Source organism: Tepidimonas fonticaldi, assembly GCF_001675355.1.
In the GTDB taxonomy this organism is placed as follows: domain Bacteria; phylum Pseudomonadota; class Gammaproteobacteria; order Burkholderiales; family Burkholderiaceae_C; genus Tepidimonas; species Tepidimonas fonticaldi.
Window position 1 is genome coordinate 55,016 of record NZ_LZDH01000023.1, and the last position, 56,367, is coordinate 111,382.

Below are 56,367 nucleotides of genomic sequence, written 5' to 3' on the forward strand. Positions count from 1 at the left end.
CGCCAGGTCGAGCGTGAAGTCCCCCGTCGGCACGCGGGCGCGGTAGCCGCCGTCCGCGGTGCGCCGCAGCCCCCAGCCGCGGATGCGCACATCGGTGTCCGCCGTGTGCGCCAGGGCGGGCACCGGCTCCGATCCCGGCTCGGGATCGCGCCCCTCCCAGCGCGCCGTCACCTGGTGGTGGTGCAGCCGCCCGGCCGCCACGTCGGTCACCGCGGCGTGGGCAAACAGCAACTGGCGCGCGGCCAGACGGCTGCGCAGCCCCTGCGCCGCCGTCACGCGGGAGCGGAAGAACGTCACCTGAAACCCGTACAGCGCCCCGTCCGGCCGCTGCAGCCAGCCCGTCAGGTACCACCACTCGGTCTGTGTATCGGGGTGGCTGCCGTGGTCGCGCGGAAACACCAATGGCCGGCGCCCCAACTCCCCAGGCGCGGCCTGCGCCCACCGCGGCCAGCCGCCCACCCATGCGCCAGCCCACAGGCCTGCCCACGCGCCCACCGCCAGTCCCTGCAGCAGGCGTCGGCGCGGTGGCGGGGTGCGCGGGTCCATCACGCTTCCTCCCGCACGGCCAGCACCGCCTCACGGCGCACCGCCAGCCGTCCGCTGGCCCAGGCGGTCAGGGTCCCCGCCGCGACGACGGCCAGAACCAGCGCGGCCAGGCGACCGACGGGCACGGCCAGCTCCATGGTCCAGTGAAAACTCTGCGGATTGACCACGTGCACCAGCACCGCACTCACCGCCAGGCCCAGCGCCAATCCGGCGACGGCGCCCAGCACGGTCCACAGCGCCCCTTCTGCCGCCACCAGGCCCAGCACCTGCGCCCGCAACAGCCCCAGGTGGCGCAGCAGCCCAAACTCGCGCCGCCGCACCAGCACCTGGGCGCTGAAGCTGGCCGACACCCCCATCAGCCCCATGCCGATGGCGACCGCCTGCAACCAGTACGTCACCGCAAAGCTGCGATCGAAGATGTTCAGCGATACCTGCCGGATCGCCTGCGCGCTCGACACCTGGTCGCCCCAGCCCAATCTGTCCTGCAGCGCGGCCACGTCCGCCACCAGCAAGGGGCCGCCCGGCAGCGCCACCTGCCCCGCCACCAGCAAGGGGCCGCCCGGCAGCGCCACCTGCCCCGCCACCCGCCAGCGGTGCCCCTGCAGTCCGACCTGCAGCTCCACGGTATCGGTCGCGGTGCCCAGCGCCGCCTGCGCCGCGGGATTGCCAAACACCGCATCGGGGGCCAACACATCCAGCCGATCCCCGCCCTCGCGCACCCGCAGCCCGGCGTCGGGCTGCAGGGCCGGCCAGACCAAGGCGTCCACCCCCAGCAACCGCACCGGCACGCGGTGGCCGTCGGGCGTCACCGCCACGCCCTGGGCTTCGATCACCGGCATGGCGGCGCGCACCTGGGGGTGAGCCAGGGCGCGGTCCAGCCAGCGCGCATCCAGCCGGTCCAAGGGGCCACGCAGGCGGACATCCGGCTCGCCGTTCACCCTCCCCACCGCGGCCGAAAACTCCGCCAGCGCCGACGCGTTGATCAGGTGCACCGCCAGCGCCAGCCCCACCCCCAGCATGATGGCCAGCACCGCCACCGCATGGCGCCAGGGGTGCAGGCGCCACTGCGGCCACGAGAACGCGCGCCACAAGTCCCACCCGCGCGGGCGGGGCGCGATCACAGCGGCCGCATGCCCTCGCACGTCAGCTCCAGGCGGCGGTCGGCCTGCTCCGCCGCGGCGTGGGAATGCGTCACCAGCACCAGCGCGGCGCCGTGCGCGCGGGTCTGCGCCTGCAGCAGCGCCAGCACCTGCGCCGCGGTGCGCGGGTCCAGGTTGCCGGTCGGCTCATCGGCCAGGATCAAGCGCGGCCGGTGCGCCAGCGCCCGCGCAATCGCCACCCGTTGCAGTTGTCCGCCGGACAGGGTTTGAGGCAGGCGCTCGCCCAGGCCTCCCAGGCCGACCGCGTCCAGCACCTGCCCCACCCGCTCGGCATCGGGCCGGCCCAGCAGCACCAGCGGCAAGCCCACGTTCTGCGCCACCGTCAGGTGCGGCAGGATGTGGAAGGCCTGGAAAACGAAGCTCAGCTGGGTGCGCCGCCACGCGGCAGCCTGCGGCTCGGACAGCGCCGCCCAGTCCTGCCCCAGCACGCACACCCGGCCGCCATCCACCGCATCCAACCCGGCCAGACAGTTGAGCAGCGTGGACTTGCCCACGCCCGATTCGCCCAAAATGGCCACGAACCCCCGGGCGAGACGGCCAGATCGACACCGGCAAACACCACCGCGTCGCCATAGCGTTTGACCAAACCCGTGGCCAGCACGCACGGCGCCGGGGCGGGGTCACGGGCGGGCGGCATGGGCATTCAGCGCAGCGCCAGTATCCGCCGCGCCCCGTCGAGCACGACCAACCCGATCACGCCCCCGATGACCAGATCGGGCACGCGCGAGCCGGTCCACGCCACCAGCAGGCCCGCCACGATGACCCCCAGGTTGGCGAGCACGTCGTTGGCGGAGAAGATGTAACTCGCCTTCATGTGGGCGCCCAGCCCCCGGTGCCGCGCCGCCAGCCACAGGCAGGCCACATTGGCCACCAGGGCCACCACCCCCACGCCCATCATCAGCGCCGACACCGGCTCGCTGCCCTGCACCCAGCGCCGCCCCACCTCGGCCAGCGCGAGCAAGGCCAGCGTCAGCTGCAACCACCCCGCCAGATGCGCCGCCTGCACCTTGCGGGCGGCCGAGCGGCCGACGGCAAACAACGCCACGCCGTACACCGCGGCATCGGCAAACATGTCCATCGCGTCGGCCAACAGACCGGTGGACTGGGCCACGATGCCCACCCCGATTTCCAGCAAAAACATAGCCCCGTTGATGGCCAGCAGGATCCACAGCACGCGCGACTCGGTCGCGTCGGTCGACGCCGGCGGGGCGGACGGCTGCGCTACCGGCTCGGTGTGCGCCAGACGCGCGCCCAGGTTCAGCCGCTCCAGCCGGGCCAGCACCGCCTCGGCCGGCCCCGGGTGCTGCACCGTCAGACGGCGCTGCGCCAGGTCGAAGGCCAACACCACGTCCGGCAGGTCGCGCAACGCCATGCGGATGAGGTTTTCCTCGGACGGGCAATCCATCTTCGGTACGGAAAATACGCTGCGATTCCACATGGGTGTCACACCAAACCCTTACACACGGATCACTCCTCGAACAAATCCGAGTGCGTGCCCGCCCGCACGAAGACGATGGCGTTGCCCTCCAGGCGGTAGATCAGCAGGAAGTCGCCGCCGATGTGGCATTCGCGATGATCCGCCCACTCGCCCTTCAGCGGGTGATCCAGCCATTCGGGCGCCCAACGGCGCATCGTTGCCAATCAGCAGCAACATCGCCTCCTTCAGCCGCTTCAGGTCGTAGCGGCCCCGAGCGCGAAAGGCGCTCCCAGTCTTTGAGGAACGCCTTGGTGTAGTCGCTCACCCGCGGCAACGGCGCCCGCTTACTGCTGGCGGGCTTTGATTCCACCCGAACGTGCAGCATCGAGGTCTGGGCCATGAACGAATCCTCCTTGGGCCCGATTTTGTCTCTCACATGCGATACGGTCAGGTGATTGTATCACTCCACCACCTTGGGCACCCCAGGTGGTGTTGGGGCAGACGCCGCTCACTCACACATCGATATTCGCCGCCCGCAGCGCGTTGGTTTCGATGAACACGCGGCGCGGCTCGACCTCGTCGCCCATGAGCATCGTGAACACCTTGTCGGCCTCGATGGCGTCCTCGATGCGCACCTGCAGCAGCCGGCGCACCTCGGGGTTCATCGTGGTTTCCCAGAGCTGTTCGGGATTCATCTCGCCCAGGCCCTTGTAGCGCTGGCGGCTGGTGGTGCGCTCCGCCTCGGCGAGCAGCCAGCGCATCGCCGAGCGGAAATCGGCCACCGGCGCTTCCTTGGCGCGTTCGCCCTCGCCCCGCACGACCTTGGCGCCCTCGCCCAGCAAGCCCTGGAAGGTGCGGGCCGCATCGGCCAGCACGGCGTAGTCGGCCCCGTGCACGAAATCCTGCGTGATGACGCTGGAGCGCACGTTGCCGTGGTGGCGTCGGCTGATGCGCAGCAGCGGCTTGTCCGCGCGTGCATCAAACTCGGCGCTCACCTCGGCCGGCACCCCGGTGGCACTGCCCTCGCGCAGCGCGGCCTGCAGGGCGGCGGCGCTGCGGGCCGCGGCCTCCATGTCGTCCAGGTCGAGCGCGACGCCGTCGGCCACGGCGCGCAGCGCCTCGGCGTCCATGAAGGCCGACAGCCGGGCGATCACCGCCTCAGCCGCCTGGTGCTGGCGCGCCAGTTCGGCCAGCGTCTCGCCAGCCAGCACCGTGCCCTGAGCGCCGCCGGTGTGCAGGCTGGCCTCTTTGAGCGCGACGCGCAACAAAAAGGCGTCCAGCGCGGCATCGTCCTTCAGGTACAGCTCTTCCTTGCCGGCCTTGACCTTGTACAGCGGCGGCTGCGCGATGTAGATATGGCCGCGCTCCACCAGCTCCGGCATCTGGCGGTAGAAAAAGGTCAGCAGCAGGGTGCGGATGTGGGCGCCGTCCACGTCCGCATCAGTCATGATGATGATGCGGTGGTAGCGCAGCTTGGCGATGTCGAAATCGTCCGCGCCGCTCTTGCCGCGCCCGGCGTCGTCTTCGCTGGCGCGGCCGATGCCCGTGCCCAGCGCCGTGATCAGGGTCAGGATCTCGTTGCTGGACAGCAGCTTTTCGTAGCGCGCCTTCTCGACGTTGAGGATCTTGCCGCGCAGCGGCAGGATGGCCTGGAACTTGCGGTCGCGCCCCTGCTTGGCGCTGCCGCCGGCCGAGTCACCCTCGACGATGTAGATCTCCGACAGCGCCGGATCCTTCTCCTGGCAGTCGGCCAGCTTGCCGGGCAGCCCCAGCCCGTCGAGCACGCCCTTGCGACGCGTCATCTCGCGCGCTTTGCGCGCCGCCTCGCGCGCGCGCGCGGCCTCGACGATCTTGCCGCAGATGATCTTGGCGTCGTTGGGCCGCTCTTCCAGGTAGTCCGTGAGCGCCTTGGCGACGATGTCCTCCACCGGCGCGCGCACCTCGGAGCTGACCAGCTTGTCCTTGGTCTGGCTGGAAAACTTCGGCTCCGGCACCTTGACCGACAGCACGCAGCACAGCCCCTCGCGCATGTCGTCGCCGCTGACCTCCACCTTGGCCTTCTTGGCCAGCTCGTTCTGTTCGATGTACTTGCCGATGACGCGCGTCATCGCCGCGCGCAGGCCGGTCAGGTGGGTGCCGCCGTCGCGCTGCGGGATGTTGTTGGTGAAGCAGAGGACGTTTTCGTTGTAGCCGTCGTTCCACTGCATCGCCACCTCGACGCCGATCTCGGTGCCGGGGATGCCGCCATAGCTGTCGGCTGGCCGCGCGCCCGTGGCGTGGAACACCGTGGGGTGCAGCACCTTTTTGCCGGCGTTGATGAACTCGACGAAGCCCTTGACCCCGCCGGCGCCGGAAAAGTCGTCGCTCTTGCCGGTGCGCTCGTCGATCAGGCGGATGCGCACGCCGTTGTTCAGAAAGCTCAGCTCGCGCAGCCGCTTGGACAGGATCTCGTAGTGAAAGTCGTGGTTCTCGCGAAAGATCTCGGTATCGGGCAAAAAGTGCACCTCGGTGCCGCGCTTGTCGGTGGCACCCAGCACCCGCATCGGCGAGACCTCCACCACCTGGCCGTCGGGGCCCGCCGCGCGCTCGATCTGGCGGTTTTGCACCACGCCGCGGGCAAACTCCAGCAGGTGCACCTTGCCGTCGCGGCGCACCGTCAGGCGCAGCCAGCGCGACAGCGCGTTGACGCAGCTCACCCCCACCCCGTGCAGACCGCCGGAAACCTTGTAGCTGTTCTGGTTGAACTTGCCGCCGGCGTGCAGCTCGGTCAGCGCGATTTCGGCGGCGCTGCGCTTGGGCTCGTGCTTGTCGTCCCACTTGATGCCGGTGGGGATGCCGCGCCCGTTGTCCACCACGCTGATCGAATTGTCGGTGTGGATGGTGACGACAATGTCGTCGCAGTGGCCGGCCAGCGCCTCGTCGATGGAGTTGTCCACCACCTCGAACACCAGGTGGTGCAGGCCGGTGCCGTCGGAGGTGTCGCCGATGTACATGCCGGGGCGCTTGCGCACCGCCTCCAGGCCTTCGAGGATCTGGATGGCGTCGGCGCCGTAGCCCGTGCCGGGCGCTTGAGGGGTCTGGGATTCGCTCATGGAGACTTTCAGATGCGCATCGGCATGACGACGTACTTGAAGCGGTCGTCGTCGGGGATCGTGACCAGGGCCGAGGAGTTGCCGTCCTGCAGCTCGATGCGCACCAGGTCCTGCCCCATGTTGGCCAACGCCTCGATCAGGTAGCTGACGTTGAAGCCGATGTCGATGACGTCGCCGCTGTACTCGATGTCCAGCTCGTCGACCGCCTCCTCCTGATCGGCGTTGTTGGCCGCCACCTGCAGCAGCCCGGGCTCCAGGTGCAGGCGCACGCCCTTGAATTTGTCGCTGGTCATGATGGCGGCGCGCTGCAGGCTGGCCAGCAGCGGCGCGCGGCCCAGCACGATCACATTGCGGTGCGCGCGCGGGATCACGCGGTTGTAGTCGGGGAACTTGCCCTCCACCAGCTTGGTGACGAACTCCATGCCGCCGAAGCTGAACTTGGCTTGGTTGGCGGCAAAGCGCATCTCGATCGCGCCGTCCTGGTCCGACAGCAGCCGCTGCAGCTCCAGCACCGTCTTGCGCGGCAGGATCACCTCCTGCTTGGGCACGTCCACATCCAGCGCGGCGCTGGCCAGCGCCAGCCGGTGGCCGTCGGTGGCCACGAGGGTGAGCTGGCGCCCCTCGGCGACGAACAGAATGCCGTTGAGGTAGTAGCGAATGTCCTGCACCGCCATGGCGAACGACACCTGCCCCAGCAGCGCCTTGAGCACCTTTTGCGGCACCGAGAACGCCGGGCCAAAGGTGGGCGACTCCTGCACCAGCGGAAAGTCCTCGGCCGGCAGCGTCTGCAGGGTGAAGCGGCTCTTGCCCGCTTTGAGCAGCAGCCGCCCCCCGGCGGACTCCAGCGTCACCTTCTGGTCCGCGGGCAGCGTGCGCAGAATGTCGATCAGCTTGCGCGCCCCGACCGTGGTGGCGAACTGGCCGTCGTCGCCGCCCAGATCGGCCGTGGTGCGGATCTGGATTTCCAGGTCGGAGGTGGTGAGCTGGGTCGCGGCCCCCGCGTGGTGAATCAGCACATTGGCGAGCACCGGCAGGGTGTGGCGGCGCTCGACGATGCCGGCCACCGACTGGAGGGCAGCCAGCAGCCGGTCCTGGGTCGCTTGCAAGACGATCATGCGTGTCAGCCTTTCAGGGTCTGCTCCAACACGTGGAGTTGCTGGTTGAGTTCGGGCTGGTTCTGCCGCTCGGCGGCGATCTTGCGCACCGCGTGCAGCACCGTCGTGTGGTCGCGCCCGCCAAAGAGCTCACCGATCTCCGGCAGGCTCTTTTGCGTCAGCTCCTTGGCCAGGTACATGGCGATCTGGCGCGGCCGCGCGATGTTGGCCGGCCGCTTCTTGGAATACATGTCGGCGACCTTGATCTTGTAGAAGTCGGCCACCGTCTTTTGGATGTTCTCGACGCTGATCTGGCGGTTCTGGATGCTCAACAGGTCCTTGAGCGCCTCGCGCGCCAGCGCGATCGACACCTCTTTCTGGTTGAAGCGCGAGTACGCCAGGATCTTGCGCAGCGCGCCCTCCAGCTCGCGAACGTTGGAGCGCACATTCTTGGCGACGAAGAAGGCCACGTCCTCCGGCATCGTGGCGCCCTCGGCCTGCGCCTTGCTGATGAGGATGGCCACGCGCATCTCCAGCTCCGGCGGCTCGATGGCCACCGTCAACCCGGAGTCGAAGCGCGACACCAGCCGCTCGTGGATGTCCGTCAACCCCTTGGGGTAGGTGTCGCTGGTCATCACGATGTGGCTCTTCTTGGCCAGCAGCGCCTCGAAGGCGTTGAAGAATTCCTCCTGCGTGCGGTCCTTGTTGGCAAAGAACTGCACATCGTCGATCAGCAGCAGGTCCAGGCTGTGGTAGCGCTGCTTGAAGGCGTCGAACGTCTTGCGCTGGTACGACTTGACCACGTCCGAGACGAACTGCTCGGCGTGGATGTAGAGCACCTTGGCGTCGGGGCGGTCGGCCAGCAGCTGGTTGCCGATCGCGTGCACCAGGTGCGTCTTGCCCAGGCCGACGCCGCCGTAAATGAACAGCGGGTTGTACAACTGCCCGGGGCTCGCGGCCACGTGCATGGCCGCGGCGCGCGCCATGCGGTTGGCGGAGCCTTCCACCAGCGTGGCAAAGGTCAGCGCCGGGTTGAGCCGGTGCTTGTGGTCGGGCAGCGGCGGCTCGGCCGCGGCCGGCGCCTCGGGCAACTCGGCAAACACCGGATCGGTGCGCGCGGGGGCCACGGCGACGCGCGGCACCGCCCCCCCGGCCACGCCGGGGGTAGAGGGGCGCGGCGCGCTGGGGGCCTCGCGCGGGGCGAGCACCAGCTCCACGGCGACCGGCTGGCCGGCGATGGCCTGCAAGGCCGCGCCGATCTTGCCGACGTATTGAGCGCGCACCCAGTCCATCTTGAAACGGTTGGCCACCGCCAGCGTCACGCGCGAGCCGTCGTCGGCCACGCGCGCGACCAGCGGCCGGATCCAGGTGTTGACCTGCTGGACCGGCAGCTCCTGGCTCAACCGCTCAACGCACGCCGACCACAAATCGGATGCGGCCGGGGCGGCCCGCTGGGCAGCGGCGTTCGCATCGGACAGGGAACGCGGGGAACTCATAGGTGGGGGATTCGGTCGATGGCAGGCATGGGATCGTCGCGGCCCGGACCGTCCCGCCCGGGACCGGAATCCGGCATGTGGACAGCCACCCCGCCAAAGTCGTCCATTGTAGCCGCCGCGAACCACTTATCCACATGCGGGTTGGCCCCGCTTGACAGCCCGCACCGATCCTCCGCCCCGCGCGGCCGTTGGCACGCCGGGCGGTTTTTGCCATAATTTAGGGTTTACTCGATCGAACCGGGCAGACTCACATGAAACGCACCTATCAACCCTCCAAGATCCGTCGCGCGCGCACCCATGGCTTTCTGGTCCGCATGAAGACCCGTGGCGGTCGCGCCGTGATCAACGCGCGCCGCGCCAAGGGCCGCAAGCGCCTGGCCGTCTGACGCCTCGGTGCCCGAGTCGTCCCTGCCGGCGCCGCCGCGGGGCGCAGCGGCACGGCACTTTCGCCAGCGTGCGCAGTTCCAGGCCGTGCTCTCCAGTCCTGCCCTGGTGCATACCGCGCATTTCGCGCTCCATGGCATTCCTGCCGCGTCGCTGGTCGGCCCGCGCGGCGCGCCGCTGTTCCCCGGCGACGGCGCATGGCTGGGGGTGGTCGTGCCCAAGCGCTGGGCACGGCGCGCGGTCACGCGCAACACGCTCAAACGCCAGATCTACGCGGTCGAGCGCGAGCATCCGCTGCCCACGGGCGCCTGGGTCGTGCGGCTGAAACGGGCCTTCCCGACCACGGAGTTCCCCAGCGCGACCTCCGCAGCGCTGCGCCGTGCCGCGCGGCTGGAGCTGCTGCAACTGCTGGGCCCCCGCCTGCGACAGCGCCTGGCCGCCGGTGTCGATGGTCACCGGCCCGACACTCCATGAGCCGTACGCCCGCCTCCGGCCCCCTCGCGCCCGCCGTGCGCCGGCTGGGGCATTGGTGCGCCCGCCTGCCGCAACGGGTGCTGATCGGCGTGGTGCAGGGCTACCGGCTGCTGCTCAGCCCCTGGCTGGGGTCCAGTTGCCGCTTCACCCCGTCCTGCTCGGCCTACGCGCTCGAGGCGTTGCAGCGCCACGGCGCCGGTGCCGGCAGCTACCTGACCCTGCGCCGGCTGGTCCGCTGTCACCCGTGGTGCGACGGCGGGCACGATCCGGTCCCTGCCGAGCGTCCCCGGCTGTTCCCCCTCCAACAACACACCCCTCCGTCATGAGCGACATTCGCCGATCCATCCTGTGGGTGATCTTTGGTTTCTCGATGATCCTGCTGTGGGATCGCTGGCAGATCCACAACGGGCAGCCCGCCACCTTCTTCCCGTCGAGCACCCCGCCCAAGGCCACGGCGCCGGCGCCCGCCGCATCGGGCACCGGGGTGCCGACACCGACGGCCGCCGCCACCCCCGCGGCATCCGGCGTGCCGGCCCCGGCCGCCGCCCCGGTCGTGCGCCAGCGCCACACGGTGCGCACCGATGTGTTCGAGCTGACGTTTGACAGCGAAGGCGGGTCGCTCGTGGGGGCGCGGCTGCTCAAGCACGCGGCCGAGACGGGCAAAGCGCTGCAAAAAACCTTCACGCCGCTGGAGCTGCTGACGACCGAAGGGGGGCGCACCTATGTCGCCCAGACCGGGCTGATCGGGCAAGGCGGCCTGCCGACGCACAAAACCCCCATGCGGCTGGTCGAGCCGGCCGGCACCGGGCCCATCGCCCTGGCGGACGGCCAGGACCGGCTGGTGCTGCGCTTCGAGTCGGAGCCGCAAGGCGGCGTGGTGCTGAGCAAGACCTACACCCTGCGCCGCCACAGCTACCTGATCGACGTGCAACACGAGGTGCGCAACGTCGGCGACGCCCCGGTCCAGGCACGGGTGTACCAGCAGCTCGTGCGCGATGGCCTCAAGGCCGGCAGCGAAACGCCCTTCTACTCCACCTTCACCGGCCCGGCGGTCTACAGCGAAGCCGCCAAGTACCAAAAGGTCGAGTTTGCCAACATCGACAAGGGCAAGATCGACATCCAGCGCCAGGCGCCGGACGGCTACGTGGCCATGGTGCAGCACTACTTCACCAGCGCGTGGCTGATGCCCGCGGGTGTGGAGCGCGAGAACTTCGTGCGCAAAGTGGACAACCTGTACGCGGTCGGCCAGATCGGGCCGAATGTGACCGTCGCACCGGGAGCGACCCAGACGATGGCGTCGCAGCTCTACGTCGGGCCGCAGGAGGAGAAAGTCCTGGAAGCCGTCGCGCCCGGCCTGGAGCTGGTCAAGGACTACGGCTGGCTGACCATCCTGGCCAAGCCGCTGTACTGGCTGCTGGAGAAGATCCACGGCCTGGTCGGCAACTGGGGCTGGGCCATCGTTGCGCTGGTGGTGCTGATCAAGGCGGCGTTTTACTGGCTCAACGCCAGCGCCTACCGCAGCATGGCCAAGATGAAGGCGATCAACCCGCGCATCATGGAGATGCGCGAGCGCCTGAAGAACAATCCCCAGCTCATGCAGCAGGAGATGATGAAGCTGTACCGCGAGGAGAAGGTCAACCCGCTGGGCGGCTGCTTCCCGATCCTGATCCAGATCCCCGTCTTCATCGCGCTGTACTGGGTGCTGCTGGCCAGCGTGGAGATGCGCAACGCCCCCTGGATCGGCTGGATCGTCGATCTGTCCTCGCCGGACCCGTACTACGTGCTGCCCATCATCATGGCCCTGAGCACCCTGGTGCAGACCGCGCTCAACCCGCTGCCGCCCGATCCGCTGCAGGCCAAGCTGATGTGGATGATGCCCCTCATCTTCAGCGTGATGTTCTTCTTCTTCCCGGCCGGCCTGGTGCTGTACTGGATCGTCAACAACGTGCTGACCATCGCGCAGCAGGCGTACATCAACCACTCGATGGGCGTGCCGCTGAAGTTCAACCTGCCCCGATTCAAGTAAGGGGATGCTGCCCCGGCACCAGGACCCGATTGCCGCCATCGCCACCGCGCCCGGGCGCGGCGCGGTGGGCATCGTGCGGCTGTCCGGGCGCGGGCTGGCCCCGCTGATGCCGGCGCTGCTCGGCCGCGAGCTGCGGCCCCGCCATGCCCACTACGGGCCGTTTCTGGCCGCGGACGGCACCGCCCTGGACCACGGGCTGGCGCTGTGGTTTCCGGCCCCGCACTCCTACACGGGCGAGGATGTGCTGGAACTGCAGGCCCACGGCGGGCCGGTGCTGCTGCAGTTGCTGCTGGCGCGCTGTCTGGAGGCCGCGGGCGAGACCGACCCCATCACCGGCCGGCCGCGCCTGCCGGGCCTGCGGCTGGCGCAGCCGGGCGAATTCACCGAGCGGGCCTTTCTCCATGGCAAGCTCGATTTGGCGCAGGCCGAGGCGGTGGCCGACCTGATCGACGCCAGCACCGAAGCGGCCGCCCGCAGCGCCAGCCGCTCGCTCTCGGGCGCGTTCTCGCAGGCGGTGGAGGCGTTGCGCGACGATCTGGTCCACCTGCGCATGCTGGTGGAGGCGACGCTGGACTTCCCCGAGGAAGACATCGACTTTTTGCAGCAGTCGGATGCCGTCGGCCAACTGCGGCGGCTGCAGGCGCGGCTGGACGAGGTGCTGGCACGCACCCGCCAGGGCGCGCTGCTGCGCGAGGGCATGCATGTCGTCATCGCCGGGCAGCCGAACGCGGGCAAAAGCTCGCTGCTCAATGCGCTGGCCGGGGCGGAGCTGGCCATCGTCACACCCATCGCAGGCACCACGCGCGACGTGGTGCAGCAGGCCATCCAGATCGAGGGTGTGCCGCTGCACATCATCGACACCGCCGGTCTGCGCGACGGCGCCGAGGTGGACGAGGTGGAGCGCATCGGCATCGAGCGGGCGTGGCAGCGCATCGAGGCCGCGGATGCCGTGCTCTTCGTGCATGACCTGACGCGCGCCGCGGATCCGGCCTACCGGCAAGCCGATGCCGCGATCCGCGAGCGCCTGGCCAGCCGGTTGCCGGCGCGGGTGCCCGTGATCGACGTCTGGAACAAGGCCGACGCCGCCGAGGCGGCTGCCATCCCCACCGGCGCCGACGACCTGCCGCTGTCGGCGCGCACCGGCGCGGGGCTGCCGGCCCTGCGCGAGCGGCTGCTGCACGCCGTGGGCTGGAGCGGGCACACACCCGAGGGCCTGTTCAGCGCCCGCCAGCGCCATGTGGATGCACTGCACCGGGTGCGCGCGCACCTGCAGGCCGCGCAGGCGCAGCTCGACAGCCCCGCGCCGGCGCTGGAATTGCTGGCCGAGGAATTGCGCCTGGCCCACGAGGCGCTGGGCACGATCACCGGCGCCTTCGGGGCCGACGATCTGCTCGGCGTCATCTTTTCGCGTTTTTGTATCGGCAAATGACCCCCTCCTGTCCCGCCCCGTCCGCCAGCGCGCGCGCCCAGGCGATTGCGCCGTTCCTCGTCATGCAGGTGGCCCAGGAGGCCGCGGCGCTCGCGGCCACGCTGCCCCCCGGGGCGCCGCGCATGCTGTACCTGAACATTGGCGAGCCGGACTTTGCCGCCCCCGCGGCGGTGCAGGCGGCGGCGGAGGCCGCCATCTGCGCCGGGCGCACGCAATACACGGCCGCGCTGGGGCTGGATGCGCTGCGCGAGCGGCTGTCGGCGTGGTATGCGCAGCGCTTTGGCGTCGCGGTGCCGGCGCGGCGCATCGCCATCACGGCCGGGGCGTCGGCCGGCCTGCAACTGGCGGCGCTGGCACTGTTCGACGCCGGGGACGAGGTGCTGCTGCCCGACCCCTGCTACCCGTGCAACCGGCAGATCCTGGCCAGCGTCGGGGTGACGCCGACCGCCCTGCCCACGGGGCCGGCCACGCGCTACCAGCCGACGCCCGCGCAACTGGACGCGGCCTGGGGCCCCCGCACGCGCGGCGTGATGCTGGCCTCGCCCGCCAACCCGACCGGCACGTCGATCGACCCCGCGGCGCTGCGCGGCGTGCTGGACACCGTGCGCCGGCGCGGCGGCGCCCTGGTCATCGACGAGATCTACCTGGGCCTGTCGTTCGACGAGCGCTTCGGCCAGACCGCGCTGGCGCTGGGCGATGACGTGATCAGCGTCAACAGCTTCTCCAAGTACTTTGGCATGACGGGCTGGCGGCTGGGCTGGCTGGTGCTGCCCGAGCCGCTGGTGCCCGTCGTGGAGCGGCTGGCGCAAAACCACTACATCTGCGCCAACACCGTGGCGCAGCGGGCGGCGCTGGCGTGCTTCGAGCCCGACACGATCGCGGAATACGAGCGCCGGCGGGCCGAATATGCCGCGCGGCGCGACGCTTTCGTGCCCGCGCTGCGCGCGCTGGGCTTCGACGTGCCGGTGGAGCCGGACGGCGCGTTCTACGTCTGGGCCGATGCCCAACCGCTGTTCGCGCGCGCCGGCGTCACCGACAGCCAGGGCTTCGTGCGCGCCATGATGGAGCGCACCCAGGTGGTGGCCACCCCCAGCCCGGACTTCGGCACCGCCGACGGCGGCCGCTTCGTGCGCTTTTCCACCGCTACGGCCCGCGCCGATCTGGACGAGGCCATCGCGCGGCTGCGGCGTTGGCTGGGCTGAGCGCGGCGGTCAGAAGGTTTCCCACTCACCGTCGTCGGCACCCGCCGCTGCGGCGGCGGATTTGACGGGGGTGCTGGCCGGCCGGGACGACGCCGCAGCCGGCTGGGGCCCCGAAGCCGCCGCGGCCGCACCGCCCCCTTTGGCGGTTGCCGCCGGCAGGGCCTTGGGCGCGGCAGCCGGCGCGCGCTGCTGAATCTGCGCCGACTTGGCCGCGCCATGCACCGCCGCCTTGAGCTTTTGCAAGGTGTCCACCACCGCCCGCCCGGCGCGGATGAAGGCCGACTCGCCCTGCAGCAGCCGGTTGGCCTCCTCCTTCTTGCCGGCATTGACCAGTTCGGCGACGTGGCCGGTCTCTTGGTGGAACTTCTTGTGCTGCTCCACCAGCGTCGGAAACAGGGGCAGGTTGCCCCACTGCCGCCCGCCCGCGCCGTAGATCCATTTGCCCACGGCACAGCAGTCGTCGCGGCGGATCGTGGCCACGTCAAGCTTTTCACCCTTGAGGATGGCGTTGCGCAGCTTGATGCGCCACTGCTGGTGCGCCTTGATCGCGGCGTCGAAGTCGAACCGGTCGGGATCGGTCTTGGCCTGCGCCACCTGGCGCAGTTTGACCGCATCGTCCTTGACCAGCAGCACGTCCTTGGGCGTGAGGCGAAAGACGCGGATCGTGCCGTGCACGACCTGCACCTGCTCGTCCAGCGACACAGAGGCCGCCGCCATCTCTTCCACCATGGCGGCGTTTTGCTGCGTGATCGAGTCCAGGCTGGCAATCGCCTCGGCAATCTGCGACACGCCCTGCGTCTGCTCGCCGGCGGAGTGGTGTACGTCCTCGAACATGCGCGCCACGCGCTCGACGGCCTCCATCATCGCAGCCATGCGCTCGTTGGCCTCGGCGGTGCGGGCGTCGCCCGCGAGCACCCGCTCGCGCGACTCGGTGATCAGCTGGCGGATCTGCTTGGCCGCCTCGCCCGTGCGCTGGGCCAGCGCGCGCACCTCGCCAGCCACCACCGCAAAGCCGCGGCCCGCCTCGCCGGCGCGCGCGGCCTCCACCGCGGCGTTGAGCGCCAGGATGTTGGTCTGGAACGCCACGCCCTCGATGACCTGGATGATGTCGGTGATGCGCTGCGAGGATTCGGTGATCTCGCGCATCGTGCCCGAGAGGGCCCCGACCGCCTCGCTGCCGGTGCGCGCCAGCTCCAGCGTCTGGCGCGCCAGCGCCACGCCTTCATCGGCCAGGCGCGCCGTCTCCTGTGTGGTGCCGTGGATTTCCTCCATCGAGGCGGCCGTCTGCTCCAGGCTCGCCGCGGCGTTTTCGGTGCGGTGCGACAGATCCTGGTTGCCGGTGGCGATCTCCTGCGTGCCGCCGCGCAGGTTGGCCACCTCGTGGCGGATGTCGCGCACCACCGTGCGCACGCCGACCTCCACCTGCTGCAGCGCGAGCTGGATGCGGCGCAGCTCGGCCTGGGTGTCGATCACGATCGGCTCGACCAGGTCGCCCGAGGCCAGGTGCTCGGCCTGGCGCACGATGCGCCGCAGCGGCCGCAGCAGCAACCCCTCCATCATCAGCCCCACCACCGCAACCACGGCCACCAGCGCCAGCACGTCCACCCACCACGGCAGTCCGAGCAGCGCGCCGAGCAACGGCAGCGCGCCGGCTGCGCCAGCGCCGATCATCACCTGGCCGCGCAGCTGTGGACGCAGCGCGCGCCCAAGCGCGAACAGCCAGCCGTCGCGCACCACCTCGCCACCGCGCAGCCGCGTGCGCAGCCGGCCGCGCTCGGCCTCGGCGCGCATGCGCGCGTACAGCGCCTCGGCCTGCGCGATCTCGGCCTCGGTGGGCTTGGTGCGCACCGACAGAAAGCCCACGATCTGGTCGCCCTCGCGCACCGGCGTGGCGTTGGCGCGCACCCAGTAGTGGTCGCCGTTCTTGCGCCGGTTCTTCACGAGTCCGGTCCACGGCCGGCCTTCCTGCAGGATCGTGTGCCACATGTCGCGGAAGGCCTCCTCCGGCATGTCCGGGTGGCGCACGATGTTGTGCGGCTGGCCCAGCAGCTCTTCGCGGGTGTAGCCGCTGACCGCCACGAAGTTGTTGTTGGCGTAGGTGATGCGGCCCTTGACGTCGGTGACCGAGATCAGCGTCTGGTCGGCCGGAAAGTCGTAGGCTTTCTGCGTGACGGGCAGGTTGACGCGCATCGTGGCATCCCTTCAACGGTGGGCAGGCGAGGACCTGCCGGTTTCTGCCTGCATGGCCGGGGCGCACGCGGGCATGCTATGTCCAGACGCGATCTTACATGGCTTGCATGGCCACGGGCGGGCCGCCGCCGGCCCGGCGCGCGACGGGCCTGCCTACGTTGCCTCGTCCGCGCCGTGGCCGGCCGGGCCGTCGGCGGCCACGGCCGGCACCACGTGGCGTGCCAGCTCCGGCGCAAACCCGCGCGCCAGCAAAAAGCGCAGTTGGCGCGCGCGCTCGGCCGCGTCGCGCGGCGCCACCCCGAAGCGGCGCGCCCAGGCGGCCTGCGCGCGCTCGGCTTCGCTGGCGCGCAGCTGCAGGGCAACGCTGGCCAACAGGTCATCGTCGCGCACACCGCGCTCGCGCAACTCGGCCTGCAGGCGTGCTGAGCCGCGCTGCGCGGCGCGGCGGCGCAGGTGCGCCTCCACCGCGCGCGCTTCATTCAGCCAGCCGCGCCGCACGCATTCGTCCAACACCGCTTCCAGCTCCGCGGCGTCGGCGGCGTGCGGTGCCAGCCGCTGGGCGAGCTCCTGGCGCGTGTAGTCGCGCCGCGCCAGCAGGTGCAGCGCGCGCGCCTTCAGCGTCGGGGCGGCGGCGGCCACAGCAGCCTCACACCTCGTCCAGCGCCGACAGATCCGGCGCCACCTCGTCGTCCGCCGCCACCGACGGCAGCGCCGCCACGCCGACGACGGCGCGGATCTTGTTCTCGATCTCGCGTGCGAGGTCGGGGTTCTCCTTCAGGAACTCGCGCGCGTTCTCGCGCCCCTGGCCGATCTTCTCGCCCCCGTAGGCGTACCAAGCGCCGGACTTCTCGATCACCTTGTGCTGCACGCCGAGGTCGACGATCTCGCCCTCGCGGCTGATGCCCTCGCCGTAGAGGATGTCGAAGTCGGCGGTCTTGAACGGCGGGGCGACCTTGTTCTTGACGACCTTGACCTTGGTCTCGCTGCCGATGACCTCCTCGCCCTTCTTGATCGAGCCGGTGCGGCGGATGTCGATGCGCACCGAAGCGTAGAACTTCAGCGCGTTGCCGCCGGTGGTGGTCTCGGGGCTGCCGAACATGACGCCGATCTTCATGCGGATCTGGTTGATGAAGATGACCATGCAGTTGGTCTTCTTGATCGTGGCGGTGAGCTTGCGCAGCGCCTGGCTCATCAGGCGCGCCTGCAGACCCGGCAGGGCATCCCCCATGTCGCCTTCGATCTCCGCCTTGGGGGTGAGTGCGGCCACCGAGTCCACCACGATCAGATCGACCGCGCCGGAGCGCACCAGACTGTCGACGATCTCCAGCGCCTGCTCGCCGGTGTCGGGCTGGCTGATCAGCAGGTTGGACAGATCCACACCCAGCTTTTGCGCGTACTGCACGTCCAGCGCGTGCTCCGCATCGACGAAGGCGCAGATGCCGCCCTGCTTTTGCATCTGGGCGATGACCTGCAGTGTCAGCGTCGTCTTGCCCGACGACTCCGGGCCGTAGATCTCGATCACACGGCCGCGCGGCAGGCCGCCGACGCCCAGCGCCAGGTCCAGCCCGAGCGAGCCGGTGGAGACGACCTGGATGTCCTCGACCTTCTCGCCCTCGGCCAGGCGCATGATGGTGCCCTTGCCAAACTGCTTTTCGATCTGGGCCAGCGCGGCCTGCAGGGCCTTGGCTTTTTCGGGGTCGGGGGTGCGGGTCACGGCGTTCATGGGTTTTCTCCTGAATGGGCAAGGACTTGGACCACACCGCCCTCCCTGTCCCCCGGCGCTGCAGGGGCTGTGCGGTCGGTGCTTGGATGGCAGTGTAAACGGGTGTTGATCGGTTTTCTCCTGATTTTTGGTCAGTTTGCCTTACCATTTGCCCATGCCGTCGATGCCCTCTTTCGGCCCCGAAGAACGCTGGCGCGTCACCCACCTGGGGCGCCTGATGGGCCATGCGTTGCGCCGCTTCGATGAGCGGGTGCTGTGGCTCATGGCGCATTCGCCGCACGCGCCACTGGTGCTGTCGAACCTGGCCGCGCGCGCCCAGGTGGGGGCGGCCATCGTCCACATCACGCGCCACCTGCCGCTCGGGGGCGCCCGTCTGACCGAACTGGCGCACAGCGCCGGCATGAGCAAGCAGGCCATGGGCGATCTGGTCGATCAGTGCGTGGCCTGGGGGCTGGTGCGGCGCGAGCCCGACCCGCGCGACGCGCGCGCGCGCTGCATCGTCTTCACCCCCACGGGCCTGGACTGGCTGCAGGCCTTTCGCCGCGCCGTGGAGCAGGCCGAGCAGGAGTTCCGCGCCGCCGTCGGCGATGCGGTGGCCGCCGTCGTCGCCCTGGGGCTGGAGGCCTACGCCGAAGGGGATGGCGCCGCACGGGCCGCCCCCTACAATGTCGCGCACCGGGAGCGGACGCCCTAACGACAGCCCCGGGCGGAGACACGCCATGCGCATCCTCATCGCCGAAGACGACCAGGTGCTGGCCGACGGACTGCTGCGCACGCTGCGCGCCGCTGGCGCCGCCGTCGATCACGTCGCCAGCGGTGACGAAGCCGATGCGGCACTGCTGATGCACGACGGCTTCGATCTGCTGATCCTGGACTTGGGGCTACCCAAGCTGAGCGGGCTGGAGGTGCTCAAACGCCTGCGCGCCCGCGGGGCCAAGCTGCCAGTGCTGATCCTGACCGCGGCGGACAGCGTGGACGACCGGGTGCGCGGCCTCGACCTGGGGGCCGACGACTACATGGCCAAGCCGTTTGCGCTGGCCGAGCTGGAGGCGCGCGTGCGCGCGCTCGTACGGCGCGGCAACGGGGCGGTCTCCAGCGTCATCCAGCATGGCCCGCTGGTCTACGACCAGGCCGGCCGCGTGGCCTCCATCGACGGCAAGATGATCGAGCTGTCCGCGCGCGAGCTGGGGCTGCTCGAGGTGCTGCTGCAACGCGCTGGGCGGCTGGTCAGCAAAGAGCAGCTCGTCGAGCGCCTGTGCGAATGGGGCGACGAGGTCAGCAACAACGCCATCGAGGTGTACATCCACCGCCTGCGCAAAAAGATCGAGCGCGGCCCGATCCGCATCGCCACCGTGCGCGGACTGGGGTACTGCCTTGAAAAAATCCCCGGCTGACGGGCGGCCCGCCGCGCCGCCGCGCACCCAGCAGCCCGCCCCGCTGCCCGATCCACCGCAGCCCGTGTCCGCACCCGCACCGCGGCGCGGCTGGCGCGGGCTGTTTCAGCGCGAGCAGCACAGCCTGTTTGGCGAGATCCTGGACTGGATGCTCACGCCCCTGCTGCTGCTGTGGCCGCTGTCGCTGGGCCTGACCTGGTTCGTGGCGCAGGGCATCGCCGACCGCCCCTACGACCGCGCGCTGGAGTTCAACCTGCAGGCGCTCACGCAGTTCGTCACCGTGGACGAGGGGCGGGCGCTCTTCGCGCTGACCCCGCAGGCACGCGACCTGCTGCGGGCGGACGACACCGATCTGGTGTTCTACCAAGTGCTGGACCGCGACGGCCGGCTGGTCAGCGGCGATCCGGAGTTCCCCGCGCCGCCCGATACCCGCACGCCCCGCCCCGGCGACATCCGGCTGCGCGACGGCGTCATCCGCGACGAGGATGTGCGCATCGCCTACACCTGGCTGGCGCGCGGCCCGGCGCGCGACCACATCGTGCTGATGCAGGTGGCCGAGACGCGCGGCAAGCGCTCCAAACTCGCCACCGAGATCATCAAGGGCGTGATGGTGCCGCAGTTCATCATCCTGCCGCTGGCCGTGCTGCTGGTCTGGCTGGCGCTGGTGCATGGCATCCGGCCGCTGTCCGAGCTGGAGCAGCGCATCCGCGCCCGCCGCCCCGACGACCTCAGCCCCATCGACGACGAGCATGTGCCGCAGGAGGTCGCCCCGCTCGTGTCGTCGATCAACGATCTGCTGCAGCGCCTGAAGGCGACGCTATCCAACCAGAAGCGCTTTCTGGCCGACGCAGCGCACCAGCTCAAGACCCCGCTGGCCGGGCTGCGCATGCAGGCCGAGATGGCGCAAAAGCAGCTCCCCCCGGGCGTGGGGGAGGAGGTCGAGCGGTCGCTGCGCCAGATCGCCACCTCCAGCGTGCGCGCGACGCACACGGTCAACCAGTTGCTGGCCCTGGCGCGGGCCGAGGCCACCGGCCGCGCCCTGCCGCGCGAGCCGGTCGATCTGGTGGCCGTGGCGCGCGAGGTGGTCGAGGAGCTGGTGCCGCTGGCGCTGGACAAGGCGATCGACCTGGGCTTCGAGACCCGGCCGGTGGACCGCCCGCCCGCCGCCCCCCCCATCCGCCTGCTGGGCAACCCCACCCTGCTGGCGGAGCTGGTGCGCAACCTGGCCGACAACGCCCTGCGCTACACACCGCGCGGGGGCGTGGTGACGGTGCGCGTGCTGACCGATCCGTTCAGCGGGGTGCAGGTGCTGCAGGTGGAGGACAGCGGCCCCGGCATCCCGGCGGACGAGCGCGAGCGGGTGCTGGCCCCGTTCTACCGCGCGCTGGGGACCAATGTGGACGGCTCCGGGCTGGGCCTGGCGATCGTGCACGAAATCGTCCAGCAACACGGCGCGGTGCTGGAGATGGAGGACGCCGACCCGCAGCGCCCGCAGGCGCGCGGCCTGCGGGTGTCGGTGCGGTTTCAGGCCGCCACAGGGCGGTAGACGTTGAGTTGCAGGCGCTCGCGCTCGATGACGCGCGCCACCGCCGGCAGGGCCGCGAAGGCCTGGGACAGCGCCCAGGTCTGCGGCAAGGTGGTCGGATCGATGCCGGCAAAGCCCCCCCAGCGCAGCAGCGTCAGGGCGTAGGCGTCGAGCACCCCGGGCTGCGCGCCGCCCAGCCACGCGCCGGGCTTGGCGGCCACCAGCGCCTCCAGCTCCCCCAGGAGCTGGCGGTACTGCCCCAGCGCGCGGGCCTTGACGGCCGCCTGCGCCTCGGCCTCGTCGGCAAACTTGGCGGGCATGAACACATGGGTGAACGTGGGGTGCACCGTGTTGTTCATCCACAGCAGCGTCTCCAGCGCCCGGGTGCGGGCCATGCCCTGCGCCGGCAACAGGCCCGCCTGCGGAAAGCGCGCATCCAGATGCAGGCAGATGGCGACAATCTGCGTCACCGGCGTATCCCCGTCGACCAGCACCGGCACCTGCCCGCGCGGGTTGAGGGCGCGAAACTCCGGCGTCTGGTGCTCGCCCTTGTGCAGTTTGACGAGCACGGGCTCGAAATCGGCGCCGGCCAGCTCGAGCGCGGCATGCGGCACGAACGAGCAGGCACCGGGGGCGTAGTACAGCTTCAGGCTCATGGGGGTCTCCTCGGGGGTGGACATCAGCGTTTGGGTGTGGTGCGACGGGTGGCGGTCGCGCGGGATGCGGTGCGCGCTCCACCGCGGCGGGCAGGAGTGCGCCCGCCCTCGCGCGGCTCGAAGGCGAAGTTGACCCGGCCAGCCTCGGCATCCCACACCAGCGCGGCCTTGAACGGGCGCCGGGTGCGGTTGGAGACGAAGCCCTCCAGCCAGTCGGTTTTGCCGGTGGCCAGCAGCTTGGCCATTTGCTCGGGCGCAATCGGCTGCTGCAGGATGGTGGTCGCGCTCTTGAAGTCGCAGGACGGCGTGGGCTGCTCGACGGTCGGGACGGCGCGGCTGCAGACGTAGTGGCTGCCGTGCTCGACCACGGGCGCCCCGCACTTGGGGCAGGGCCCCAGCGGTTCGCGGCCGCTCAGATCGGCCAGGGTGCCGTCCTCGGCTTTCTCGTCGTCGCCAAAGTCGAACTCCAGCTTCCACTGCCCGTTGGCGTCAGGCACCACGGTCAGCTCGGCGCTGAACGGCCAGCCGGCCTTGGAACGAAAGCCCTCCAGCGGGCCGATGCGGTGCGTGCGCAGCAGGGTTTCCACCTCGTCCAGCTCGAACACGCGGCCGCCGGGCGACTTGGGCAGGGAAAAGCCACAGCCCGCCCCCGCTCCGTCGGGGCCGGTGCAGGCATAGCGGCGGTAGCTCTCCTTGACCACGCCGCCGCATTGCGGGCACGGGGCGGTGAGGGTGGCGTAGTCGCCGGGCACCGTGTCGCGGTCGTATTCCTTGGCCTTGCGCACGATGCGCTCGGTCATGGAGGCGATCTCGCGCATGAAGGCCTCGCGGCTGAGCTGTCCGCGCTCCATCAGCGACAGCTTATGCTCCCACTCGCCGGTCAGCTCGGGGCGCGACAGCTCCTCCACGCCCAGGCCGCGCAGCAGGGTCATGAGCTGGAAGGCCTTGGCGGTGGGGATCAGCTCGCGGCCGTCGCGCAGCAGGTATTTCTCGGCGATCAGCCCTTCGATGATGGCCGCGCGCGTGGCGGGGGTGCCCAGCCCCTTGTCGGCCATGGCACTGCGCAATTCCTCGTCGTCGACCATCTTGCCCGCGCCCTCCATCGCGGCGAGCAGGGTGGCTTCGTTGTAGCGGGCGGGCGGGCGGGTCTGCTTGGCATCCACGCGCGCAGCCTCGGTGCGCACCGACTCGCCCGGCTGCACGGGCACCAGGCTCTGGCCTTTGTCGCCGGCACGCGCGCCCTCCACATCCTCGGCGGCTTCTTTGCCATAGACCGCCATCCAGCCCGGCTTGACGAGCACCTTGCCCTCGGTCTTGAAATGGTGGGTGGCCCCCTCGACCGGCACCTGGGTGATGCGGGTGGTGACCAGAAACTCGGCCGCGGGATAAAACACCGCGATGAAGCGGCGCACCACCAGGTCGTAGAGCTTTTGCTCGGCCTCGCTCAGCCCGTGCGGCACCTGCGGGGTGGGAATGATGGCAAAGTGGTCGCTGACCTTGGCGTTGTCGAACACGCGCCTGGTGGGCCGCACATAGCCCTGCTCGAGCGCCACCCGCGCATGCGGCGCCAGGTGCGCCAGGGGGCTGCCGGCCAGGGCCTCCAGCGTGTGGCGGACCGTACCCAGGTAGTCCTCGGGCAGCGCGCGCGAGTCGGTCCGGGGGTAGGTCAGGGCCTTGTGCTTTTCGTACAGGCTTTGCGCCAGGGCCAGGGTGGTCTTGGCCGAAAAACCAAAGCGCCCGTTGGCCTCCCGCTGCAGGCTGGTCAGGTCGTACAGCAGGCCGCAGGCCTGGGTGGTGGGCTTGGATTCCTCGCTGACCTGCGCGGGCTGGCCGCGCACGGCCTGCGCGATGGCCTGCGCCTCGGCCTCGCTCCACAGCCGCTCGGGCTTGCGCTCGGGGTCGGCGGCATCGCCCTGGGGTTTGCGAAAAGCCGGGTCGAACCAGCGCCCGGGGTAGGTGCCGGCCTGCGCCGCGAAGGTGGCGTGCACCTCCCAGTAGTCGCGGGCGCGGAAGGCGCGAATCTGCTCCTCGCGCTCCACCACGATGGCCAGCGTCGGCGTCTGCACACGGCCCACCGTGGTCAGGAAAAACCCACCGTCGCGCGAATTGAAGGCCGTCATGGCGCGCGTGCCATTGATGCCCACCAGCCAGTCGGCTTCGGAGCGGCTGCGCGCGGCGTCGGCCAGCGGGCGCATTTGCTCGTCGCTGCGCAACTGCTCGAAGCCCTCGCGGATCGCCTGCGGCGTCATCGACTGCAGCCACAGCCGCCGCACGGGCTTGCCCAGCGGCTTGGGGTGGCCGGCCTTGTCGGTGCCGCCCGCATACTGCTCGATCAGGCGAAAAATCAGCTCCCCCTCGCGCCCCGCGTCGCAGGCGTTGACCAGGGTGCCCACGTCCTTGCGGCGGGCCAGCTTGACCACGGCGTTGAGCCGCGACTTGGTCTTGTCGATGGGCTTGAGCTCGAAGTGCGGCGGAATCACCGGCAGGTGGGCAAAACTCCACTTGCCACGCTTGACGTCGTAGGCTTCCGGGGCGGCGATCTCGACCAGGTGGCCGACGGCGGAAGTGACGATGTAGTGGTCGTTCTCGTGGTAGTCGTCGTGCTTCTCGAACTTGCCGGAGACGGGCGTGAGCGCGCGCACGATGTCGAGCGCGACGGACGGCTTCTCGGCGATGACCAGGGTCTTGAGGCCCCCCGGGGCTTGGGCAGAACCAGCGGTATTCATCTCTACAATGCTCCGGGTGCGGTGTGGCGCGTCGCGGACGGGTCGAATCGCCCTCCCTCGCGCACGCGCACGCATGCGCACCCATGCAGTTACCTTAGCAAACTTTCACGCCGTCTTCGTCCGCCCGCCGTTTCGGCACCGCCCGATGTCCGCCCCCACCCCGCTCGCCCCCGCCCCCGCGACATCCGCTGCAACGACCGCTGCGTTGGCCCGCTTGCACGCCGGCGCCGAGGCCCTGTGGCAGGCCGCCAGTCCAGCGTGGCCGGGCCTGTCGGTGGAGGTGGTGCCGGCCATCGACTCCACCAACGCCGAGCTGATGCGCCGCGCGCGCGCCGGGCATATCGATCCCGTCGCCGGCCCCGTCGTGCTGGCCGCCCTGGAGCAAACCGCCGGCCGCGGGCGCCTAGGGCGAAGCTGGGTGACGCTGCCCGGCGCGTCGCTGGCCTTTTCGGTCGGTGTGCGGCTGGCCCCGGCCGACTGGTCGGGCCTGTCGCTCGCAGTGGGGCTGGCCGTGGCCGAGGCGCTGGATCCCGCCGTGCGGCTCAAATGGCCCAACGACCTGTGGTGGGACGGCCACAAGCTCGGCGGCATTCTGATCGAGACGGCCAACGCCACCGCGGCCGAGCCCGGGCGCCACTGCGTCATCGGCGTCGGGGTCAACCTGGCCACCCCGGCACTGCCCCCCGACGCCCCGCCCCATGCCCTGCCCCCGGTGGGGCTGGATGCGATCGCGCAAGCGCAGGGACAAACACCGTGGGATTTGGGGCATGCGCTGACCGCACTGGGGGCAGCCGTGCTGCAGGCCGCGCGGGCGTTCGAGCGCGAGGGGTTTGGGCCGCTCGCCGCGCGCTACGCCGCGCGGGATGCGCTGCGCGGCCGCGCCGTGCGCCTGAGCGACGGCACCGAAGGCACGGCCGAGGGTGTGGACCCCGATGGCGCCCTGCGGCTGCGCACGGCCGCCGGAGTGCAGCGCGTGCAGCAGGGCGAAGTGAGCGTGCGGCCATGCTGAGGGCACTCGTCGTTTTGTTGCTGGTGGCCAACGGCGCCCTGTGGGCCTGGCAGAGCGGCTGGCTCGGCCCGGCGGGCGGCCCCGGCACAACCGACACCGCACGCGAGCCGCAGCGCCTGGCGCAGCAGGTGGTGCCGGAGCGGCTGCGCCTGCTCAACGCCCCCGGCAGTGCTCCGGCCAACCTGGCCGCCCTGGCGGACCCACCGCCCGCCGACATCGCGCAAACGGCGGACGGTACCGGCAGTGCTGCTACGGGAACGCGGCCCGAACCACCCGCACCGGCGGAGCCGCGCCGCTGCTGGCAACTGGCGGCGCTGACGCCGGCACAGGCCGATGCCGTGCGGCGCAGCGCCGATGCCGAAACCGGGCTGCGCGGGCGCAGCACCGAAACCGCAACCACCCTGCCGGAACGCTGGATCGTCTATCTGGGCAAATTCCCGAGTGCCGATGCGCTGCAACGGCGCCGGGCCGAATTGCGCCAAGCCGGCATCGACCAGCGCGAGGTGAACGTTCCCGCTCTGGCGCCCGGGCTGGCGCTGGGCACCTATTCCAGCGAGGAGGCCGCGCGCAAAGCGCTGCAGGACGCGCAGCGCCAAGGCGTGCGCGACGCCCGCGTGGTGCAGGAGCGGCCCGAAACCCGCACGATCACGCTGCGCTGGCCCGACCTGACCGAGGCCGAGCACGGCCGCCTGCAGGCCGCGCTCGGCGGAGCGGGGCGGGGCCTGCAGGCCTGCCCCTGACTGACAGCGCTAACGGCCAGCGGCCAAGGGCCAATGCCGCCGGCTCAACCGCGCGCGACGATGCGCGCCATCTCCAGGCACTTGGCGGCGTAGCCCCATTCGTTGTCGTACCAGGCCACGACCTTCACGAACGTCTCGTCCAGCGCCATGCCCGCCTTGGCATCGAAGACGCTGGTGCAGCTCTCGCCCCGAAAGTCGGTGGACACCACCATGTCTTCGGTGTAGCCCAGCACGCCCGCCATGCCGCCTTCGGCCACCGGCCGCTGGCTCATGGCGCGCATCTCGGCACAGATCTCGGCGTAGCTGGCCGGGCGCTCCAGCTCGCAGGTGAGGTCCACCACCGAGACGTCGCTGGTGGGCACGCGCAGCGACATGCCGGTGAGCTTTTTGTTGAGCGCCGGGATGACTTTGCCCACGGCCTTGGCCGCCCCGGTGCTGCTGGGGATGATGTTTTCCAGGATGCCGCGCCCGCCGCGCCAGTCCTTGCGCGAGGAGCCGTCCACGGTCTTTTGGCTGGCGGTGGCGGCGTGCACGGTGGTCATGAGCCCGCGCTTGAGACCCCAACGGTCGTGCAGCACTTTGGCCACGGGCGCCAGGCAGTTGGTGGTGCACGAGGCGTTGCTGATGACGGCCTCGCCCGCGTAGCCGCCGTGGTTGACGCCGTAGACGAACATGGGGGTGTCGTCTTTGCTGGGGGCGGAGATGACGACTTTCTTGGCGCCGGCATCGAGGTGCACCTGGCAGCTTTCGGTGGTCAGGAACTGGCCGGTGCACTCCAGCACCACGTTCACGCCCATGTCGCCCCAGCGCAGCCGGGGGTTGTCGCGCTCGTGGGTGAGCGCAATGCGCCGGCCGTTGACGATGAGCGCGTCGTCGCCCTCGTGCGCGACGCTGCCGCGAAAGCGCCCGTGCACGCTGTCGTACTGCAGCATGTAGGCCAGGTAGTCGGCGCCCTTGGGGTCGTTGATACCGACGACTTCGATGTCGTCAAAGCCCCCTTGCAGCGCCGCGCGCAGCGACAGGCGCCCAATGCGGCCAAAACCGTTGATGCCAACGCGGATGGTCATGGTGTGGTCCCTGAGTGGATGAGATCGGAGAAGGTGCGCGTCACGAACGCCCGAGCACGGCACGCACGGTCGCGGCCACGTTGTCGGCGGTGAAGCCGAACAGGTCGAACAACTGGCCCGCCGGCGCCGACTCGCCAAACCGGTCCAGTCCGACCACGGCGGCGCAGCCGTATTTCCACCAGAAGTCGCTGCACCCCGCCTCGACGGCGATGCGCGGCAGCTTGGGCGGCAGCACGGTCAGGCGATAGTCCAGCGGCTGGCGGTCGAACACGGTCGTGCTGGGCAGCGACACCACGCGCACCGGGATGCCCTCGGCCGCGAGCAGCCGCTGCGCCTGCAGCGCCAGCGCCACCTCGGAGCCGGTGGCCACGATGACGGCCTTGGCCTTCTTGGTGGGCTTGAAGCCGACCGCCACGGGCTCGGCCAGGATGTATCCGCCGCGGGCGATCGCATCCAGCCCCGACGCATCGGGGGCCAGCGCGGACGTCGGCTTGGCCGCATACGGCAGGTTCTGGCGGCTGAGCAGCAGCGCCGTGGGCCGCTCGCGCTGCTGCAGCGCCACGCCCCAGGCGACGGCCGTCTCGGCGGTATCCGCCGGACGCCAGACATCCAGGTTGGGGATCAGGCGCAGGCTGGCCGCGTGCTCCACCGGCTGGTGGGTGGGGCCGTCCTCGCCCAGGCCGATGGAGTCGTGCGTGAAGACGTGGATGACGCGCTGCTTCATCAGCGCGGCCATGCGGATGGCGTTGCGGCTGTAGTCGCTGAAGGTCAGGAACGTGCCGCCGTAGGGGATGTAGCCACCGTGCAGCGCGATGCCGTTCATGACCGCGGCCATGCCGAATTCGCGCACGCCGTAGTTGATGTGCCGCCCCAGGCGGCCCTGTTCGTCCGCCACGGGCTGGCCATCGGCCCCGAAGCGCAGCGCCGGCGTGGCGGCCGTCTGCGTCAGGTTGGAGCCAGTCAGGTCGGCCGAGCCGCCCAGCAGCTCCGGCAGCGCGGCGGTCAGGGCCTCCAGCGCCAACTGGCTGGCCTTGCGGCTGGCCACGGTCTGCGCCTGCCCGTGCAGGCCGACGATCAAGTCCACCATGCGCTGGTGGAAGTCGGCGGGCAGCTCGCCGCGCAGGCGGCGCTCCAGCTCGGCGGCCAGCGCCGGGTGCGCCTGGCGATAGACCGCGAAGCGCTGAGCCCAGTCCGACTCGGCCCGGGCGCCGGCCGGACGCGCATCCCAGGCCGCGCGGATGTCGGCCGGCACCTCGAACGGCGGGTGCGGCCAGCCGATCGCCTCGCGGGTGCGCTGCACCTCCTCGGCCCCCAGGGGCTCGCCGTGCGCCTTGGCGGTGCCGGCGCGGTTGGGACTGCCCTGGCCGATGCGGGTGCGACAGACGATCAGGGTGGGCCGCCCATCGGCACGCGCGCCCTGCGCCTTGGCGGCGGCGATGGCGGCATCCACCGCCTCGACGTCGTGGCCGTCCACCGGCCCGATCACCTGCCAGCCGTAGGCGCGGAAGCGCGCCGGCGTATCGTCCACGAACCACGGCTGGACCTGGCCGTCGATGGAGATGCCGTTGTCGTCGTACAGCGCGATCAGCTTGGACAGGCGCCACGCCCCGGCGAGGGCGCACGCCTCGTGGCTGATGCCCTCCATCATGCAGCCGTCGCCGAGGAACACGTAGGTGTAATGATCGACGATGGTGTGGCCGGGGCGGTTGAACTCGGCGGCCAGCAGCTTTTCGGCCAGCGCCATGCCGACCGCGTTGGCGATGCCCTGCCCCAGCGGCCCGCTGGTGGTCTCCACGCCGGGGGTGATGCCGACCTCCGGGTGGCCCGGCGTCTTGCTGTGCAGCTGGCGAAAGGCCTTGAGCTCCTCTACGGCCAAGTCGTAGCCGGTCAGGTGCAGCAGCGCGTAGATCAGCATCGAGCCGTGGCCGTTGGACAGCACGAAGCGGTCGCGGTCGGCCCAGGCCGGGTTGGCCGGGTTGTGCTTGAGGTGGCGGCCCCAGAGCGCGACGGCCATCTCGGCCATGCCCATCGGGGCGCCGGGGTGGCCGCTGTTGGCCTGCTGAACGGCGTCCATCGCCAACGCCCGGATGGCATTGGCCATGGCGGCCGGGGAAACGCGCGAAGTGGTCATGAAGGGGTTCCCGTGGGGGTCAGGGTAAACCCCGGGATTTTACCGACCGGGGCCGATCTGCCAAGGCGCGGGCGGCGGGCCGTCCACCGGCCACACGGCGTCGTCGGCGATGGCGCAGCGCGCCTGACCGGCAGCGGCCGGCACCGCGTATCCGCCGGTGAAGGCACCAAAAGCCGGCAGCCATGGATCGATGTAGAAGTCGCCTGCCGGGCAGTACAGCCCCTGCGGCCGCACCGCCACCAGTGCCTGCCCCTGCGCCATGCGCGCAGTGTAGCCAGCCGTGCGCAGGGCCGCGGCCCGCTGGTCTATTGCCCGTCCATGGCGCGGCCATCGTCCGCTCCGCTGGCCGACACCTGACCCGGCACCGATGCCGGCCTCAGTGGCGCGCCACCTCGTAGCCGGCAGCGCGCAGTGCCTGCATCACCTGCTCCACATGCTGCGGACCGCGCGTCTGCAGCACCAGTTCGATTTCCACGTTTTGCGCGGCCAGCAGCGTAAAGGCCCGCTGGTGGTGCACCTGGTCGATGTTGGCCCCCGCCTCGGCCACGACCGCAGCGATGCGCGCCAACTGGCCCGGCAAATCGCGCGTGCTGACCACCAACCGCACCAGCCGCCCGGCGCGCACCATGCCCCGCTCGATGATCGAGGCCAGCAACAGCGGATCGATGTTGCCGCCGCACAGCACCAGCCCCACCTTGCGCCCCGCAAACCGCGCCGGGTGGCGCAGCACCGCCGCCAGCCCGGCCGCGCCCGCCCCCTCGACCAGGGTTTTTTCGATCTCCAGCAGCATCACGATGGCCTGCTCGATGTCCTCCTCGTCCACCAACAGCCAGTCGTCCACGTAGCGCCGTGCCAAGGCCAGGTTGTGCTCCCCGGGGCTGCCCACGGCAATGCCCTCGGCGATCGTGTTGGCGCCCTGCGGCCAGTGGCTGCCGGTCACCGCGTTGACCATGGCCGGGAAGCGCCGCGTCTGCACGCCGATCACCTCGATGTCGGGTTTGAGCGCCTTGGCCGCCACCGCCACGCCACCGATCAGGCCGCCCCCGCCGACGGCAATCGCCAGCACCTCCAAATCCGGCTGGGCGCGCAGCATCTCCAGCCCGATCGTCCCCTGGCCGGCGATGATGGCGTCGTCGTCGTACGGGTGCACGAAGGTCAGGCCCTGCTCGGCCGCCAGCGCCCGGGCATGGGCGCGCGCCTCCTCCAGCGTGTCGCCGTGCAGCACCACCTCGGCGCCAAAGCCGCGCGTGCGCTCCACCTTCACCCCGGGGGTAAAGCGCGGCATCACGATCACCGCGCGCAACCCCAGACGCTGGGCGTGGTAGGCGACCCCCTGCGCATGGTTGCCGGCCGACATGGCGATCACGCCCCGCGCGCGCTCCTGCGGCGTGAGCTGCGCCAGCTTGTTGCAGGCCCCGCGCTCCTTGAACGATGCGGTGTACTGCAGATTCTCGAACTTGAGGAAGACCTGCGCCCCGGTGATCTGCGACAGGGTGCGCGACTCCAGGCACGGCGTGGCCAGCACCTGGCCCGCCAGCCGCTCGGCCGCGGCTTCGATATCGGGCAAACCGATCATGCCAAACCCCTCCAAAAACAAGACGGGCGCGATGCCCGTGACATACCCGCGACATACCCGCGATCAGCCTGCGATTGTCGCCGGGCGCTGCGCAATGGAGCCGCCCCCACCGCAGTGGCTGGCACCACACCCGCGCCGACATCGCCGCATACTGGCGGCCACGCCCCGACGCCCCCTCCGCCCATGAACGACGACGTCCAACGCATCCAGCAGTGGCTCGACGAGCGCCGCATCACCGAAGTCGAGTGCCTGATCCCGGACATGACCGGCCAGGCCCGCGGCAAGATCGTGCCGCGCCACAAATACGACCCCGCCGTCGGCCTGCGCCTGCCGGAAGCCGTGCTGACCATGACCGTCACCGGCGACTACCCGGAGCAGGACTTCACCCCCGTCGCGGACCCCGACATGCGGCTGGTGCCCGACCCGTCCACCCTGCGCATCGTCCCCTGGGCCAAGGAACCCACCGCCCAGATCATCCACGACTGCGTGCACTTCGACGGCACCGCGGCCGAACTGGCACCGCGCAACGTGCTGCGCCGCATCCTCTCGTTTTACGAGCGCGAGGACCTGCAGCCCATCGTGGCGCCCGAGATGGAGTTCTACCTGGTCGAGGTCGAGCCCGACGAGGACATCCCCCTCAAACCCCCGATCGGCCGCACCCGCCGCACCGAGGCCGGGATGCAGAGCTTTTCCATCGACGCCGTCAACGAATACGACGACATCTTCGACGTCATCTACGACTGGTGCGAGGCGCAGGGCCTGCAGCTCGACACCCTGATCCACGAGATGGGCACCGCCCAGATGGAAATCAATCTGGACCACGGCGAGCCGCTGGCCCTGGCCGACCAGGTGTTCCTGTTCAAGCGCACCGTGCGCGAAGTGGCGATCCGCCACCGCATGTACGCCACCTTCATGGCCAAGCCCATGCAGGGACAGCCGGGCAGCGCCATGCACATCCACCAAAGCGTCATCGACCGCGCCAGCGGGCACAACGTCTTCAGCCAGGCCGACGGCTCGCCGTCCCCCGCCTTTTTGCACTTCATCGGCGGGCTGCAGACCTATTTGCCCGCGGCGATGGCCTTCTTTGCGCCCTACATCAACAGCTACCGGCGCCTGTCGCGCTACACCGCCGCCCCCATCAACCTGAGCTGGGGTTACGACAACCGCACCTGCGGCCTGCGCGTGCCGCACTCGCCGCCGCAGGCGCGGCGCGTGGAAAACCGACTGGCCGGCGTGGACGTCAACCCCTACCTGGCCATCGCGGCCAGCCTGGCCTGCGGCTACCTGGGCATGCGCGAGCGCCTGCTGCCCACCGAGCCCCTCACCGGCAGCGCCTACGAACACCCCCACCAGCTGCCGCGGCACCTGGACGACGCCATCGACCGCCTGCTGGCCTGCGAGCCGCTGGCCGAACTGTTCGGCGAACACTTTCTGCGCACCTACGCCGCCATCAAAGAGGCCGAGTACCGCGAATACTTCGACGTCATCAGCCCGTGGGAGCGGCGCTTTTTGCTGCTGAGCGTCTGAGCCCGCCCCGCAAACCGGCGTTCGCGCGACGGTGGGTCCGGGTCAGGCGACTGCGGCGCGGCTGGCGCGCTTGACGCGGTACAGCGCCGCGTCCGCGCGGCGCACCAGGTCGGCGCCGCTGGCGTCCTGCGGCTCGCACGCCGCCCAGCCAACGCTGACCGACGCGCGCAGACCGCCACCCAGCACAAAGGGCGCCAAGGCCTGCACCATCGGCGCGGCCAACCGCTCGGCCAGCGCACGGGCCTCGTCCAAGCCGGTGTGCGGGCACAGCAGCACGAACTCGTCGCCGCCCAGCCGCGCCGCCAGATCGGTGCGCCGGCGGTGCCCGTCCAGCACCGCCGCCACCGCGCACAGCGCCGCGTCACCGCGCTCGTGGCCCAGCTGGTCGTTGATCGCCTTGAAGCGGTCCAGATCGAGGTACAGCAGCGCCCCCGGTTGGCCGTAGCGCGCAAAGGCGTCGAAGCACGCCTGCAGCTCGACGAGGAAACGGCGCCGGTTGGCCAACCCGGTCAGCTCGTCGGTCTCGCTGAGCGCGCGCAGCCGCTCCTGCAACTGGCGCCGGTGCGTGATGTTGCTGGCCACCCACAGCACCACCGCCTCGCCATCCACGGTGAAGGGCAGCGGCGTGATGCGGCCCTCGAACCAGATCGGCTCGGCCGGCCCGGCGTCCGACAGGCCGAGCACATCGCGGTTGCTGAGTTCGTACTCGACGATGCGCAGGCCGCCGTCGTGCAGCGCGGCCCGGATATCGGCAAGAAAGCCGTCGGCGCGCGCCAGCACCAGCACCTCGTGCAGCGTACGGCCGACCAGCGGGCTGCCGTCATGGTAATAGCGCGTGTCGGTGCCACCGAACACCGCGACGTAGCGCCCCGAGGCGCTCAGCACGAACGCCGGATCCGGCAGGCTGCGCAGCAGGGCCTCCAACTGGTCGGTGGCAAACCGGATCCCCACGCGCCTGACTCCCCGGCCGCGCGCGGCGGCCGCAATCAAAGGAGGTTGTGAGACTTGGCGCGGCTGGCGGGGATCGAACCCACGACCCTCGGCTTCGGAGGCCGATACTCTATCCACTGAGCTACAGCCGCAGTCCAGACGCGCATTCTATCAGCCCGCTGCCCGCGCGGTGGCCGCGCGGGCAGCCCCGGGGAACCCCTCGATATAATGCTCGGGTTTGGCAACCCCCGCATGCCCCGCACGGCGCCCCGCGCCGCGGGCAACCGGATCTCCGCTACACGCCTCCAAAGGGACACCATGAGCGAGCACGCGCACGACAATCACACCGGGCCGATCAAGACCCCGAAGCAACTGTGGTGGACGGCCTTCTTCGCGTTCGTCGTTCCGGTGTTCCTGATCATCGGGCTGGTGTTTTACGTGACCAAAGCCGACAAGCCCCAGGTCGGCGCGGTCAACCCCGAACTGGCTACGGCCCAGCGCATCCAGAAGGTCGGCACGGTCGAACTGCGCGACGCCAACCGCCCGCTGGCCGCCGGCGCCGATGTGTACAAGGCGCAGTGCGCCGCCTGCCACGAGGCTGGTCTGGTCGGTGCCCCCAAGCACGGCGACAAGGCCGCCTGGGCCCCGCGCATCGCGCAGGGGTATGACACGCTCGTCAACTCCGCCCTCAAGGGCAAGGGCGCGATGGGTGCTCAGGGTGGCGGCGCGTTCCGTGACATCGAAATCGCCCGCGCCGTGGCCTATCTGGCCAACCAGGGCGGCGCCAACTTCACCGAGCCGGCAGCGCCCGCGGCCGAGTCCAAGTAAACGCCCCAGAACGCCAACGACGCGCCCGTCATCGCCGCCCGCCCCGCCATGACCCGCGTCCTGGTCCTCAACGGCCCCAACCTGAACCTGCTGGGCACGCGCGAGCCCGGTGTGTATGGGGCCGATACGCTGGCCGATCTGGAGGCCCGCTGCCGTGAACACGGCGCACACCTGGGGCTGACCGTCGAGACGGCGCAAAGCAACCACGAGGGGGTGCTGATCGATCACCTCCACGCCTGGGGTGCGCTGCACCGCACGGGTCAGGCCATCGGCGTGGTGTTCAACCCCGGCGCCTACACCCACACCTCGATCGCGCTGCACGACGCCATCAAGGGTGTTGCGCCCATGCCCGTGATCGAAGTCCACCTCTCCAATGTGCATGCCCGGGAGGCCTTCCGGCACCACTCGTGGATTGCGCCGGTGGCCGCGGGCAGCATCATCGGCTTCGGGCCCGAGGGTTATCGGCTCGCGCTCGATGCGCTGGCCCGCCGCGCTGCCGCGGGGCTGAGCACGAAGCCGTAACGCGCCGGCAACGCCGCCGCCTGGCAGGGCTGCGGCACCCAGCGGCCCGACTCCACCGCCTCTGCCGCCAGGTGCATGTCCTGCGTGTGGACCACGCCGAGGCCCATTTGCCCCGCCAGGTACAGACGCCCGGCCTCGTCCAGCCAGGCTTCATCCACCTGCACCGGCACTCCCGTGTGGCTGAACACCCCGCCATCGGGCGCCAAACGCCACACCCACGGCGTCAGTTCCAGCTCCACATACACCCGCTGCGGCCCGTTCTGAAAAAACCACTGCCCCTGCCCGTCCACCCCGTAGTTGCGGCCGATGAAGGCAATCAGCTTGTCGTGGCGCAGCTCCGCCCCCCGGCTGGCAGGGGTGGCCCCGTCCCCCGCGAACGGACCGGCCGCCTGGGCCCGGTCGTCCCGCATCCACCAGCGCCCGCGCGCATCCAGCCCCAGCCAGCCGTAACAATCGGGCACGTTCGGCCACTTGGCCATCGCCGCCTTGACGATGTCGTCCATGTCGGGACCTCTTCCTGTTCCGCGTGGGGCTATTGTGTCACCGCCCGGGCCAGCCCGCCGCCTCGGCCAGCCACGGCATGACCCGCTTTGGCAGCGCGGCGACATCGCCCCGCAGATCCCACGGAGCGCACGGCTCGGCAAAGCCCACATGCCCACCCCGGGCAGGCTGCCACAGTTGGACATACGGCCCCGCTTGCGCCGCATCCGGCAGACTCAGCCCAGGCACAAAAGGGTCGTTGCGCGCATTGAGCACCAGCGTCGGCACCCGCACTGCGTGCAGGTGGGGTCTGCTCGATGCGCGCCGCCAATAGTCCTCCACACCGCGAAACCCATGCAGCGGCGCGGTAAACGCATCGTCAAAGGCGCGCAGCGTCCGCGCCGCGAGCGCCCGCTCCAGATCGAACAGGCCGGGGAAGCGCGCCCACTTCTCCTGCGCCTTGCGCCGCATGGTGCGCAAAAACATGCGTGCATACAGCACGCGGTTGAGGCCGCGGTCGATGGCCGCCCCGGCCGCCGCCAGATCCAGCGGCGCCGAAATGGCCGCCGCCGCCTGCACGCACGCCGCGGCACCGGCGCCCGCCTCCTGCAGCCAGCGCAACAGGGCATTGCCGCCCAGCGACACCCCCACCGCGACGCGCGGCCAGTCGGGCCAGCGCTGCGCCACGCGCGCCAGCATCCAGGCGATTTCCTCGAAATCCCCCGAGTGGTAGGCCCGCGGCGCACGGTTGGGCTCACCCGAGCATCCACGAAAATGCGGCACGGCGATCGCCCAGCCGCGGCGCTGGGCCTCCGCGGCGAAGGCCTGCGCATAGTGGCTGGCCGACGACCCTTCCAGCCCGTGAAACAGCACCAGCATCGCCACCGCCCCCGGCGGGACGATGTGATCGACGTCGATGAAGTCGCCGTCCGGCGTGGTCCAGCGCTCGCGCTGCCACCCCAACGCGGCCGCCACCCCACGGCGCGCCCACAGCGCCGCGCCGATGGTCTGCCAATGGCCGTTGCGCTGCCAGCCAGGGGGACGCGGCCACCCATCGCCCGCCGCGCCGGGTACCGACGGCAGGCCCGAAAAGACGACACCGCCCCGGGGGGCGGTGTCGGAAGCGACAGGGGGCACGGGCCGCATCGCGGTTGCCCCGGACGCGCCGGGGCCAACGGGGTTCAGCGCTTCTGGCGGAATTTGCGCAGGGCGGCGATCTGGGCGGCCATGACGGCCAGCTCCGACTGCGCCTTGGCCAGGTCCACCTCGCTCTTGGCGTTTTTGAGCGCCTCTTCGGCGGCCTTGCGCGCTTCGCTGGCCTTGGCCTCGTCCAGGTCCTTGCCGCGGATGGCCGTGTCGGACAGCACCGTCACCACCTTGGGCTGCACCTCGAGGATGCCGCCCGCCACGAACACGAACTCCTCCTCCCCATCGGCCTTTTCGATGCGCACGGCACCGGGCTTGATGCGGGTGATCAGCGGCACGTGGCCGGGCAGGATGCCCAGCTCGCCCGCCTCGCCCGGCAGGGCCACGAACTTGGCGGGGCCGCTGAAGATGGACTCCTCGGCGCTCACCACCTCCACTTGAATGGTACTCATCTCAGATCTCCTTTGCGCGACGCGGGCGATCGGGGGCCGCCACCGAACCGGCTATGCCGGACCACCGGAGGCGCCCCCTCGAGGGGGAGGCGCCGCAGGCGCTTCGGGGGTCGGGCATCAGCCGGCCAGCTTCTTGGCCTTCTCGAAGGCGTCGTCGATCGTGCCGACCATGTAGAACGCCTGCTCGGGCAGGTGGTCGCACTCGCCGTTGACGATCATCTTGAAGCCGCGGATGGTCTCCTTCAGCGGCACGTACTTGCCCGGCGCGCCGGTGAACACCTCGGCCACGTGGAACGGCTGCGACAGGAAGCGCTGGATCTTGCGCGCACGCGCCACGGCCAGCTTGTCTTCCGGCGACAATTCGTCCATACCCAGAATCGCGATGATGTCGCGCAGCTCCTTGTAGCGCTGCAGCACGGCCTGCACGGCACGCGTGGTGCTGTAGTGCTCTTCGCCGACGATGTTGGGGTCGACTTGGCGGCTGGTGGAATCCAGCGGGTCCACGGCCGGGTAGATACCGAGCGCGGCGATGTCACGCGACAACACGACGGTCGCATCCAGGTGCGCGAAGGTGGTGGCCGGCGACGGGTCGGTCAGGTCGTCCGCCGGCACGTACACGGCCTGGATGGAGGTGATCGAGCCGACCTTGGTCGAGGTGATGCGCTCCTGGAGCTTGCCCATCTCCTCGGCCAGCGTCGGCTGGTAGCCCACCGCCGAGGGCATACGGCCCAGCAGCGCGGACACCTCGGTACCGGCCAGCGTGTAGCGGTAGATGTTGTCCACGAAGAACAGCACGTCACGGCCTTCATCGCGGAACGATTCGGCGATGGTCAGACCGGTCAGCGCCACGCGCAGACGGTTGCCCGGCGGCTCGTTCATCTGGCCGTACACCATCGCCACCTTGGACTCGCCCAGGTTGTCGGAGACGACCACCTTGGACTCCATCATCTCGTGGTAGAAGTCGTTGCCCTCGCGGGTACGCTCACCCACACCGGCAAACACCGACAGGCCCGAGTGCGCCTTGGCGATGTTGTTGATGAGCTCCATCATGTTGACGGTCTTGCCCACACCGGCGCCGCCGAACAGGCCGACCTTGCCGCCCTTGGCGAACGGGCAGATCAAGTCGATCACCTTGATGCCCGTTTCCAGCAGCTCGGTGGAGGGCGACAGCTCGTCGTAGGCCGGGGCCTTGCGGTGGATGGAGCTGGTCAGCGACTGGTCGATCGGGCCGCGCTCGTCGATCGGGTTACCCAGCACGTCCATGATGCGGCCCAGCGTCGCCTTGCCCACCGGCACGGTGATCGGGGCGTTGGTGTTGTAGACGGTCATGCCGCGGCGCAGGCCGTCGGACGAACCCAGCGCGATGGTGCGCACGACGCCGTCGCCGAGCTGCTGCTGCACTTCCAGCGTCAGGGGCGACCCCTCCATCTTCAGCGCGTCATACACCTTGGGCATTTGGTCACGCGGGAATTCCACGTCCACCACGGCGCCGATGCACTGAACGATCTTGCCTTGAACTTGAGCCATGATTGAAACCTTGTCGATGAAAGATAGACGAGAACCCGGCGACGTCAGACGGCGGCAGCGCCGGCGACGATTTCGGACAGCTCCTTGGTGATGCCGGCCTGACGCGTCTTGTTGTAGATCAGCTTCAGCTCGTTGATCAGGTTGCCGGCGTTGTCCGTGGCGGCCTTCATGGCCACCATGCGCGCCGACTGCTCGGACGCCATGTTCTCGGCCACCGCCTGATAGACCTGCGACTCCACGTAGCGCACGAGCAGCTCGTCGATCACGGTGGGGGCGTCGGGCTCGTAGATGTAGTCCCAGTCGTAGCCCGCGTCACCCTGCTCCAGGTCCTGCGCCGACAGCGGCAGCAGCTGCTGCACCACCGGCTCTTGCTTCATCGTGTTGATGAACTTCGTGTAGCACAGGTACACCGCGTTGAGCTTGCCCTCGGCATACGCGTCGAGCAACACCTTGACCGGCCCGATCAGGCGCTCCAGGTGGGGCGTGTCGCCCAGCCCGGTGACGTGCGAGACGACCTGGGCGCCGATGCGGTTCATGAAGCCGAAGCCCTTGTTGCCGATCGCGACCACCTGCGCCGTCTTGCCCTGCGCCTGCAGCTCGCGGAACTGGTTGGTCACCGCGCGCAGCAGGTTGGTGTTGAGGCCGCCGCACAGGCCCTTGTCGGTGGTCACCACGATCATCCCGCTGACGGTCGCATCGGGGTGGGCCACCATGAAGGGGTGCACGTACTCCGGGTTGGCCCGGCTCAGGTTCGCCGCGATCTGGCGCACCTTCTCGCTGTACGGCCGGGCCGTGCGCATGCGCTCCTGCGCCTTGCGCATCTTGGAGGCGGCGACCATCTCCATGGCCTTGGTGATCTTCTTGGTGTTTTCCACCGACTTGATCTTGCCGCGTATTTCCTTGCCTGCTGCCATCGCTGCTCCTTGGAACGGTCCGCTGCCGGGCCGATCAGTAGGTGCCGGTCTGCTTGAAGGCGCGGATGGCGGCGTCGAGTTCGGCCTCGGCGTCCTTGTCCATGGCCTTCTGCGTCTCGAGCTTCGACAGCAACGCCGCGTGCTTGTCCTTCAGGTAGGCGTGCAGGCCGCTCTCGAAGGGCAGCACCTTCTTGACGTCGATGTCGTCCAGATAGCCCTTGTTGGCGGCGTACAGCGACGCGGCCATCAGGCTGATCGGCAGCGGGCTGTACTGCGGCTGCTTGAGCAGCTCGGTCACGCGCGCACCGCGGTCGAGCTGCTTGCGGGTCGCCTCGTCCAGGTCGGAGGCAAACTGCGCGAACGCCGCCAGCTCGCGGTACTGCGCCAAGTCGGTCCGGATGCCGCCCGACAGGCCCTTGATCAGCTTGGTCTGCGCCGCCCCCCCGACGCGCGACACCGAGATACCGGCGTTGATCGCGGGGCGGATGCCGGCGTTGAACAGGTTGGTTTCCAGGAAGATCTGGCCGTCGGTGATCGAGATCACGTTGGTGGGCACGAACGCCGACACGTCGCCAGCTTGCGTCTCGATGATCGGCAGCGCGGTCAGCGAACCGGTCTTGCCCTTGACGGCGCCGTTGGTGAACTTCTCGACGTAGTCCGCGTTGACGCGCGCGGCGCGCTCCAGCAGACGCGAGTGCAGGTAGAAAATGTCGCCCGGGTAGGCCTCGCGCCCCGGCGGACGGCGCAGCAGCAGCGACACCTGACGGTAGGCCACGGCCTGCTTGGACAGGTCGTCGTAGATGATGAGCGCGTCCTGGCCGCGGTCGCGGAAGTATTCACCCATCGTGCAGCCCGAGTACGGCGCCAGGAACTGCATCGCCGCCGACTCGGAGGCGGAAGCCGCCACGACGATGGTGTAGTCCATCGCCCCGTGCTGCTCCAGGGCCCGCACCACGCTCTTGATCGACGACGCCTTCTGACCGATGGCGACGTAGATACAGACCATGTTCTGGCCCTTTTGGTTGATGATGGTGTCGATGGCCACCGCGGTCTTGCCGGTCTGGCGGTCACCGATGATCAGCTCGCGCTGGCCGCGGCCGATCGGCACCATCGAGTCGATGGCCTTCAGGCCGGTCTGCACCGGCTGGTCCACGCTCTTGCGCGCGATCACGCCCGGGGCGACCTTCTCGACCACGTCGGTCAGCTTGGCGTTGATCGGGCCCTTGCCGTCGATCGGGCGGCCCAGCGCATCGACCACGCGGCCGATCAGCTCGGGGCCCACCGGCACTTCCAGAATGCGGCCGGTGCACTTGACCGTGTCGCCTTCGGAGATGTGTTCGTACTCGCCCAGGATCACGGCGCCGACCGAGTCGCGCTCCAGGTTGAGCGCCAGACCGAACGTCGGCTGCCCGTCCTTGCCAGCGGGGAATTCGAGCATTTCGCCCTGCATCGCGTCCGACAGGCCGTGGATGCGCACGATGCCGTCGGTCACCGACACCACGGTGCCCTGGTTGCGCACGTCGGCCGACGGGGCCAGCCCCTCGATGCGGGACTTGATCAGTTCGGAGATTTCAGCGGGATTGAGTTGCATGACGCTTTCCTTTTCGGATGTTCGACAGGGCGTTGGGGCCAGCCGTCAGGCCGTCAGCGCCACACGCATTTGTTCCAGACGGGCCTTGACCGAGGTGTCCAGCACCTCGTCGCCCACCACCACGCGCACGCCGCCAATCAGTTCGGGGCGCAGCTGCACCTGCAGGCGCAACTGGCGGCCAAAACGCTTTTCAAGGACGCCCTGCAGGTCGGCGAGCTGGGCCGCCTCGATCGGGAAGGCGCTCTCGACGGTCGCATCGGCCACGCCCCGCTGCGCATTGACCAGCTCGCGGAACTGGCGCGCGATCTCGGGCAGAGCGGGCACGCGGTCGTTGTCGATGACGGTGCGCAGGAAGTTGCGACCGATCTCCGGCAACGGCGCCTTCATCACCCCGGTGATGACGTCAAACACCTGCTCGGCGCGGACCTTCGGGTCGGCCGCGAAGGCCTGAAGCTGCTCCTGGCCGGCGATCGCGGCAAGCTCGTCCAGCCATTCGCTGGCATCGGCCGCCTGCGCTGCGGCGGCCTTGAACAGCGCTTCGGCGTAGGGTCGTGCAATGGTGGCTAGTTCGGCCATGGTTCAACCTTCGGACGCGCGGTTCGGAAATTAGAGTTCGGTCTTGAGCCGCTGCAGCAGCTCGGCATGCACGCCGGCGTTGACCTCGCGCTGCAGAATCTGCTCGGCGCCCTTGACGGCCAGCACGGCCACCTGCTCGCGCAGGGCTTCGCGGGCCTGCACGGCCTGCTGCTCGGCCTCGGCCTTGGCGGCGGCGATGATCTTGGCGGCTTCCTCGGCGGCGCGGGCCTTGGCCTCTTCGATCATGGCCTGCGCGCGGCGCTCGGCGTCGGCCAGGCGGGCGGCGGATTCGTTGCGCGACTGCACCAGCGCGTCCTCGACACGCTTGTTGGCCACGGCGAGCTCGGTCTTGGCCTTCTCGGCGGCGGCCAGACCTTCGGAAATCTTCTGCGCACGCTCATCCAGCGCCTTGGCGATCGGCGGCCACACGAACTTCATCGTGAACCACACCAGGATCGCGAAGACGATGGCCTGCGCAAAGAGGGTTGCATTGATGTTCATCGCAACGCCTTTCTGAATGTGTGCGGGGGTGGAGCGAGAGGGGGCCGGGTTCGATCGGCGTGCGCCCGGGGTTCACCCGGGCGCACCCTTCCTCACCGCAGGACGATCAGATCGCGAAGGGGTTGGCGAACGCGAACAGCAGCGCGATGGCCACGCCGATCAGGAAGGCCGCGTCGATCAGACCGGCCAGAATGAACATCTTGGTCTGCAGGTCGTTCATCAGCTCGGGCTGACGGGCGGACGACTCGAGGAACTTGCCACCCATGAGGGCGATGCCGATCGACGCGCCGATGGCGCCCAGACCGACGATGATGCCGCAAGCCAGAGCAACGAGACCCAGAATGTTTTCCATGATGGTTTCCTTTTGAGGTTGAGAGGAAGGTTAGGGGGAAACGAACTCAGTGCGCATCATGTGCCTGCCCCAGGTAGATCAGGGCCAGCATCATGAAAATGAACGCCTGCAGGGTGATCACCAGGATGTGGAAGATGGCCCACACCGTACCGGCGATCAGGTGCCCGACGAAGAGCAGCCCGCCGCTGAACGACAGCGCGGCGAAACCGCCGAGCAGCGCGATCAGCATGAAGACCAGCTCACCCGCGAACATGTTGCCAAACAACCGCATGCCGTGGGAGACGGTCTTCGCCACGAACTCGATCATTTGCATCAGGAAGTTCACCACGCCCAACAGCAGCGCCCAGAACGGGTTCTTGCTGGTGCCAAACGGCGCCGTCACCAGCTCGTGCGTCCAACCGCCCAAGCCCTTGATCTTGATGTTGTAGAACAGGCACATCAGCAGCACCGACACCGACAGACCCAGGGTCGTCGAGAGGTCGGCCGTCGGCACCACGCGCAGATAGTCCTTGAAGCCCAGCGCCGGCCCGGCCGAGTGCCACAGCGCCGGCAGCAGATCCACCGGCAGCAGGTCCATGGCGTTCATGAAGAAGATCCACACGAACACCGTCAGCGCCATCGGCGCGATGACCTTGCGGCTGGCGGCATTGTGGATCACGCCCTTGGCCTGGGTTTCGACCATCTCGACCAGGATCTCGACGGCGGCCTGAAAGCGCCCCGGCACGCCGGCGGTGGCGCGACGCGCCCCCAGCCACAGCAGCCACACGCCCAGCAGACCCATCAGCACGGAAAACACCACCGAGTCGATGTTGATCACCGAAAAGTCGACGATGAATTCCTGCTTCTTGTTGGTCAGGTGCACCAGGTGATGCCGGATGTACTCACCTGCGGTCGGTCCTTGTCCTTCAGCTGCCATTCGTCAACCCATTCCCGTTCTTGAACAAACCGATCGGTCCCGCGCCGTCGGCCGCACGATCCACGCCAGCCAGTACGACTTGAGAACCACCACCAGCCCGACCACGAGGCCCAGCCAGCTCAGATCCGGGATCCAGCGCGGCGCCGACGCCAGCATCGCCAGCACCAGCAGCACCTTGACCCCTTCCCACCACAACCAACCCGCCAGCGACGCCCGCGCCACCCCGGGGAATGCCGCACCCAGCCAACGCGCCAGCGCGCTCGACGTCATCCCCCAGGCCATGACCGTCGACGGCAGCACGGCACACAGCGCGCCATACGCCACCGAAGCCACCCGGGACCAGCGCCCATCGCCCGCGACGAGCACCCCCACGGCCGCCACCGCCCACACCAGCAGCGCCAGCGCCGCCTGCCACGCCACGACCCGCCACACGGACAGCGCCGGATGCCGCTGCCGCCACAGACGCACCTCTTCGGGCGTCAGGGGCTTGAATTCGGCGGCATCACCCTCAACTGCGTCCCCATCGGCCCATCGCCCCTCGGCACCTTCGGGCCCCTTGGCCAACTGCGGACGAGGGCGCTCCGCCACCGACGACGGCCGGGATGCAGCGGGAGGAACGGACCGGTCTGCTGACACCGCCAAACCTGCGATTATCGACACCTCGAAGACGCACGCCTGACAGCGAGCGTGGCGCCTGCGCAGCTTTTGGCCGCGCTGGCAAAGCTCTTTATTATACGGATAAACCCCAATTATCGTTCCGTTGCGCATGTCCGACGTCCAACCCCTGCTCCAGTTTCCGTGCCGCTTCCCGATCAAGGTGATGGGTGCGCACGTCGACGGCTTCGTCAGCGCCGTGGCGCACGTCGCGCGCCAGTTCGACCCCGACTTCGACGAAGCGGGCGTCGAGCAGCGCGTCAGCCGCGGCGGCCGTTACCTGGGCCTGACCATCACGGTGCAGGTGACGTCGCGCGAGCAGCTCGACGAGCTCTACCGCACGCTGACCACCCACCCGATGGTACGGGTCGTACTGTGAGCGCGGTCCTGCGCGATCTGGGGCGGGCCGACTACGACGCCACCTACGCGGCCATGCGCGCCTTCACCGAGGGGCGCGGGCCGCACACCCCGGACGAAATCTGGCTCTGCGAACACCCCTCCGTCTTCACCCAGGGGCTGGCGGGCCGCGCGGAGCATCTATTGCATCCGGGCGACATCCCGGTCGTGGCCACCAACCGCGGCGGCCAGGTCACCTACCACGGCCCCGGCCAAGTGGTGGCCTACCCGCTGATCGACCTGCGCCGCGCCGGCTACTTCGTCAAGGAGTATGTGTACCGGCTGGAGGAAGCCGTCATCCGCACGCTGGCCACCTGGGGTGTCACGGGGCACCGGGTGGCCGGGGCCCCCGGCATCTACGTGCGGCTGGACGACCCCCATGCCCATGCCGCGCTGGCGGGGCCGCGCCCGGATGGCGACCCGTTCGCAGGGCTGGGCAAGATCAGCGCCCTTGGCATCAAGGTACACCGGCACTGCACCTACCACGGCGTGGCGCTCAACGTCGCGATGGACCTGAGCCCCTTCTTCCGTATCAACCCCTGCGGCTACGCCGGCCTGCGCACGGTGGACCTTGCTACCATCGGCGTCGACGTGCCGTTGGCCGATGTGCGCGCCGAGCTGGCGCAGCAGCTTCTGCGGCTGCTCGCGCCCCGCCCATGACGCTGCCCACCGCCGCCCATGACGCCGGCAACGACACCGCCACCGACGCCGCACCATCGCGGCCAGGATCCCCGATGAACGCCGAAACCTCCACGCCCCCGACCGCCGGCTACGACCCGACCGCCAAGCAAAAGAGCGCGGCCAAGACCGCCCGCATCCCCATCAAGGTCGAGTCCGCCCCCGCGCTCAAGAAGCCGGACTGGATCCGGGTCAAGGCCGGCAGCCCCAGCACGCGGTTTTACGAGATCAAGGACATCCTGCGCGCCAACAAACTGGTCACCGTGTGCGAGGAGGCGTCCTGCCCCAACATCGGCGAGTGCTTTGGCAAGGGCACGGCGACCTTCATGATCATGGGCGACAAGTGCACCCGGCGCTGCCCGTTCTGCGACGTGGGCCATGGCCGCCCGGACCCGCTCGACCCCGACGAGCCCGAGAATCTGGCACGCACCATCGCAGCGCTCAAGCTGCAGTACGTCGTCATCACCAGCGTGGACCGCGACGACCTGCGCGACGGCGGGGCGGGGCATTTCGTGGCCTGCATCCAGCGCGTGCGCGCGCTCTCACCCGCTACCCGCATCGAAATCCTGGTGCCCGACTTCCGTGGCCGCGACGATCGGGCGCTGGAAATCCTCAAGGCCGCCCCGCCGGATGTGATGAACCACAACCTGGAGACGGTGCCGCGACTCTACAAGCAGGCGCGCCCCGGCTCGGATTACGCGTTCAGCCTCAACCTGCTCAAAAAATTCAAGGCCCTGTTCCCCCATGTGCCCACCAAGAGCGGGCTGATGGTCGGCCTGGGCGAGACGGACGAGGAAATTCTGGAGGTCATGCGCGACATGCGCGCGCACGGCATCGACATGCTGACGATCGGCCAGTATCTGGCCCCCAGCAGCCACCACCTGCCGGTGCGGCGCTATGTGCACCCGGACACGTTCAAAATGTTCGAAGCCCAGGCTTACGCGATGGGCTTCACCCACGCGGCCGTGGGGGCCATGGTGCGCAGCAGCTACCACGCCGACCAGCAGGCCCACGCCGCTGGCGTGGGGGGCTAAACCCCCACGCCCCCGGAGATCAACGGCTGGCGGGCCGCCCCGTCTCGATGATGGTCACATCGACCCGGCGGTTCTTGGCGCGTCCCTCGGCCGTGGCGTTGTCGGCAATCGGCTCGCGCTTGCCGCGGCCTTCGGTGCGCACCTTGTCGGCCGGAATGCCCTTGCTGACCAAGTAGGCCTTGACCGCCTCGGCGCGGCGCAGCGACAGGCGGTCGTTGTAGGCATCGGAGCCGATGCTGTCGGAGTGGCCCACCGCAATCGCGACGTCCAGATTGGATGCCTTGATCTTGGCGACCAGCTCATCCAGCTTGGTCTTGCCCTGCGCGGTAATGACGGCCTTGTCGAAGTCGAACAGCGCATCCGCCTGCAAGGTGATCTTCTGCGGCGCGGCGGGAGCGGCAGCCGGGGCGGGGGCCGCCGCCGGCGCAGCCGGACGCGCCCGCACGGGCGCCTCGGCCACGGCCTTGGCCTTGTCGATCTCGAACAGCGCCGGGGTTTCGAAGGGGCACAGCTCCTCCGGCGCCAGCTCGCCGCGGTCCTGTCCGGCATCCGCGGCGCTGGGCTGGTCCGGCCGCGCCACGCCCAGCGCAGCGGTCAGCTTGCCCATGCTGGCCAGCGTGCGGGCCTGGGCCACGAACTCGTTGTACTGCGCATTCAGATAGGCACGGCTGGCCTCGAAGTATTCGTTCTGCGTGTCCAGCAGGTCCAGCAGCGTGCGCTGGCCGATGTCGAACTGCTGGCGATACGCCTCGCGCGCCACTTCGGTCGACAGGCGGTGCTGGTCCAGATAGCCCAGTTGCTCGCGCAGGCGCACCACGTCGTTGTAGGCGATGGCCAGCGTCTGGCGCACGTCGCGGCAGGCCTTCTCCTGCAGATCGCGCGCCTGCTTGTGCAGCTCGACCGCCTGCTTCTCGCGCGCCTGGTCGGCGCCACCCCGGTACAGGTTGTAGTTGAGCAGGATTTCGGCCGTCAGATCGCGGGTGCGGCCATTGACGTTGTCGATGTCACGCCCCCATGTCTGGCGGATGCGAAAGTCCACGCGCGGCCAGTAGGCGGCTTTGCGCGAGTCGATCTCCTGCCGCAGCGCGCGCACATTCTCGTAGGCGGCATTGATGGTCGGGCTGGCGGGCAGGCCTTGGCGCATGGCCTCGCCCATGCTGGCGGGCACGCCGGCAAAGCGCAGACCGTCGCGAATGGCGGGCAGGGTCGCCGGCGGCTTGACGCCCAGGATGCGCTGATAGCGGGCGCTGACGTCGTGCAGGTTGGAAATCTCGGTCAACAGGTTGGACTCGGCCAGCGCCAGACGGCCGGTGGCCTGGTCCATGTCGACGCGGCGGCTGACACCGGCTTTGACGCGCTCCTCGATCTGCTGGGCGGTCAGCTTGTGTTCGACGTAGTTGGCCTTGGCCTCCTGCACCAGCGCCGAGTAGCGCGCCACGTCGGCGTAGGCGCGCACCGCCTCCAGCGCGATGTTTTCCGCCGCTTCCAGCAGCTCGTAATAGCGGGTCAGCTTGGCGTAGCTCAGGCGCTGCACCTCGCTGGGGGTGAAGAAGCCGTCGAACAGCGTCTGGGTCAGCGTCAGGCTGGCGGCCGACCGGTTGAAGCGCTGCTCCGGCGTGCCGGGGGGATCGACCCGATGCTCGCGGCCGATGCCATAGCTCAGGTCCACCGAGGGGCGCCAGCCGGCGGCCGCAACGTCTTTCTGCGCGTCGGCGGCGGTGAAGGCGTGCCAGCGTGCCTGCACCTCCGGGTTGTTGACGATGGCCGACTTGACCGCCTCCACCAAGGCCGGGGGCAGCGCAGCCGCCTGCGCGGCCGGCGCCGACGCCGGCGCGGGGGCCGAGGTCTGCGCGTGGACGGGTGTGACAAGCACCATCACGGCCGCTGCCACGGCCGTGATCATCGGGATGGTTTTCATGGGGAACCTCTTTTCGGTTGGGTGGGTGCCGGCTTCCGGACCCACAGGACTTACACGCACAACCGCGTTCGGTATCATCCGAATCAGTTTGCCGGTCGATTTTGGGTGGGGTTAGGGGCTTTCGTCAAGGGTTTGACGGGGTTGACTTTCGTGCGATGATGCCGTTGGACTGTTTTTGTCGTGCGGCCCCTACATGGCGATACCCCCCACCCGATGCAACGCACGCCCAGGCCGGGGGTCGTGGTTGGCCTCGGGGCTGCTGGCGCTCGCCCTGGTATTGGGGGGGCTGGCCGGCCTGGGGTGGGCGCTGGCGGCCGCCAACCTGGACCGCATGCAGCAGCTCGCGCGCGAGCGCTACGGCCCCACGGCGGAGGAAACGGTCATCGCCTGGCGCCGCCTGCTGGCGGAGCAGCGCGGACAGCCGGTGGAGCAGCAGCTCGCCGCGGTCAACACCTTTTTCAACCGGCGCATCCTGTACGAGCTCGACCCGGTGGTCTGGAACCAGAACGACTACTGGGCCACGCCGATGGAGTTCATGGGCCGCGCCGCGGGCGACTGCGAGGATTTTGCGATCGCCAAGTACATGACGCTGCTGGAGCTGGGCGTGCCCAACGAGCGGCTGCGCATGATTTATGTGCGCGCGCGCACCGCTGGCGCCAAGACCGAGGCCCACATGGTGCTCGGCTACTATGAAAATCCATCCGACGAACCGCTGATCCTGGACAACCTGGTGACCAGCATCCGGCCCGCCTCGCGGCGGCCGGACCTGACGCCGGTGTTCAGCTTCAACAGCCAAGGGCTGTGGGTTGCCGGACAAAGCCAGTCGTCGGCCGACCCGACGGCGCGGCTGTCGCGTTGGCGCGAGGTGCTCGACCGCATGAAGCAGGAGGGGCTGTGAAGCACGGCCGCTCGCAACCACCCAAGGGGTAGGACCATGTCACTCGTCAAACAACTCTGGCTCGCCATCCTGGTCGTCATGTCGGTGGCGTTCGGTGGCAGTCTGGTGGTCAGCGTGTTGTCGGCACGCCACTACCTGGAGCAGCAGCTGCAGGTCAAAAACCTGGACAACGCCACGGCGCTGGCGCTGGCGCTGACCCAGCTCGACAAAGACCCGGTCACGGTCGAGCTGCAGGTGGCCGCGCAGTTCGACGTCGGGCACTACAAGTTCATCCGCATCACCTCGCCCACGGGCGAGACGCTGGTCGAGAAGGTGTACGAAGGCCGGCTGGAAGGCGCCCCGGAGTGGTTTGCCCGGCTGATCCCGATCCGCACGACGCCGGGGCAGGCGCTCATCCAGGACGGCTGGAAGCAGTTTGGCACCGTCACCCTGGCCAGCCACGACCAGTATGTCTACAAAAGCCTGTGGGAGGGGACGCTGGAGCTGCTGACCTGGTTCGTGATCGGCGCGCTGGCCACCGGCGCGCTGGGCACCTTGGCCATCCGCATCATCCTGCAGCCGCTGCGCGACGTGGTGGGGCAGGCGCAGGCGATTGCCGAGCGGCGATTCGTCACCGTGGACGAGCCGCGCACCCCCGAGCTGCGTTCGGTCACCCGCGCCATGAACGACATGGTCGAGCGCCTCAAGGCCATCTTTGCCGAAGAGTCGGCGCGGCTGGAGGCCCTGCGCAAACGCGTCAACACCGATCCGGTCACGGGCATTGCCAACCGCGAGTACTTCCTGTCCCATCTGCGCGAAATCCTGTCGGGCGAGGACTTTGGCTCCCAGGGCAGCCTGGTCGTGGTGCGGCTGGCCTACCTGAACGAGCTGAACGCCAAGCTCGGGCGCCAGCGCGCCGACGCCCTGCTCAAGGGCCTGGCGCAAGTGCTCTACGCGTGCGGCGACGGCCGGCCGGGGCAGCGGGCGGGGCGCATCAAAGGGGGTGAATTTGCCGTGGTGTGCCCGACGATACCGTCGCCGGTGGAGGCGGCGCGCGAGGTCCACGAGCGGCTGATGCGCGACTGGGCGCCGCAGTGGCTGCCGGAGTTCCCCGACCTGTTCCACCTGGCGGGGGTGGGTTATGTGCGCCACCAAAGCCTGGGCGACCTGCTGTCGCGCGCGGACCAGGCGCTGGCCCAAGCCCAGGCCAAGGGGCCCAACTCCTGGTATGCGGTGGAAGACAGCACCGCTCGGGGCCTGACGCTGCCCGCCGAGCAGTGGCGCACCCTGCTGACCGAGGCGGTCAGCGGCGGCCAGCTCAGCCTGGCGTTCTTCCCCGTGGTCCGCAACGACCCGTCGCGTCCGCTGCACCAGGAGGGGGTGATCCGCCTGCAGGTCGACGCGAGCGGCCAGCTGCTCACCGCGGGCGACTTCATGCCCATGGCGGCCAACCTCAATCTGACCGCGCCCATCGACCTGGGCGTGGTCAAGCTGGCCATCGAGCATCTGCGCAAAGGCGCGGGGGACGTGGCGGTCAACCTGTCGGCGGAGACGATTGCGGACTTTGGCTTCCGCAACCAGTTGGTGACGCTGCTGCAAGGCTACCCCGATCTGTGCCGACGGCTGCTGTTCGAGGTGCCGGAGTACGGCGTGTTCCGCCAGTTCGACGCCTTCCGCGACCTGGTGCGCAGCCTCAAGGCCCTGGGCTGCCGCGTCGGCATCGAATACTTTGGCCAGCGCTTTGCCGAAAGCGACAAGCTCGCCAGCCTGGGGCTGGACTACATCAAGGTTCACCCCAGCTATGTGCGCGGCATCCGCGACAACCCCGGCAATCAGGAGTTTTTGCGCGGGCTGTGCGCCATGGCCCACGCACTGGGCATCACGGTCATCGCCCTGGGCGTGGAAAACCGCGACGACCTGCCGCTGCTGGCGCAGTTGGGCTTCGACGGGGCGACGGGGCCGGGGGTGGGGTGAACCCCACGGCCGCGTCCCGTGCGCGGTTCAAGCGGCTTGGATCGTGCGGGCCTTGAAGTCCACACCGGCCAGCGCCTCGAACTCGGCCAGCGGGCGGGCCGTCCCCAGCCCATAGCGATCGATGGCCGTCAGCGCAGCCGGGTCGGCCGGGGCCTCGCCCGCCAGCAGGTAGCGCACCCGGGCGAAGGACAGGGCGTTGAGCCGCGTCCAGTCCCGATTGTCCTGCCAGTGCTTGGGGCGCCCGCGGTCGTGCGTGTAGTCGTGGTACAGCAGCACATCGTTGGGGGCGTACACATCCCACCCGTGGGTAAACAGGCGGGCGGAGAGTGTGGACTCTTCCCCCTGGAAATAGAGGTGGGGATCGTAGGGCACCTGATCGAACGCCGCCGCCGGCGCAAAAATGCAGCCCGCCCCCACAAACGCCAGACGCGGCGGCTGCGCGGGCCGGTCGGCCCATGCCAGCGAGTGGGACCGCAACGCCAGGATGCCCTGCTCATTGAACGCCTTGGGCCGCGTCAGGGGGATGGCCGGATCGGCCAATTGCCGCGGCGGCGTGTAGGGCACGGGGTGGCACGACAGCACGGCCCGCGGGTTGCACAAGCCCGACCACATGCACAGAAAACGCTCGTCCCACCCGGGGGCAAAGCGCGTGTGGCTGTCGATCTGCAGCACAAACGGCTCGTCCTGCCGCAGCTCCGTCAGGATGCGATGGCGGGCCCAGCACGCCCCCAGGCTGCTGCCCGCGTGCACGCACAACTGCCGCACCGACGACCCCTCCGGCGCCAGACAGTCCGCGTCCACCCCCGGCACCACCTGGGACAGCACCCCGAAAACCACGCGATGCGGGTGCGCGGCCTGCGCCAACGCATCGCGGACGGTGGGGCCAGTCTCGGCATCGCGGTAGTTGGCGACCGAGACGAAGATGCGTGCATCGGGCGCCGTCACGGTGGGCGTCACCCCAGCGCCAATGCAGCCACCATCGGCTCACGCGTGGCCGCGTACCGTTGTGCGCGTTCGGTCAACTCGCGCAAATGGTCTTCGCGGCTCTGCAGCGGCTGGCCGTCCTTGACCAGGCGCTCGTTGTGGCTGAACAGCACGTCGCACACGGCCGCTGCCCAGCGCGCGGGGTCGGGCTCGCCCTGCCGGGCCAGCATCCAGAACATCTGCTCGAAGCGTCCCATCGACACCGCCCCGCCCGTGACCGCGCTGGCCAGCCAGCCGCCCCCGTCGGTGCTGTCGAAGGCGCGGCGAGCCAACGCCTGATTGAGGCCGATCACCCGAGAACACACCGCCCCCGGATCGTGGTCTGCGGCCAAGTGCACCTGCCCGGTGGCGACCAGTAGGGTCACCGCCTGCACCACCTGCTCGAACCCCACCCCGGCCTTCGCGGCGACCGCCTCCAGCTCCTGCAACGAACGCACGGCATGATCGGCCAAGGCATCCAGCAGGGGGAGGTAAATCGGTCCGGCCATGTCGGCCTCACCCAACACCCCCGAAACCTTCAGACGCACGTCCTGGCGGGGCACCACCAGCACGACACGCTGCTGGCGCAACAAGGCGCGCCGCTCGTCCGGCCCCAGCGACGAAGCGCCCTTGACCCAATAGTCCCGCCGGAACTGCTGGTTGACCAGCACGTCGCGCACCGTCTCGCGCTGCACGGGGTCGCGCACGTCGCGCAGCAGCGCGCGCTGGGCATCCGTCAGGTTCAGCGGGTCGACGTGATCGGTCAGGTGGGCCGAGGCCGCCCAGGTCAGCTTGGCCTCGGTCAACTGTGCGGCGACGTCCGCGAAGTACATCGGCTCCCAATCCTGGTTGAAGTACTCGTGCGCCAGATACGCACGGCTCTGCTGCTGCAGACGCTGCACGCGCGCCGCCACCGTCGGGGCAACCTTGGCGTACTGCGGCGCCGCATCCATGACCCGGTTGACGAACCCCAGGGCGGCCTCGACCCGATCGGCGGACCCCGCCCCCGGTGCCGTCATGACCGCGGCGTGCCGCGCCATCAGATGGCGGATGGGCGCAAATGCCGCCCAACCCGGCAAGGTGTTGTAGCTGACATAGACGACCCCCCCGACCCGCAGCCGCCGGTGCAGGAACTCGACGATCAAGGCCCGGTTGCGCCGCGAAACCCAGCTCCAGATGCCGTGCAGGCCGATGAAATCGAACATCGGCAGATCGTCGCGCTGGCAGAACTGGGCGAACGAGTCGTCGAACAGCCGCACGAGGCTGCCCGCCGCATGCGACAGGCGCTGGGCATTGGCCACCTGCATGGGGTTGAAGTCCGTTCCCCACCAGGCCACGGTGGACGCCGCGGCGTGGATGTTGAGACTGACACCCTGGCCGAAGCCGAGTTCACACGCCTCGCGCACGTCGGGCGGCGCCCACCCCTTGAGCAGCAGCGCCCAGCGTGCCCGCAAGGGGTTCAGCTCATGGTAGTAGCCATGCGTGTAACCGATGTCGGTGACGTAACCCTCGGACCAATCGGACATTCCCGCCTCTCCCAGCAAAAAGGGCACCCCCGCTGGGCGGGGGTGCCCCGTGAACCCACCCCACGACCGTGTCGTCCCCCGAAAACCCAGGCGACACGGCCGCGGCCCGCATCAGGTCGGATCGCCCGTCTTGGTGATGGTGGCCAGGTCCGGGGTCAGCGACGTGTCGATCGCGATTTGCACCGCCGCCGTGGTGGCGCTCTCGACGACCACCTGCTGCTGCACGCCGCCCGCGTTCGCGCCGTTGCTGTCCGCCGACAGGGTCACGTTCGATCCGGTCGTCGCCTCGGTCACCGTCAGCGGCGCCGAGTCCTCCGGCAGCACGTCCTGGATCAGGATCTTGTCGTCGCTGCCGAAGCTCTTGACCACATCCTTGTCGCCCGTGCTGGTGTCGGACAGGTTGATGACCACCACATCCTGACCCGTGCCCAGATCGAAGGTGTCGCTGCCGCCGCCACCGATCAGGGTGTCGTTGCCGGCCCCGCCGACCAACGTGTCGTTCTTGTCGCCGCCGATCAGCACGTCGTCGCCGTCGCCGCCCACCAAGGTGTAGGGCTGGTCGTCGCCGGCCACCCCCACGTCCTGGTCGGTGAAGCTGCCCAGCTTGCCCACGGCCCCATCCAGCGCCGCATCGTCCTCGACCACCGCCCCAGACACCGTGGTGGACGACCCGCCAGTGGTGGTGTTGGTGTTGCTCGACAGCACCACGGTCTTGCCGTCATCATCGACGTACGTGGTGGTCACCGTGGTCGTGGTGGTGGTGGACACGTCCGTCTTGGTCGTCGTGGCGCCGGTCACGGTATCGGCACTGATCGCGTCCAGCCGCCCGTCTTTGTTGGCGTCGATGGTGACGTGGAACTGCGTATTCACCTTGTCGCCATCGCCGTCCGTCGCCCAGGCATCGAAGACCAGGGTCAGGTCGTAGGCCGTGGTGGTGGTGGTGGTCGTCGTCGTCGTTGTCGTGGCGTCGGTGGTGGTGGTGGTCTTGTACGATTTGTCGTACGTGTAATTCACCGTCACGCCCGCATCCGGATCGATCCGGTAACGATCACCATCCCCGGCCGTGAACGTGACCGTGTCGGACGTGCCCAGCGTCACCTTGATCGGGGTATCCGTGCTGGCATTGTCATCTTGGGAGCCCGGGGCCGTGATCGATCCGTCATTCGTCCTACCCCCGGCGACATCCCAGATGGCCCGATCGCCCCCACCGAAATGATCGAGCGTCAGATCCAGGCTGGTGATGGTGACATTGGAAACGCCCGTCGGTAGACCAGACGCCGTGATCTCGAGCTTCAGCGACTCGGACGGATCAAGGATGCCACTCGGGTTGTCGATGAAGTTGTTGCCGACCCCGATGCCTTGGCTGGACCAGTTGACTTGATCCGCGTTCTCGCCGGTCTTGCCGTCCCCATCGCTGCCCGTGGCCTTGATGTTGAACGTGATGCCGGACGAGCTGTCAGCCTGGCTGATGTTCAGCACCTCGCCTTTGCCACCACCCTTGCTGTCGCCAGTGAACGTCACGCTGTCGGTGACGGTCTTGGTAGTGGTGCCGTACTCGACCTTGTCCCCCGTCGTGGTATCGACGGTGGTCACGGTCTGGGCGCTGGTCTTGGTGTACGCATCCACCTGACCCAGCATGGTCACCGAATAGGTGCCCGTCGGCAGACCGCCGCTGTCGCGGTTGAGCGAGACCGTGAACACGACTTCGCCGGTCCCTTCCTTGACCGCCTTGAGACCGCCCGAGCCGTCATCCACGTACACCAGCTTGGTGCCGCCCGAGGTGACGATGGTCGCGTCGCCGTTGCCGGCCACGGCCGTGACGTAGCGGATGGTGGGGTTACCGTCATCCTTGGTCGCCACGTCCTGGATGCCGGCATCCTTGCCCCAGCCGTCGGCCCCTGGGTCGATGCCCAGCGAGGCGGTGGCCTTGACAACCGTCGGCTCCACCGTGTCCGCCAGCTTGCTGGCGAGGTCCGACACCTTGGTCACGGCGATGGTCTCGCCCAGATCGCCATCGACTTCCTTGACCTGCGCAAGCTTGACGAGGTCGGGGTCAGTGGCGCTGGTTTCGACCGCCACGACATAGAGGTCATTGACGTTGCTGCCGATCAGGCTGGCCCACTTGGCCAGGTACTGAGAGTCGACGTAACCGGGCTCTTCTTTGCTGCCGTCATTGATCTCGGTATTGGGCGCACCATCAGACACGAAGTAGGCGATCGTCTTGTCTGCTGCCGGCGGTGTACTGCCGGTGTAGCCCTTCACGGTCTCGTTGATGGCGGCCTCATAGTTCGTGGTGCCACCGGTGGTCAACTTGTCCAGCAAGTTATCGAACTCGCCCTTGGTCAACCATGCCGAGCTGGCCTGGGCCGTGCCGTTCTTGAACGTCGTGAGCTGGATGTTGACTTCGCCCAGGTTGTCGTATGCCCCCGCAAGCTGCTTAAGCGCAGCGATGGACTGCGTGAATTTATTCCCGTCCATGCTGCCGGTGATATCCAAGGTCACGATCAGGTTCGTATCCTGCGCGATCGTGCCCCCGTTGGCAATCAGCACATTCTGCGCCCCGTGGGCCACAGCCACGTCGTCCTGCACCTGCGCGGTCAAGGCCACCGAGACGGTATCGCCGTCCTTGTCCTCGGCCCAGATGTTGATCTGCTGCAGATTGAGCCAGTCTTCGCCCTGCGCCTTGTGCGCCATCGGACCGGTGACCGTCACCGTGTAATTGCCGTCCTGGGCGATTTGCATCGTGGCCGCGGCCTTGGATGCCTCGAGGGTGACTTTGCCGTCCTTGTCGAAGTACAGCGTGGTGCCCGTGGTGGGGTCCACATCGAACTTCGCACTGCCAAAGGTCACGGCCGTCACCTTGCCGAAGCCGTCCGCGCCCCAGTTGACCGTGCCGGTCATGGTCTTGGTGCCGGTCGTGTAGCTCAGGTCGGGGGATTCGGTCTCCTGGTTGCCGTTCAGGCCGGGCACCGACTCTTCTTCCAGCCGCACGTCGATGGTGACGTTCTGGCCGTCCACCAGCTTGACC

General features: G+C 69.4%; 50 protein-coding genes, 1 tRNA gene and 2 pseudogenes (2 of these 53 only partly in view). 19 read left to right on the forward strand and 34 right to left on the reverse strand.

Going from position 1 to position 56,367, the window contains the following annotated elements; all coding sequences use genetic code 11:
* The 8 genes and pseudogenes from A9O67_RS03235 to dnaA all read right to left on the reverse strand — a co-directional run.
* On the reverse strand, nt 1–546 hold the start of the coding sequence (locus A9O67_RS03235) for a lipocalin-like domain-containing protein (protein ID WP_068607305.1). The gene continues 618 nt to the left of window position 1, outside the view; the window shows 546 of its 1,164 coding nt (coding positions 1–546); it begins with the start codon at nt 544–546; its stop codon lies beyond the left edge, outside the window.
* A pseudogene (locus tag A9O67_RS14020) lies at nt 546–1,007 on the reverse strand (FtsX-like permease family protein); the annotation flags it as partial. The gene A9O67_RS03235 and the pseudogene A9O67_RS14020, both read right to left, overlap by 1 nt.
* 656 nt (nt 1,008–1,663) lie before the next feature.
* Nucleotides 1,664–2,343 (reverse strand): annotated as a pseudogene (locus A9O67_RS03245) (ABC transporter ATP-binding protein).
* Between the two features lie 6 nt (nt 2,344–2,349).
* Nucleotides 2,350–3,111, reverse strand: a complete 762-nt coding sequence (locus A9O67_RS03250) for a cation transporter (protein ID WP_068607308.1) — start codon at nt 3,109–3,111, stop codon at nt 2,350–2,352.
* A gap of 62 nt (nt 3,112–3,173) precedes the next feature.
* Nucleotides 3,174–3,338: a type II toxin-antitoxin system YafQ family toxin gene (locus tag A9O67_RS14065; RefSeq protein ID WP_231960189.1), complete on the reverse strand. Its 165-nt coding sequence runs from the start codon at nt 3,336–3,338 to the stop codon at nt 3,174–3,176.
* Nucleotides 3,339–3,635: 297 nt separating this feature from the next.
* Complete coding sequence (gene gyrB / locus A9O67_RS03260) at nt 3,636–6,215, reverse strand: DNA topoisomerase (ATP-hydrolyzing) subunit B (RefSeq protein ID WP_068607310.1); 2,580 nt, start codon at nt 6,213–6,215, stop codon at nt 3,636–3,638.
* An 8-nt stretch (nt 6,216–6,223) separates the two neighbouring features.
* Entirely contained in the window at nt 6,224–7,330 is a 1,107-nt protein-coding gene (gene dnaN / locus A9O67_RS03265; protein WP_068607312.1) for a DNA polymerase III subunit beta, read from the reverse strand.
* Nucleotides 7,331–7,335: 5 nt separating this feature from the next.
* Nucleotides 7,336–8,805 (reverse strand): chromosomal replication initiator protein DnaA, encoded by a 1,470-nt coding sequence (dnaA, locus tag A9O67_RS03270; RefSeq protein ID WP_082955316.1) that lies wholly within the window; start codon nt 8,803–8,805, stop codon nt 7,336–7,338.
* A gap of 251 nt (nt 8,806–9,056) precedes the next feature.
* Between dnaA and rpmH the strand changes: the two genes are divergently transcribed.
* The 6 genes from rpmH (at nt 9,057) to A9O67_RS03300 (ending at nt 14,320) form a co-directional block, all read left to right on the forward strand.
* On the forward strand, nt 9,057–9,191 hold the full coding sequence (rpmH, locus tag A9O67_RS03275; RefSeq protein WP_006299042.1) for a 50S ribosomal protein L34: 135 nt from the start codon (nt 9,057–9,059) through the stop codon (nt 9,189–9,191).
* Between the two features lie 7 nt (nt 9,192–9,198).
* On the forward strand, nt 9,199–9,663 hold the full coding sequence (locus A9O67_RS03280; RefSeq protein ID WP_231960190.1) for a ribonuclease P protein component: 465 nt from the start codon (nt 9,199–9,201) through the stop codon (nt 9,661–9,663).
* 65 nt (nt 9,664–9,728) lie between these two features.
* Entirely contained in the window at nt 9,729–9,989 is a 261-nt protein-coding gene (yidD, locus tag A9O67_RS03285) for a membrane protein insertion efficiency factor YidD (protein WP_068607388.1), read from the forward strand.
* Nucleotides 9,986–11,689 carry a membrane protein insertase YidC gene (gene yidC / locus A9O67_RS03290; RefSeq protein WP_068607314.1) on the forward strand — a complete coding sequence of 568 codons (1,704 nt, stop codon included), beginning with the start codon at nt 9,986–9,988 and terminating at the stop codon, nt 11,687–11,689. Before yidD ends, yidC begins: the two co-directional genes overlap by 4 nt.
* A 4-nt stretch (nt 11,690–11,693) precedes the next feature.
* Nucleotides 11,694–13,118, forward strand: a complete 1,425-nt coding sequence (gene mnmE, locus A9O67_RS03295; RefSeq protein WP_068607316.1) for a tRNA uridine-5-carboxymethylaminomethyl(34) synthesis GTPase MnmE — start codon at nt 11,694–11,696, stop codon at nt 13,116–13,118.
* Nucleotides 13,115–14,320: a pyridoxal phosphate-dependent aminotransferase gene (locus A9O67_RS03300; protein WP_068607317.1), complete on the forward strand. Its 1,206-nt coding sequence runs from the start codon at nt 13,115–13,117 to the stop codon at nt 14,318–14,320. The genes mnmE and A9O67_RS03300 overlap by 4 nt, the downstream gene beginning before the upstream one ends.
* Before the next feature lie 9 nt (nt 14,321–14,329).
* On the opposite strand, the gene A9O67_RS03305 is transcribed toward A9O67_RS03300, so the two are convergent.
* The 3 genes from A9O67_RS03305 to recA all read right to left on the reverse strand — a co-directional run bounded on the left by A9O67_RS03305 (nt 14,330) and on the right by recA (nt 18,233).
* Complete coding sequence (locus tag A9O67_RS03305) at nt 14,330–16,510, reverse strand: methyl-accepting chemotaxis protein (RefSeq protein WP_068607320.1); 2,181 nt, start codon at nt 16,508–16,510, stop codon at nt 14,330–14,332.
* A gap of 153 nt (nt 16,511–16,663) precedes the next feature.
* Entirely contained in the window at nt 16,664–17,149 is a 486-nt protein-coding gene (gene recX, locus A9O67_RS03310; RefSeq protein WP_068607321.1) for a recombination regulator RecX, read from the reverse strand.
* A 7-nt stretch (nt 17,150–17,156) separates the two neighbouring features.
* A complete protein-coding gene (gene recA / locus A9O67_RS03315) occupies nt 17,157–18,233 on the reverse strand; it encodes a recombinase RecA (RefSeq protein ID WP_068607323.1) in 1,077 nt (358 codons plus the stop codon).
* A gap of 163 nt (nt 18,234–18,396) precedes the next feature.
* Here recA and A9O67_RS03320 point away from each other — a divergent pair, with 163 nt between their 5' ends.
* From A9O67_RS03320 to A9O67_RS03330, 3 genes are all read left to right on the forward strand, one after another.
* Complete coding sequence (locus A9O67_RS03320; protein WP_408033407.1) at nt 18,397–18,927, forward strand: MarR family winged helix-turn-helix transcriptional regulator; 531 nt, start codon at nt 18,397–18,399, stop codon at nt 18,925–18,927.
* Nucleotides 18,928–18,952: 25 nt separating this feature from the next.
* Nucleotides 18,953–19,627 (forward strand): response regulator, encoded by a 675-nt coding sequence (locus A9O67_RS03325; protein WP_068607327.1) that lies wholly within the window; start codon nt 18,953–18,955, stop codon nt 19,625–19,627.
* Between the two features lie 148 nt (nt 19,628–19,775).
* Nucleotides 19,776–21,173: a sensor histidine kinase N-terminal domain-containing protein gene (locus A9O67_RS03330; protein ID WP_068607390.1), complete on the forward strand. Its 1,398-nt coding sequence runs from the start codon at nt 19,776–19,778 to the stop codon at nt 21,171–21,173.
* Here A9O67_RS03330 and A9O67_RS03335 read toward each other — a convergent pair.
* Nucleotides 21,152–21,808, reverse strand: a complete 657-nt coding sequence (locus A9O67_RS03335; RefSeq protein ID WP_068607392.1) for a glutathione S-transferase family protein — start codon at nt 21,806–21,808, stop codon at nt 21,152–21,154. The genes A9O67_RS03330 and A9O67_RS03335 overlap by 22 nt on opposite strands.
* A gap of 23 nt (nt 21,809–21,831) precedes the next feature.
* Nucleotides 21,832–24,534: a DNA topoisomerase III gene (locus A9O67_RS03340; RefSeq protein ID WP_082955318.1), complete on the reverse strand. Its 2,703-nt coding sequence runs from the start codon at nt 24,532–24,534 to the stop codon at nt 21,832–21,834.
* A 145-nt stretch (nt 24,535–24,679) separates the two neighbouring features.
* Between A9O67_RS03340 and A9O67_RS03345 the strand changes: the two genes are divergently transcribed.
* A complete protein-coding gene (locus tag A9O67_RS03345) occupies nt 24,680–25,543 on the forward strand; it encodes a biotin--[acetyl-CoA-carboxylase] ligase (RefSeq protein ID WP_068607329.1) in 864 nt (287 codons plus the stop codon).
* Complete coding sequence (locus A9O67_RS03350) at nt 25,537–26,283, forward strand: SPOR domain-containing protein (RefSeq protein ID WP_068607331.1); 747 nt, start codon at nt 25,537–25,539, stop codon at nt 26,281–26,283. Before A9O67_RS03345 ends, A9O67_RS03350 begins: the two co-directional genes overlap by 7 nt.
* A 44-nt stretch (nt 26,284–26,327) precedes the next feature.
* On the opposite strand, the gene gap is transcribed toward A9O67_RS03350, so the two are convergent.
* From gap to A9O67_RS03370, 4 genes are all read right to left on the reverse strand, one after another.
* Entirely contained in the window at nt 26,328–27,350 is a 1,023-nt protein-coding gene (gap, locus tag A9O67_RS03355) for a type I glyceraldehyde-3-phosphate dehydrogenase (protein WP_068607333.1), read from the reverse strand.
* A gap of 40 nt (nt 27,351–27,390) precedes the next feature.
* Nucleotides 27,391–29,481 (reverse strand): transketolase, encoded by a 2,091-nt coding sequence (tkt, locus tag A9O67_RS03360; RefSeq protein ID WP_068607336.1) that lies wholly within the window; start codon nt 29,479–29,481, stop codon nt 27,391–27,393.
* Between the two features lie 39 nt (nt 29,482–29,520).
* A complete protein-coding gene (locus tag A9O67_RS03365; protein WP_068607338.1) occupies nt 29,521–29,742 on the reverse strand; it encodes a hypothetical protein in 222 nt (73 codons plus the stop codon).
* A gap of 115 nt (nt 29,743–29,857) precedes the next feature.
* Nucleotides 29,858–31,057 (reverse strand): threonine ammonia-lyase, encoded by a 1,200-nt coding sequence (locus tag A9O67_RS03370; RefSeq protein ID WP_068607394.1) that lies wholly within the window; start codon nt 31,055–31,057, stop codon nt 29,858–29,860.
* A gap of 183 nt (nt 31,058–31,240) precedes the next feature.
* On the opposite strand from A9O67_RS03370, the gene A9O67_RS03375 reads away from it, so the two are divergent.
* Nucleotides 31,241–32,584: a glutamine synthetase family protein gene (locus A9O67_RS03375; protein WP_068607340.1), complete on the forward strand. Its 1,344-nt coding sequence runs from the start codon at nt 31,241–31,243 to the stop codon at nt 32,582–32,584.
* Between the two features lie 42 nt (nt 32,585–32,626).
* Here the strand turns inward: A9O67_RS03375 and A9O67_RS03380 are convergent, their stop codons facing one another.
* Entirely contained in the window at nt 32,627–33,535 is a 909-nt protein-coding gene (locus tag A9O67_RS03380; protein WP_185974528.1) for a GGDEF domain-containing protein, read from the reverse strand.
* A 55-nt stretch (nt 33,536–33,590) separates the two neighbouring features.
* A tRNA-Arg gene (locus A9O67_RS03385) sits at nt 33,591–33,666 on the reverse strand.
* A gap of 166 nt (nt 33,667–33,832) precedes the next feature.
* Here A9O67_RS03385 and A9O67_RS03390 point away from each other — a divergent pair.
* Together A9O67_RS03390 and aroQ are read left to right on the forward strand one after the other, a co-directional pair.
* Nucleotides 33,833–34,342 (forward strand): c-type cytochrome, encoded by a 510-nt coding sequence (locus tag A9O67_RS03390; RefSeq protein WP_068607343.1) that lies wholly within the window; start codon nt 33,833–33,835, stop codon nt 34,340–34,342.
* Nucleotides 34,343–34,390: 48 nt separating this feature from the next.
* Nucleotides 34,391–34,864, forward strand: a complete 474-nt coding sequence (aroQ, locus tag A9O67_RS03395; protein ID WP_068607344.1) for a type II 3-dehydroquinate dehydratase — start codon at nt 34,391–34,393, stop codon at nt 34,862–34,864.
* On the opposite strand, the gene A9O67_RS03400 is transcribed toward aroQ, so the two are convergent.
* From A9O67_RS03400 to A9O67_RS03450, 11 genes are all read right to left on the reverse strand, one after another.
* Nucleotides 34,801–35,367, reverse strand: coding sequence for a DUF2946 family protein (locus tag A9O67_RS03400; protein ID WP_068607346.1), 567 nt, complete (start codon nt 35,365–35,367; stop codon nt 34,801–34,803). The two genes, aroQ and A9O67_RS03400, sit on opposite strands and share 64 nt — an antisense overlap.
* Before the next feature lie 37 nt (nt 35,368–35,404).
* Nucleotides 35,405–36,427, reverse strand: coding sequence for a YheT family hydrolase (locus tag A9O67_RS03405; protein ID WP_408033408.1), 1,023 nt, complete (start codon nt 36,425–36,427; stop codon nt 35,405–35,407).
* Nucleotides 36,428–36,525: 98 nt separating this feature from the next.
* A complete protein-coding gene (locus tag A9O67_RS03410) occupies nt 36,526–36,942 on the reverse strand; it encodes a F0F1 ATP synthase subunit epsilon (RefSeq protein ID WP_068607348.1) in 417 nt (138 codons plus the stop codon).
* A 117-nt stretch (nt 36,943–37,059) separates the two neighbouring features.
* Nucleotides 37,060–38,469 (reverse strand): F0F1 ATP synthase subunit beta, encoded by a 1,410-nt coding sequence (gene atpD / locus A9O67_RS03415; RefSeq protein ID WP_068607350.1) that lies wholly within the window; start codon nt 38,467–38,469, stop codon nt 37,060–37,062.
* Between the two features lie 44 nt (nt 38,470–38,513).
* Nucleotides 38,514–39,383, reverse strand: a complete 870-nt coding sequence (gene atpG, locus A9O67_RS03420) for a F0F1 ATP synthase subunit gamma (protein ID WP_068607352.1) — start codon at nt 39,381–39,383, stop codon at nt 38,514–38,516.
* A 34-nt stretch (nt 39,384–39,417) separates the two neighbouring features.
* Nucleotides 39,418–40,974: a F0F1 ATP synthase subunit alpha gene (atpA, locus tag A9O67_RS03425; RefSeq protein ID WP_068607354.1), complete on the reverse strand. Its 1,557-nt coding sequence runs from the start codon at nt 40,972–40,974 to the stop codon at nt 39,418–39,420.
* 45 nt (nt 40,975–41,019) lie between these two features.
* Nucleotides 41,020–41,550, reverse strand: coding sequence for a F0F1 ATP synthase subunit delta (locus A9O67_RS03430; protein ID WP_068607356.1), 531 nt, complete (start codon nt 41,548–41,550; stop codon nt 41,020–41,022).
* Nucleotides 41,551–41,580: 30 nt separating this feature from the next.
* Nucleotides 41,581–42,051 (reverse strand): F0F1 ATP synthase subunit B, encoded by a 471-nt coding sequence (locus tag A9O67_RS03435; RefSeq protein ID WP_068607357.1) that lies wholly within the window; start codon nt 42,049–42,051, stop codon nt 41,581–41,583.
* Between the two features lie 106 nt (nt 42,052–42,157).
* Nucleotides 42,158–42,403: a F0F1 ATP synthase subunit C gene (atpE, locus tag A9O67_RS03440; protein ID WP_043702567.1), complete on the reverse strand. Its 246-nt coding sequence runs from the start codon at nt 42,401–42,403 to the stop codon at nt 42,158–42,160.
* Nucleotides 42,404–42,449: 46 nt separating this feature from the next.
* Nucleotides 42,450–43,319 (reverse strand): F0F1 ATP synthase subunit A, encoded by an 870-nt coding sequence (gene atpB / locus A9O67_RS03445; RefSeq protein WP_068607359.1) that lies wholly within the window; start codon nt 43,317–43,319, stop codon nt 42,450–42,452.
* Between the two features lie 3 nt (nt 43,320–43,322).
* Nucleotides 43,323–43,907, reverse strand: a complete 585-nt coding sequence (locus A9O67_RS03450; protein WP_231960191.1) for an ATP synthase subunit I — start codon at nt 43,905–43,907, stop codon at nt 43,323–43,325.
* Between the two features lie 178 nt (nt 43,908–44,085).
* Between A9O67_RS03450 and A9O67_RS03455 the strand changes: the two genes are divergently transcribed.
* From A9O67_RS03455 to lipA, 3 genes are all read left to right on the forward strand, one after another.
* Nucleotides 44,086–44,352, forward strand: a complete 267-nt coding sequence (locus tag A9O67_RS03455; protein ID WP_068607363.1) for a YbeD family protein — start codon at nt 44,086–44,088, stop codon at nt 44,350–44,352.
* On the forward strand, nt 44,349–45,029 hold the full coding sequence (gene lipB, locus A9O67_RS03460) for a lipoyl(octanoyl) transferase LipB (protein ID WP_082955323.1): 681 nt from the start codon (nt 44,349–44,351) through the stop codon (nt 45,027–45,029). The genes A9O67_RS03455 and lipB overlap by 4 nt, the downstream gene beginning before the upstream one ends.
* 74 nt (nt 45,030–45,103) lie before the next feature.
* The gene (gene lipA / locus A9O67_RS03465; RefSeq protein WP_068607365.1) at nt 45,104–46,081 is read left to right on the forward strand and encodes a lipoyl synthase; all 978 of its coding nucleotides are present in this window, start codon (nt 45,104–45,106) and stop codon (nt 46,079–46,081) included.
* A 19-nt stretch (nt 46,082–46,100) separates the two neighbouring features.
* Here lipA and A9O67_RS03470 read toward each other — a convergent pair whose 3' ends face one another.
* Nucleotides 46,101–47,999 (reverse strand): TolC family outer membrane protein, encoded by a 1,899-nt coding sequence (locus A9O67_RS03470; protein ID WP_082955324.1) that lies wholly within the window; start codon nt 47,997–47,999, stop codon nt 46,101–46,103.
* Nucleotides 48,000–48,192: 193 nt separating this feature from the next.
* Between A9O67_RS03470 and A9O67_RS03475 the strand changes: the two genes are divergently transcribed.
* Both A9O67_RS03475 and A9O67_RS03480 read left to right on the forward strand, forming a co-directional pair.
* Entirely contained in the window at nt 48,193–48,897 is a 705-nt protein-coding gene (locus A9O67_RS03475; RefSeq protein ID WP_197484414.1) for a transglutaminase-like cysteine peptidase, read from the forward strand.
* Between the two features lie 36 nt (nt 48,898–48,933).
* Nucleotides 48,934–50,850, forward strand: a complete 1,917-nt coding sequence (locus A9O67_RS03480; protein WP_068607367.1) for an EAL domain-containing protein — start codon at nt 48,934–48,936, stop codon at nt 50,848–50,850.
* Nucleotides 50,851–50,877: 27 nt separating this feature from the next.
* On the opposite strand, the gene A9O67_RS03485 is transcribed toward A9O67_RS03480, so the two are convergent.
* From A9O67_RS03485 to A9O67_RS03495, 3 genes are all read right to left on the reverse strand, one after another.
* The gene (locus A9O67_RS03485) at nt 50,878–51,795 is read right to left on the reverse strand and encodes a GlcNAc-transferase family protein (protein WP_197484415.1); all 918 of its coding nucleotides are present in this window, start codon (nt 51,793–51,795) and stop codon (nt 50,878–50,880) included.
* A gap of 8 nt (nt 51,796–51,803) precedes the next feature.
* On the reverse strand, nt 51,804–53,339 hold the full coding sequence (locus tag A9O67_RS03490) for a methyltransferase regulatory domain-containing protein (RefSeq protein ID WP_068607369.1): 1,536 nt from the start codon (nt 53,337–53,339) through the stop codon (nt 51,804–51,806).
* A 111-nt stretch (nt 53,340–53,450) separates the two neighbouring features.
* Nucleotides 53,451–56,367, reverse strand: the 3' portion of a protein-coding gene (locus A9O67_RS03495; protein WP_068607371.1) for a DUF5801 repeats-in-toxin domain-containing protein. The gene runs 2,705 nt beyond the window's last position; only the last 2,917 of its 5,622 coding nucleotides appear in the window; its start codon lies beyond the right edge, outside the window; its stop codon occupies nt 53,451–53,453.

Bases quoted from the DNA above. Each gene is read 5' to 3' on its own strand.
- A9O67_RS03250 (WP_068607308.1), bottom strand. From the start codon at position 3,111: ATGGATTGCCCGTCCGAGGAAAACCTCATCCGCATGGCGTTGCGCGAC.
- A9O67_RS14065 (WP_231960189.1), bottom strand. From the start codon at position 3,338: ATGCGCCGTTGGGCGCCCGAATGGCTGGATCACCCGCTGAAGGGCGAG.
- gyrB (WP_068607310.1), bottom strand. From the start codon at position 6,215: ATGAGCGAATCCCAGACCCCTCAAGCGCCCGGCACGGGCTACGGCGCC.
- dnaN (WP_068607312.1), bottom strand. From the start codon at position 7,330: ATGATCGTCTTGCAAGCGACCCAGGACCGGCTGCTGGCTGCCCTCCAG.
- dnaA (WP_082955316.1), bottom strand. From the start codon at position 8,805: ATGAGTTCCCCGCGTTCCCTGTCCGATGCGAACGCCGCTGCCCAGCGG.
- rpmH (WP_006299042.1), top strand. From the start codon at position 9,057: ATGAAACGCACCTATCAACCCTCCAAGATCCGTCGCGCGCGCACCCAT.
- yidC (WP_068607314.1), top strand. From the start codon at position 9,986: ATGAGCGACATTCGCCGATCCATCCTGTGGGTGATCTTTGGTTTCTCG.
- mnmE (WP_068607316.1), top strand. From the start codon at position 11,694: ATGCTGCCCCGGCACCAGGACCCGATTGCCGCCATCGCCACCGCGCCC.
- A9O67_RS03300 (WP_068607317.1), top strand. From the start codon at position 13,115: ATGACCCCCTCCTGTCCCGCCCCGTCCGCCAGCGCGCGCGCCCAGGCG.
- A9O67_RS03305 (WP_068607320.1), bottom strand. From the start codon at position 16,510: ATGCGCGTCAACCTGCCCGTCACGCAGAAAGCCTACGACTTTCCGGCC.
- recA (WP_068607323.1), bottom strand. From the start codon at position 18,233: ATGAACGCCGTGACCCGCACCCCCGACCCCGAAAAAGCCAAGGCCCTG.
- A9O67_RS03320 (WP_408033407.1), top strand. From the start codon at position 18,397: ATGCCCTCTTTCGGCCCCGAAGAACGCTGGCGCGTCACCCACCTGGGG.
- A9O67_RS03325 (WP_068607327.1), top strand. From the start codon at position 18,953: ATGCGCATCCTCATCGCCGAAGACGACCAGGTGCTGGCCGACGGACTG.
- A9O67_RS03330 (WP_068607390.1), top strand. From the start codon at position 19,776: ATGCTCACGCCCCTGCTGCTGCTGTGGCCGCTGTCGCTGGGCCTGACC.
- A9O67_RS03335 (WP_068607392.1), bottom strand. From the start codon at position 21,808: ATGAGCCTGAAGCTGTACTACGCCCCCGGTGCCTGCTCGTTCGTGCCG.
- A9O67_RS03340 (WP_082955318.1), bottom strand. From the start codon at position 24,534: ATGAATACCGCTGGTTCTGCCCAAGCCCCGGGGGGCCTCAAGACCCTG.
- A9O67_RS03345 (WP_068607329.1), top strand. From the start codon at position 24,680: ATGTCCGCCCCCACCCCGCTCGCCCCCGCCCCCGCGACATCCGCTGCA.
- A9O67_RS03350 (WP_068607331.1), top strand. From the start codon at position 25,537: ATGCTGAGGGCACTCGTCGTTTTGTTGCTGGTGGCCAACGGCGCCCTG.
- gap (WP_068607333.1), bottom strand. From the start codon at position 27,350: ATGACCATCCGCGTTGGCATCAACGGTTTTGGCCGCATTGGGCGCCTG.
- tkt (WP_068607336.1), bottom strand. From the start codon at position 29,481: ATGACCACTTCGCGCGTTTCCCCGGCCGCCATGGCCAATGCCATCCGG.
- A9O67_RS03365 (WP_068607338.1), bottom strand. From the start codon at position 29,742: ATGGCGCAGGGGCAGGCACTGGTGGCGGTGCGGCCGCAGGGGCTGTAC.
- A9O67_RS03370 (WP_068607394.1), bottom strand. From the start codon at position 31,057: ATGATCGGTTTGCCCGATATCGAAGCCGCGGCCGAGCGGCTGGCGGGC.
- A9O67_RS03375 (WP_068607340.1), top strand. From the start codon at position 31,241: ATGAACGACGACGTCCAACGCATCCAGCAGTGGCTCGACGAGCGCCGC.
- A9O67_RS03390 (WP_068607343.1), top strand. From the start codon at position 33,833: ATGAGCGAGCACGCGCACGACAATCACACCGGGCCGATCAAGACCCCG.
- aroQ (WP_068607344.1), top strand. From the start codon at position 34,391: ATGACCCGCGTCCTGGTCCTCAACGGCCCCAACCTGAACCTGCTGGGC.
- A9O67_RS03400 (WP_068607346.1), bottom strand. From the start codon at position 35,367: ATGGACGACATCGTCAAGGCGGCGATGGCCAAGTGGCCGAACGTGCCC.
- A9O67_RS03410 (WP_068607348.1), bottom strand. From the start codon at position 36,942: ATGAGTACCATTCAAGTGGAGGTGGTGAGCGCCGAGGAGTCCATCTTC.
- atpD (WP_068607350.1), bottom strand. From the start codon at position 38,469: ATGGCTCAAGTTCAAGGCAAGATCGTTCAGTGCATCGGCGCCGTGGTG.
- atpG (WP_068607352.1), bottom strand. From the start codon at position 39,383: ATGGCAGCAGGCAAGGAAATACGCGGCAAGATCAAGTCGGTGGAAAAC.
- atpA (WP_068607354.1), bottom strand. From the start codon at position 40,974: ATGCAACTCAATCCCGCTGAAATCTCCGAACTGATCAAGTCCCGCATC.
- A9O67_RS03430 (WP_068607356.1), bottom strand. From the start codon at position 41,550: ATGGCCGAACTAGCCACCATTGCACGACCCTACGCCGAAGCGCTGTTC.
- A9O67_RS03435 (WP_068607357.1), bottom strand. From the start codon at position 42,051: ATGAACATCAATGCAACCCTCTTTGCGCAGGCCATCGTCTTCGCGATC.
- atpE (WP_043702567.1), bottom strand. From the start codon at position 42,403: ATGGAAAACATTCTGGGTCTCGTTGCTCTGGCTTGCGGCATCATCGTC.
- atpB (WP_068607359.1), bottom strand. From the start codon at position 43,319: ATGGCAGCTGAAGGACAAGGACCGACCGCAGGTGAGTACATCCGGCAT.
- A9O67_RS03455 (WP_068607363.1), top strand. From the start codon at position 44,086: ATGTCCGACGTCCAACCCCTGCTCCAGTTTCCGTGCCGCTTCCCGATC.
- lipA (WP_068607365.1), top strand. From the start codon at position 45,104: ATGAACGCCGAAACCTCCACGCCCCCGACCGCCGGCTACGACCCGACC.
- A9O67_RS03470 (WP_082955324.1), bottom strand. From the start codon at position 47,999: ATGAAAACCATCCCGATGATCACGGCCGTGGCAGCGGCCGTGATGGTG.
- A9O67_RS03475 (WP_197484414.1), top strand. From the start codon at position 48,193: ATGGCGATACCCCCCACCCGATGCAACGCACGCCCAGGCCGGGGGTCG.
- A9O67_RS03480 (WP_068607367.1), top strand. From the start codon at position 48,934: ATGTCACTCGTCAAACAACTCTGGCTCGCCATCCTGGTCGTCATGTCG.
- A9O67_RS03490 (WP_068607369.1), bottom strand. From the start codon at position 53,339: ATGTCCGATTGGTCCGAGGGTTACGTCACCGACATCGGTTACACGCAT.